Genomic DNA, 57,671 nt, shown 5'->3' on the forward strand with positions numbered 1-57,671 from the left:
GTTGTTGAACCACTCCGACTTCAGGCCGAGTTCGTAGGCGGTGACTTCCTCCGGCTGCACGAAGCTGGGCTGGGCGAAGATGTTGATGACGTTGTAGGTACCGCTCTTGTAGCCGCCCTGGTAGGAGGCATAGAGCAGCAGATCGCGCGCCGGGTGTACGTCCAGCGACAGCTTGGGCGAGAAGTTGCGGGTCTTGGATTCATCCGGCGAAAACGAATAGGCCTTGCCGATGCCGCCGTCCAGGGTGCCCAGACCAACGTCGGAGCGCACCAGCGTACGGCTCTCCCGCTGCCAGCGGCCGCCCACCGTCAGGTTCAGCCAGTCGGTGAGGCTGGCGGTGCTTTGCAGATAGGCCGAGTAGGACTTGGTCTGGGCGGTGCCGAAGAAGTAGAAGGTCAGACTTTCGGGGATGATCGCGCCGCCGAGCAGTCCATCCACCGCATTCCGCAGCGGCCCCGGCAAGGCCGCGATCAGCCCCGGCAGCGGATTGACCAGCGTATCGAACAGGCGCAGGTAGCCGGGGTCGTAGCCACCAGTGCTTTGCAGGTAGTACAGGCCACCGACCCACTTCAGCCGGCTCGCCCCCCAGCTGTCTTCGTTGGAGGTGAACTGCAACTCAGCGGTGCTGGTGCGCTGGAACTCGCTGAGCGCGCCATAGCTGGCAATCGGCTGCTCGCTGCCGTCGAAGTCGTAGTTGTAGTCGTGGGCGTTGACGTAGGAATGGCTGGCCAGCAGCTTGGTGTCGATGCCCGGATTGCGCCAGTTGAGGATGCCGTAATAGGCGCGGGTATCGAAGGTCAGCGAGGGCTCGGAGTTGGCGGTCGCCACGTAGTCGCGGGTCTCCGGCTGCAAGGTGGCACCGAAGACATTGCTCGGCTCGACATTGGCCGACACCGTGGTCGAGGTGCCGCTCTGCTGCGCGACCAGCCCGGTCAGCACCAGATCGAGATCGTCGCTGAAGTTGAAACCCAGCTTCAGCCGCGCGCCGCGATTGACCTCGGCCGGCAGCCTGTGATCGGTGCCGTTGTCCAGGGTGTAGTAGCTGTCGCGGTGCTGGTAATAGCCGGACACGCTGGCCGCGAACACTTCCCCGAACGGCAGGTTGACGTAGGCGCGGGTGCGGCTGTCGTTGAAGCTGGCGTAGCTGCTCTCGACCGAGGTCTCGAACCTGCGGCCCGGCTGCTTGGTCCAGATCGACACCGCGCCGCCGGTGGCGTTGCGGCCGAACAAGGTGCCCTGCGGCCCCTTGAGCACCTCGACGCGCTCGACGGCGCCGAAGGCCTGTCCCAGGCTATGACCCGAGGGCAGATAGACGCCGTCGAGATAGGTCGCCACGCTCGGCTCGGCCGAGGGGATGAAGATGTCGGTGCCGATGCCGCGCAGCGACATCATGTTGTAGCCACCGAGATCGCTGACCTGGAAGCCGGGGATCGCCAGGCTGAGGTCGCGGATGTTCTGGATGCCACGCGCTTCCAGCTGCGCCGCCGAGAAGCTGGCGACCGCGACCGGCACGTCCTGCAGCAACTCGCTGCGCTTGCGAGCGGTGACCACCACCTCTTCCAGCCGGTTGAGGTTTTCCGGGGCCGGCTCTGCGGTGGTGACCACCGGGATCGTCGGCAGCGGCGCGGGCTCGGCAGGCGCCTCCTGCGCCCAGCTGCCGGGGCCCAGCAACAGCCCTAGCGCGACGGCCGCCCAGCGCCCACGACCACCCAGCTCCTCAGCCATTTCAATCGCCTCCCTGCTTTTCAAGAGGCGCTTTATCCGCGAACAGCCCGCGAATGTAAAAGAACATTTTTGTTGCTTTTTATGCCGGTTCGGCCCGGCGATTTCCTACCGCCCCTTGCGCGCGGGCTCCCCTGGCGCAGCCAGCTCCGCCGTCGCCCGGGACCGCGCCGAATCGGGCGCGCCGGCTCACTGCCCCCAGCGCAGGCTCAGCGTGACCAGACCGGCGAGTTCATTCACGTGCAGGAGCTGCAGATCCAGGCCCTGCCAGAGTCCAGACGGACCCGCAGCCTCCCAGGACAGGCCGGCCAGCCAGCCGTGGGTCCGGTACTCCACGTCCAGCGGACGGCCGTTGAGACGCACCTCGGTCTCGTTGCCCAGCGAGAAATGCCCGCCAGCGCGCAGCGACAGGGCACTGCCAGGCCAGCTCCAGCGGTAGGCCAGCGTCGGCGCCAGCCCGAAGCCGCTGGCCGGTGCGTGATCGGCCACCGACTGCGCCAGGGTGGTGGGCGTCAAGGCGGCGGAACTCAGGCGCAGATCCAGGTCGTCGATGTAGCTGAGCGCGACTTCCAGCTGCCAGGGCGCGCTGAGGCCGTAGCCGATACGCAGAAAGCCCGCCGGGGCGGCGCGATCCAGCTTGTCGACCTGGCCACCGTAACCTTCCTGCGCCAGCTCGCGCCGCAGGCCTTCGCGGTCCTGCGTGCTCAGCAAGGCGCCCACGCCCACCGTGAACTGCACCCCGGAGCGGCGGTCGGCCGACAGGAAGGTCATCGGCGGCGGCGGCCCGCCCGGAGCCGGCGCCCGGGGCCGGGTACCGACCAGGGGCTCGGCCGGATACGGAGACCGGTAGGCTTCCACCGGCAGCATCGCCGGCGCGGCGGGCGTCGCCGCCACCGGCACCGTCGCCGGTTGCGGCCCGGCGTAATGCGCGAGGTACTTGTGCTTGAGGTAGCCCTCGGTGCCGCCGGGCGTGCGCAGGCGCACGAACTCGCCCTCCTGGCGCAGCACCACCGCCGGCTCGCCCTTGTTGAGCACGCCCACGATCACACTGCCCAGATCGGGTCGCTCGCGGACATTGATCATCAGCTTGGCCTGCGGCGGCGGGGCCTGCGCGAACACCGCGCCAGGCACTGTCGCCAGCACCAGCAGCCAGCCCCCACGCAGCGGCAGGGGTTTGGTAGGTAAGCTCATTGCATCGGACTCCGAGAAAACACCCGTCCGCTCACGAGGAGAACGGCGAAAAAAGCCCCGGCGCTTGCCGACGGGGAGGCTAGAACATCGACGCCAGGACCGCCCCAAGCAGCAAGCCGAGGACAAAAGTCCATAAAGCCCAGCGGTAGCGGCTGCGGAGGCGGTGGTTACCGAAACGGTCGACGCGGTAGAGATCGGACATGTGGCGGAATGTGGCAACGGTGCAGTAGTCAGTCCCGTCACCACCGCCCGACGATGCGCGGTGGGGACAAGACTGCTGGGCAGAATGGCAGCCAGGTTTGATCAGTTGCTTTCGCAGCTCGTGTAGGTGGCGGTGGCGCGGCTGCTGGCCAGCCCGCACTTGTCGGTACCGGCGCCACCATCCATCGCGGTGCTGCCGGAGCCCGGAGTGAGGGTGTCGTTGCCGTCGCCGCCGTACAGGTAGTTCTCGCCGCTGCCGGCAGTGAGGCGGTCATTGCCGGCGCCGCCGTCGATGCAGTTGCCGGCGTTGCCACCGGTGATGGTGTCGGCAAAGGCGCTGCCGAAGATCACGTTGAACTTGCTGGCCTCGCCGCGCACCGTCTGGCCGCCCGGCGAACTGCGCAGGTCGATCACGTTGGCGCCCGCCCGGCTGCGGTAACGCTCGCAGGCCGAAGTCGGCGCGTTCACGGTGAGGATCGCGCTCACCCGCTGGGCAGCCAGAAAGCGTGCCGTGCCGGTATCGCCCGTGCCGGGGTGGTTGGCCAGCAAGCCGCAGGCACCGGCGCTTTGCGTGCTCACGGTGGCTTGCACGCCGGTGCTGGTGTTGCTGGTCGTGCCCACGGTGCAGCCCGCCGTGCTGTCGCTGGATCGGCTGAGCGTGGGCTTGAGTCCGCTGGTGCTCTCGGCGGTGACAGTGGCCGTCGCGCCGACGGCGACACTGCTGGGGTTCACGCTGATGCTGAGCGTCTGGCTGGCATAGGGTGCGGCGCAGGCGGGCGAGGCACTGCCGCCGTCGCTGCCATTGCACACCCAGCCCCAGGCACCGTTGCTGCCGATGACGGCGGTGGCGGTGCCGGTGGCGCAGAGCGCACAGCCCGTGGGGGCCATTGAGGTCGCCGCGCCGTTGGCCGTGCCGCAGGCGCCGTTGACGGCCGGCGCGACTACGCCACCTTCATATGCACCGAGGTCGATGGTGCTGGCCTGAACGCGGGCCAGCCCGTCGAGGTCTTTGGGTCGGGTGGTGGCGGTGTTGTCGCCCAGGTTCAGCGCGGGGCTGGTGGTTTTCAGGCGGTAGTTGCCCGCGCGGTTGGGGCGGGCGGTGCAGAACTGGGCATCGACAAACCGGGGGTCGGCATCGGCGAGGTTATTGCTGCCCTCGATGCCGCAGGCCGGGTTCCATGTGCCGCCGACCTTGCAGCCCTGCACCAGCGAGTAGTGAAAGGTGGGGTTGGGGGCAGGCGAGTCCGCGCTCACGGCCACGGCCCCGCCGGTGTTGTCCCAGATGATGGTGTTGCGGTAGGTGCCGCAGTTGCCGCCCGTGCCGGTGCAGCTCAGGCCGCCCACCGCCGTGCTGGCCTTGCCGTTGCCGGCAATCGTGAGGCCGGTGAAGCTGGGGGTGGCGCCTTCCACCACCAGGCCGGTGCCACCGTTGCCGTGGATCAGCACATTGTCGATGCTGGACGTGGCGCCGCCGGTGATCTGCAGCCCGTGCCCGGCGTTGCCCCTGATCACCAGATTGCGCAGCACGGGTCTGCCGCCGTCTACCTTCACCGCCGATTCGAGGGCGCCTTCAATGTGGAAGCCATCGAGAATCGTGGCGGTAAGGCGCGACGTGAGGGTGACCACCGAGGCGGCATCCCCGTCATCGACGATGCCGTTGTTGTTCAGATCGCCACTCAGCACGGTGACGTTGTTTTTCAGGTCGCGAGTGGCGAGCGCGCCGGGGAAGGATGCATCCGTAAAACTTGTATAGCCCGCAAAGCCGGGCGGAAAGCCGCCATAGAGCGCAGCAACTGCGCGTCCCTCAAGCAAGTTAAGCGGTACCTTGTAAGTGCCGGCTGCCAAAAGATAAACGTTGTAAGGGTTGGCCTTGGTAGCTGGCCCGTCTACGTCTCCTTTGCCAACCTTAGCAAGTTCATTGGCTGCGGCTTGCAATTCCGCCGTGGAACTTATGTATACAAACCTCATATTGCTGCTGCTGCCCTGCGCCAGTGCCGAAGATGAAGCCGCCAGCAGCAGCGCCGCCGTGGTCATGCGCAGCAAGGGGTGGGTTTTCAGGGTCATGGCGGATCTCGCTGGGTGGTGAAGGGGCTGGAGGGCTGGGGTGTTCATGGCGGCTCTGATCAACGACAAGGCGCCGATGGCCGGCGCCAGCGAGTGTTTCGGGGTCTTCTTCATCGGGGCTCTCCTGCCCTATCAAAAAATGCCCCGGCCTCGATCATCGGTAGGCGATGACGCAGCCGGGGCCGTGCTTCAGTTGCTCTCGCAGCTCGCATACGTCGCCGTGGCGCGGCTGCTGGCCAGCCCGCACTTGTCGGTGCCGGCGCCGCCATCCATTGCAGTGCTGCCGCTGCCCGGAGTGAGGGTGTCGTTGCCGTCGCCGCCGTACAGGTAGTTCTCGCCGGTGCCCGCCGTGAGCCGGTCATTGCCGGCGCCGCCGTCGATGCAGTTGCCGGCATTGCCACCGGTAATGGTGTCGGCGAAGGCACTACCGAAGATCACGTTGAACTTGCTGGCGTCGCCGCGCACCGTCTGGCCGCCCGGCGAGCTGCGCAGGTCGATCACGTTGGCACCGGCACGGCTGCGGTAGGCCTCGCAGGCCGAGGACGGCTTGGTGATCGTTACGGTGGTGCTGGTCGAGGTCGCGGCGAGGTAGCGCTGCGTGCCGCTGTCACCCGTGCCGGCCTGGTTGGCAGTGACGGTGCAGCGGCCTTCGTTGACGCCATTGACCGTGGTGCCGCTCAGGGTGCAGGCATTGGCCGGCGTGCCACTGGCCGACAGGCTGACGCTCAGGCCGCTGTTGCTGCTGGCCAGGATGCTGGCGGTCTTGCCGGCTTCGATGCTGCTCGGCGTGGCGCTGAGGCTGAGGGTCTGGCTGGCATACGGTGCGCTGCACTCGTTGCTGGCGGTGCCGCCGTTCTGGCCCATGCAGGTCCAGCGCCAGGCGCCGTTGCTGCCGGAGACCGGGTTGGCGCTGCCGCTGCTGCAGAGGTTGGCGCTGGGCACGGTGGCGCTGCTGCTGCCGGCAGCGCTGCCGCAGGCGCCGTTCACCGGTACCGCGTTGACGGTGATGCTGGCGGTCTGTGAAGACGCGGCGTTGTAGGCGTCGTCGCCGGCCTGGCTGATCGTGACGGTGCAGTTACCGGCGCCGACGCCAGTGACGGTGCCGCCGCTGTTGGTGCAAACCGTGCTCGGGCTGGTGCTGTAGCTCACCGTCAGACCGCTGCTGGCCGTCGCGCTGACGGTGCTGGTGGCGCCGACGAAGATCGTGCTGTTGCTGACGCTGGGCGTGCCAATGGTCTGGTCTTTCTTGCTGACGGCGATGTTCACCGTCTTCTCGTCGGCCGCGAGGTAGCGGCTGGTGCCGGTGGGAACCGCCGGCTGGTTGGCAGCGACGGTGCAGGTACCAGCGGCATTGCCGCTGACCGGAGCGGTGACGATGCTGGTGCCCTGCGTGGCGCCGAGGCCGCAGACGCTGGGGGTGCTGGTGCTCAGCACCGGCGCAGTGCCGTTGTCGCTCTGGGCGGTGACGTTGGTGCTGGCACCCACCTTGATGCTGCTGGCGGTGGCGCTGAGCGTCAGCGTCGGCTTGGGATAGCCGGCCGAGCAGGCGGTGGCGGCCGTCCTGGTGCCGCCACCGCTGCCGTCGCAGCCCCAGGTCCAGGCCGTGCTGCTGCCGCTCACGGCGGTGGCGGTGCCAGTGGCGCAGAGGTTGCTCGCCGGCGCAGTGCTGCTGCTCACGCCGCTGGCGCTGCCGCAGGCGCCGTTGACGTTGGCGGCGGTGTAGGTGAACTGGTCAGCTGCGCTGGTGGCGCTGGTGCTGTTAGTGGTCACGGTCACGTCCACCGTGTTGGTGCCAGCAGGCGAAGTGGCCTTGATCTGCGTAGCGCTATCGACGATGACGTTGGTCGCCACATTCGCGCCGAACTTCACCGTGCTGCTGCCGACCACGAACTTGGTGCCGGTGATGGTGACGACCGTGCCGCCATTGACCGGGCCGGTATTGGGACTGATCGCCGTCACCGTGGGCACATTCGGGTCGACGCCATTGAACTCATACGCGCCGATGTCGCGGAGGCCGATTACCCCCAGAATCGTATTGGGCTTGTAACCGCGCTGGTCGGTGGTGGTGGCATTGGCGCCGCTGGCGTTGATCGCCGGGCTGGTACTCACCAGGGCATGCGTCTGCGTGGGGCCGCCGTTGTCGGCCAAGGTGGCGTTGAGGATGCTGGCGAGCGTCTTGTTCAGGCCATCGGACGTGGCCCGCAGATCGCTGGCGCCTGGCACAAAGTAGTTGTTAAACGCCTGAAAATCCGTTTCGCCGGCATGGCCGAACAGGTTGTTGGCATTGCCGGTCGGCGGCGCCGAGATTCCGCAGATTTCGCTGCAATCGATGGCGGTGTTGCCGGCCACGATCGAATTGCGCAGCGTCACCGCTCCACTCTCGAGATAAATGCCGCCACCGACACCACCCAGTGTCGGAGCTGCGGTGTTGCCCACGAACGTGCTGTTGTTGACGGTGGCCGTGCCTACATCGACGTAGAGGCCGCCACCGTCATAGCTTGAGACGTTGCCGGAAACGGTCGAGTTCGAAAGGGTCACGCTGCCGAGGAGGACCCGGAGGCCACCGCCATGTTGGCCGGCCGTATTGCCCGATATCGTGCTGTTGCTGATGCTGACTGTGGCGGTGCTGCCTTCGACGTTGATGCCTCCGCCGCCGCCGCCCGCCGCATTGCCCGACAGGCTGCTGTTGCTGATGCTGACCGTGGCGTTGGTGCCGTTGACGCTGATGGCGCCGCCGTGGGCCGCGCCTGTGACGGCGTTACCGGAGAACCGGCTGTTGGTGACGGTGAGGACATTGGCGGTGGTCGCCACCGTGATGGCGCCGCCACGGGTCGAAGGCTTGAAGCCGGTCACCGTGACCTTGTCCAGCGTCAGGTTGCCGTTGTTGCCGAACGCCAGCATGCGGAAATTGCCGTTATTGCCGGTGATGGTGCTGCCATTGCCCTCGATCGTGATCGTGCTGGTGATGTTGGGCAGCTGACCGGTGAGCGTGTAGCTGCCGTTGGTGGTCAGCACGAGGGTGTCGGTGCCGCTGCCGGCTGCGCAGCCGCCGGTGGCAGCGTCGTTGTTGGCGGCGGTGATGGCGTCCGGCAAGGTGCAGCTGCTGCCGTTGACGGTGATGGTGGCAGCCTGGACCGGCGCGGCCAGGGCGATGGACAGCCAGGCAAGGCAGCCGGCGATGGGCCAGCTCGGCATGGATGGGTTTTTCATGGTGCTCTCCTTCATGTTGATGATCGGGCCCTGACGCGCTTAGAAATGCGGATCAAAAGTCCAGCCCAGCTTCTCTTCGATGTCCTTGCGGAAACCCGTGGCGATCTGTTCGGGAGTCCGTCGGATGTACTGCTCGGCCAGGAAGCGTTTGCCATCCCTCGCGTGGGACTTGTGGTGCAGGGCGTCCGCCGCAACCAGCTCCTTGAGATAGGCGAGAACCTGGCTCTTCTCCTGATCCAGTTCGCTATCGCTTTTTGGCTTCTTCGCCTGCGTTGGCGTCGGCTGCCCCTGGCTGTGACCGTTGGGTAGCTTTTCCGGCAGGTTGGTCCACACCACGTGATCGAGGCCCTGCCTATGCGCCCACATCGCCAGGTGCGGGATCTCCTTGGGCGAAAGATCGCCCTTGCTCCAGCTCCCGATCAGTTCCTCCATTTTTCCGGTCGGAATACCTTCGCGGGTCGCCAGATCGCGGACTGCGGCCGGCAGCGTCTCGGACGCCATCTGTACCCACAGGGACTGCACGAGCGAGGCGTCCTCCGAGAGCACCAGCGTGATACGCCCGTCCCTGGAGCGACGCTTGTATTCCACCTTCAGCATCGGCCCGTCGACATACCACTGGCCGATCATCGGCAGCGTGCGCGGGTCCCAAACCAGCGAGCCCCAGGCGATGCAGGCGATCCGCCGCGAAGACCAGATGACGTTGCCTCGGTCAACCAGCTTGAGAACGCCCGAATCGCTGACTTCCAGATGCGACCAGGCGCTGCGAGTATTCGTACGCCACCGGATCTCTTCGCCGTGCTTGAACAGCAACTCGTTGTCGACGACCACGAGCGAACCCTTGTGGCCGTCCTTGGCGGAGCCGGCGCCGGCGGTGTACACGACGTGGCGGTCGGCACGACGGACCACATCAAAACCGTCGTCACGGACGATCAACTCGAAGCGGCGGCCGGGGGACAGCAGTCGATCCCCGGCAACCAGCGGACGGTCGCCGGACCAGGTCGCGGAGGGCGGGCGCCACGCCTCGCCGGACGCCTCGGTGAACCGGACCACGAGGCTGCCGGCGTCGGTCACCTCGACTGCGTGATGGGATTTTTCCCGGCCCTGCTCGCGGAAAACCAGGCGATCCTCGCTGACGGTCAGCACGGCCTCGTCGCCGCTCATGTCTGCGGAGTCGTATCGGATTTCCTGCGTCAGCAAGTCCAGCAGCACGACCCGGTTGCCGCCACTGGTCTGGAGCGAATAGCGTCCGTTGGGGGAAATCAGCGTCCTGGTTTTCTTCAGGGTCCGGTCGGAGCGCAGGCTCGAAAGCGGAAACTTGAAGTCGGAGTCGGGCTGGTCGCCGCGCAGGAAGCGCAGCTGCCCCTGGTCAGTCAGTTGAATCGAGGTGAAGCCCCTTTTGTGGGCGTCGGCTCCCCAGGCGGCGTCGCCGTTGGCCTTGCAGACCACCAGATTGCCGTCGTGTGCCTGAAGGACCAGCTTGCCGTCGCCGTCGACCCGGGTGGCGGTCTCGAACAGGACGCTGCGGTCTGCATTCACCAGCAGCTGAGCGTTGCCGTCTTCGTTGAAAACCAGGCTGTAGCGGCGGTTGGGAGAAACCAGCTTTTCCCCCTTGCGCAGTTGCTCCCCGCCCTTGAGCTCAGATTTCAACGCCTGCCACAGCACGGCTCCGCTGGGCTGGCCGTAGACCTTGGCTTGGTAGACCAGATTGCCGTCGTTGGTGAGTGACAGCACACCGGAAGTATTGTGCGGCGTGGTGATGCTCAGCACCCGCGTGCGCGAGGCGCCTGCTATCGACTCCAAGAGGATGCGCCCGTCGGCCGTGACGCAGAGTTCGGCCTCATCGGAAATGCGGGTCCGGGTTTCGAACAGAACGAAGCCGTCCGAGATGCGGGTCAGCGCCGCGTTGCCGTCCTCATTCAGCCGGAACTGGTAATCGCCGTTCTGCGAGATGATCCGCTGCTTCTTGTGCAGGACGTCCGGACGATGCCCGAGATTGCTGGGCGCTCCCGGAGGCAGGAACATCGGATTCTCGGATATCAGGCAGAAGCGCTCAGAGGCCCACGAGATGTCCCCTTTCAACGAACGCACCACCAGCGCGCCAGAATCCAGCAGTTCCAGGTAGTCGCAACGACGGTGTTGATACAGCCCGGAGATGATGGCGCCGTCGTCGGTAATCGGACACACCGCGCCGAAATCCAGCTTCAGCTTGGAAATGCCGTTTCCGCTGCTCCAGAACTCCCAGGGATGGAACGAAGCCCCGTCGGTACGTCTGAGTACCAGAGCGTCGCGACTGAACGGCCATTGGAGGACCTGCGGACGTCCCTTCAAGCACTCGAGCTGATAGATGCCGTTCGAGGAGACCAGCATGGGATGCCGGCTGGTGGTCAGGGTTTCCCCGTTGCACAGCAGGCTTTTCGGCTGGGGGACCCGGGGCGCCACGTATCCGGTGTTTCCGCCGCTCTCCCCGAACTCGATGAGTCCGTTGTCGGTGAAGTGCGGCAGGCCGCCAACAGACGGAGGCCCGCTCCAGAGCGCGATGCTTTTGCCGGCGCCTTTGAGCAGCACGGTCCCAACCGTGTCCAGCACCAGCTCGTGCGCGTCCAGCCACTGGCTTTTCGACGAATACACCGGGCGGTTGCCGGTCAGGCAGTAGATGACGACCTCACCGTCGTGTTGGAAGACGAGCCGGTACCGCTTCTCGTGCGACAGCAGGCTGTGGCCGCGGCGCAGCAACTTGACCTCGGCCGGAATTTGCCCGCCGGGCCCGCAATGGTGTTCCCTGCCACCGCTTCCCTTGGTTGTCATGGTCATCCCCGTTTTAGAGTGGTGCTGCCACTGGCAGAAAAAGGACGCGGCGGCAGCCGTCCGCGTCCCAGGTGCCCGTTTCGGCGCATGCAGAAAATCCCTGCTGCGGCCCTCAGTTGCTCTCGCAACTGGCGTAAATCAGGTTGCATTTGTTGCGGTCGGTGCCATTAGAGGCTGGCCGCGAGCCGCGCCAGGCCGCCGGCGCGAGCGGCCGGCGGGTGTCTGCGAAGTGGGTTCATGGTCTTGGACTTCTGTGGATCAGAAACACCCCGCCCGCGCCATCGGTAACGGACGACGGGGGCGGGGTCTGCTGCATGGCTCGGCCTTAGCGGCCGCTGCGGACCAGGCTGCTCTGGTTGCCGATGGCGCTGGCGTTGAGGCTGTTGCCGCTGGTGACCGCCCCGCCGGTGTAGCTGCCCGGGGTGCTCAGGCCGGCGGTGCTGAAGCCGACCGTCACGCTGCTGATGGTCGCCGTCACCGTGGTGTTCAACAGACTCTGCGCGGCGTTGAGGCTGGTGAGCGGACCGCCGGTGGTGCTGACGCCGTTGAGCTGGATCTGCTGATTGCTGCTGTTGGCGATCGCCTGGGCCACCACGCTGTTGCCGTTGACCGCGAGCGCGGTGGGCACCGCGCTATCCGAGAACAGGCGGCTGCCGATGCTGCTGTCGGCCACCTGCGCCACCAGCACCGCGCTGTCGGTGGTCTGGCTATCGCTGGCGGTCACCGCCGTGGTCGCGGCGTTGAAGTTGCCGCTCAGGTTGTTGAGCAGACGGCTGGAGTCGTTGGCCACCGTGGTCGCCTGCAAGCGGTTGCCGCTCACCGAGGCCGCCGGCAGCACGCTGCCGTCGCCACCGATGACGCCCACCGTGGTGTTGCTCACCGCCGAGTACAGATCGCCACTGGTGGCGGCGGCATTGCCGGTGAGGCTCTGCGTGGCCGACAGCGCGATGGCACCGGTGGCGCTGGAGAAGGCCGCGCCGTCCAGGTTGTTGAGCACGCGGTTGCCGGCTACCGCCGAACGCACCGTGTTGCCGGCGACGCTGGCGCTGGTGTTGGCCCCGAGCGTCGCCGCCTGCACGCCGATGGTGTTGTCGGTGGTGCCGCTCACCGCGCTGATCCCACCGGTGGAGCCATTGATGACCTGGGTGGCGCTGAGCGCCACCTGGCCGGTCAGGGTGCCCGAGACCGCGCCGGTGACTTCGCTGTTGTTGCCGGTGGCGCTGGTGGTGGCGACGTTGCTGTCGACGCTCAGCGCCGCGACGCCTTCGGTACCCAGCTCGCCGATGCCGACCGCGCCGATGCGCAGGCCGCCGTTGCTGGCCGCCAGCGAGGCGCTGCTGTTGAGCGTCTGCGTGGTGGTGGCGCCGAGCGTGCCCTCGATGTTGGCGGCGGACTCGCCGAGATCCACCACCCGGCTGTCGTTGCCGCTGGCGACCGTGGTGATGCCGTTGGCCGAGACGCTCAGGCTGGTGGCGCCAGCGCCAGCGACATTGCCGATGTTGGCGTCGGTGATGCCGGCGTTGATGTCGGCGCTGGTGGCGGTCACCAGGCTGTCCAGCGTCTGGGTGGTATCAATGCCGGCAGTGCCGCCAGCCGCGATGCTGCCCGAGACCCCGCCCAGGCTGGCGGTGCTGTTGTTGGCGGCGGCGACGGCCACCAGGCTGTTGTCGGCGACGCTGATGCTGGTGCTGCCGGTGCCGTTGCCGACCGTGCCGCCGTTGAGCAGGTTGGCGCCCAGGCTGACCAGGTTGTTGTTGGCATCGACCGTGGCGCCGGTGCTGGACTGGCTCACGGTGGCGCCGATGCGGGCGCTGCCGCCGATGGTGCCGTTGACGCCGCCACCGACGATGGTGGAGAGGTTGTCCGCCGCATCGGCACGCAGGCTGTTGCCGGTCACCGCCAGGCCGGTGCTGGCCCGGGCATTGCCCAGGCCGAGATCGGCGGCGGTCGGTGCCGCCGTGACGCCGACGTAGACGCCGCTGTTCTGCGCCAGCGAGGCGCCGGCACCGCTGGTCTGGCTGACCTCGCTACCGACCGTGCCCTGGCTCAGCTGACCCGACACCGCGCCGAGCACGACGCCGGCGTTGTTGCGCCGCGACAGCGCCTGCAGCGTGTTGCCGTTGACGTTGAGCGAGACGTTGTCGGTGTTGCTGCCGAACAGCGCCGCCGTCGGGTTGGACTCGACCAGGCCGAGGCCGGTGTCCAGGTTCTGCGCACGGGTATCGACGTTGTCGGCGGTCTGGGTGAGGCTGACGCCCAGACGGTCGGTCGGGCTGGCCAGGTTGACCACCCCGCTCACCGCGCCAAACTGCGCCTGGGCCTGGTTGGCCTGCGCCTGCGAAGCCAGGCTGTTGTCGCTGACGGTGAGGTTGAGGCGGCCGTCGACGATGTCGATCGCCTCGGTGGCGCCGTACAGGCCGACGCCGGCACGGGTCAGGCCCGCCACCACATCCGACACCCCGCCAGCGGCGGTGTTGGCGTTCTGGGTGGCGCCGAGCACGACCGTGCCCTCGAAATTGCCGCTGGCGCTATCCAGGGTCTGCACCGAGCGGTTGAGTTCGGTCTGCGCGTCCACGGTGTTGCCGGAGACGGTGATCTCGGCGGCGGCCCGCGCCGGGTCGGCGCTCAGGGTGGTGCCGGCGTCGATCACGCCCAGACGCAGGTCGGTGAGCCGCGCTCCGGCGCTGATGCTGTCGGCCGTCTGCGTCGCGGTCACGGCGGTGCTGCCGCTGGCATTGCTGCCACCGCTCTGCGCACCGAGGCTCTGGCTGTTGCGGTTGACGGTGATCAGGCCGGCGGCACGGTTGCCGGAGACGGTCAACTGCGGCGCCGCCAGCGTGGTGGCGCTGGCGCCGATGCCCAGTCCGTTGACGTCCGCAGCGAAGGTCAGCAGCTGGGTCGCCGAACCGATGGCCTGCTGGTCCTGGCTGACATTCAGGGCGGCTTCGCGCGAGCCGGCGAAGGCGGCGACCTGCTGCTGGCCGTTGTTGCCCAGCACCTGGCCGATGGCGGTGTTGCCGGACACCGTGGTCTGCGACAGCGCATCAGTGGTGGCGACCGTGCCGATGCGCGAGTTGCTGACAGTGGCGCTCAGGGTGAGATCGCCGGCCACCACGCCGAGAGTCTGGTTGCCGCCGATGGCGGCGGCGCCGGCCTGCACGCCGGCGCCGAGATCGGCAGCGGTGCTCTGGTCGTTGCCGGTGGCAATGGCGGTCAGCAGGTTGTCGGCGACGTTGCTGCTGACGCCGGTGGCCGTGGTCACACCGCTCAGGCCGATCCGATTGTCGGCGGCGGTGGACTCGATGTTCACGTCCCGCGTTTCGGCACGCACGAACTGCTCGACATCCGCAACCAGACTGTCGCTGGCGCCATCGGGGCGCGCGCTGACGCTGGCGGTGGCGCGGTTGCCGGTGGCCGAGGACTGCGTCCGGTTGTCGCTGACCACCAGCGCGCTGCCGGTGACCGTGGTGACATCCACGCCGACCGTGGCGCTGGCCGCAGCGGTGATGCCGGTGTCGTTGACGGTCTGCAGGCCGTAGGCGGTGCTGTCGACGTCGCTGCCGCTGAGGGCGTCGGTCAGTTCCAGGGCCAGGCGGTTGCCGTCGGCCACGGCGGTGGCGCTGCCGCCGCTCACCGAAATGCCACCGCTGATGCTGTCCACGGTACCGGCGCCGGCGGCGTCGGTCAGGCCCAGCGTCGAGCTGGTGATGCTGGCGCTGACGTTGGACTGCTGGTCGAGACGCTGCACGCCAGTGGCCTGCAGATCGCCGAGGATGGTCAGCGCGCCGGGCGCCGGATAGGTGTTGCCCTGGGCGGCGCCGGCGGCATCGTTGCCGCCCACCCCCGAGTTGGCACCGCTGGCGACCAGGCGGCTGGTGCTGTCATTGCCGCGCGCGGCGGCGGTCAGCGCGTTGCTATCCACCGTCACGCTGGTGGCGCCGGACAGCGTGCCGTCGTTGCTGATGCGAACGCCGATTTCCGACTGCTCCACGGTGGCCGTGCTGGTGGTCTGGTCGGTGGTGGTGGCAAGCGACGCGACCGCCAGGCTGCTCTCCCCGGTGGCGATGGACTGCGCGGCGAGCTGGCTGATCACCGTGGCGTTGGCGGCCACGGTATTCCCGGAGGTGGCCAGCGCGGCATCGGCGGCATTCTCAACATCCGCACCCACCTGCGCGCTCTGGACCCGCGACTGGATCTGGCTCGGGTCGGCGAAGCTGGTGAGGATCACGGAGTTGGCGAGGCCGCTGGCGCTGGCGTTCAGGCGCGAGGGCCCGGCGACGCTCTGTTCACCCACGGCGAAGTACTTGTCGGTCGTCACCGAAAGCTGTCCGTCGGGAACTCGGGTTTCCAGCAGGCCGGTGACCGTGGTTCCGGGCGTCTTGTTATTGATGGCGGTCAGCAACTCGGCATATTTCGTTGCGAACTTCGCTTCCGCATCGGCGCGGTCCAGGGCCTCCACGGAAAAGCCACCGGTCTGGGTACCAATGCCGGGAATCTCGATCTGGAACTTGAAGCTGATGTAGGCCGGCTCGTCCTTGAACACCAGATACTTCGTCTCGGGACTGTCGCCATCGAGCACTTTCAGCGGAGTGCCATCGACAGTCACCGCGTTCTGCGGGGGCAGGATGCCGCCGCCAGCGGCGGTGATCTCGATGTTGAGCGAAGGACCCGCGTCCTGGGCGGCGGCGGGCTGGTGGATGGCGAGGCTGATCAGGCCCAGCGCGGAGAGAGCAAACGGAAGCTTGGTGTTCATGCGGACAGTCCCCTTGGTGATTCGGATGTGGTTGGGTGTGCAGTGCGGCGGAAGTGGGTTGCTGCGGTGTTCGGAAAGCGGTGCGGCGGGCCAGCGGGGTGGAGGTCGCTGGTCAAGACCAGCCTCCTTCGGCTTGGTGTGGCCGCACGGCCGAAGCGGGGTCGCCGGTCGGCGCCGGCTTCAGCGGGCGCGCGCTCATGGCGCGCCACCGTCGCGCGGCCGGCGCGAGGCATCGGGGCCGATCCCGCGCGGCCCGAACTGACCCTCGCCGGGTCCGAGATCCGGGCGGCCGGTCTGCGGCAATAGCGGCGCGGGCGGCAAGGGCGTTGCCGGAGCGGCGGCGGGTGCGTCCACCGGACTCGCCGACGCTGGCGCCACACCAGGCGCGGCGGCGGCGCTGTGTCCGGTCGCGTTGTCGCCGAGTTTCGGAGCAGGCACGCCGGTATCGAGTTTCAGCGAGGCGCCCGTGGGCAGACGCAGATTGTCGGGGCGGTACTCGATGCAATTGCTCGGGTCGACGCCGGCCATCGGGCTGAGCAGTTCCAGCACCGCCTGTTCCAGGGTGGTGCGCACCGCCAGCTGCAGCGGCTCCAGGTGCTTGCCGCCGACCTCGACATCGACCAGCACATCGCTGAAGAACTCGAACACCGACAGGCCAACCTCGCGTCCGACCACCTGCTTCTGCAGCGAGACGGTCTCCAGCATCTCCAGGCTCTTGGTGTCGATCAGGCGTAGATCGACGGCGACGTTGGCGACGAAGCTGCGCGCCGACGGACCCATCTGGTTGATCTCGGCACGCACGCCGCCGCTGGTGATGGTGTAGTTCAGCTCGGTGATGCCGCCGACGATGAAGTAGTCGGTCTCCACCACGGTGCCGCCGGTGTAGGGCTTCCAGGGCACCTGCTGCACTTCGCCGTTGGTGTTGACGGCGTGGATCTTCTCGTCACCCAGGTAACGCTTGCCGAGTTGGCCCAGCTCCCATTCCGGCACGGTGGTGTCGAAGCGCTCGAACACCCGCACCGCGCCGCGCAGCTTGCCGAGGGCGGACATGGTCATCAGCGAGCCACCCTGGGTGATGGCGGAGCCGCCGTCGGCCTCGGCGAACTTGCCGGTGTAGTCGCGCACCTGGCCGACGCCGATCTTGGGCTTGTTGGGCAGGCGGTTGCGTAGCGCGGCGCCCATGCAGGCGAACGCCGGTTCCAGCGGCGTGGTGTTGCGGGTGACGCTGGGGCCGACCACCTGCGGCGCCTGGTCCGGCGCGCGCTGGATGCCGCCACCGGCACCCGCGCAGCCGCCCAGCAGAACGGCGGCGAGCAGGGTCCAAAGGGGCTGGCGGGCCATCACGGGGTACCACCCAGGGACTGGTTCGTTTCCACGAAGTCGCAGGCCCGGGAATCGTTGGCGTTGGCCTCGACCTGGGTGTCGGAGATCGACTGGGTGGTGTCGACGGTGTTGAGAATCTGAGCGCCGTCGGCGCTGATGCTGCCGAGCGAGACGGTGGTGGGGCTGTTGTTGATGTTGGAGCTCAGCGTGCTGCCGGTATTCGACTGGCCTACCTGGTTGACGTTGGTGCCATTGGCGGCGGGGCTGCCGTTGTTGAGCTGGCTGTTGCCGTCGAGCGCGATGGAAGTACCCACCGTGTTGCCGCTGTTCAGCGTCGGATAGCTGCCCGACTGGCCGGCGGTGCCGCTGACGTTGCTGTTGACGCCGGAGGCGCTGTTGTCGGCCACCGAGCTGTTGCCGGTGGTGTTGGCATTGAGCCCCGAGCCCTGCATGCCCACCGGCGCGATCCCGGCACCGGCATGGGTGGGCGAAGCCGCGTTGCCGGTAGCACTGACATTGAGATTGCAGTTGATCTGCCGCGCGATGTTGTTGACCGTGTTGAAGACGTAGCCGCCCGCCTTCTTGCGTTCGCGCAGATCCAGGGTGCTGAGCTTGACCGAGCGGGCATTGGGATCGGCCAGCCGGTAGGCCTGCTGGCCGCCGAGGTCGTTGGCATGCGCCGGCAGCTTCAGCCCCAGCGCCAGGATCAGGCTCAGCGTGACCAGGCCAAGCCGCCCACAAGGGAAGCCAGCCCTGGTCTTCATGTTGTCGTACTCACCGGACATTCACTGCACTCCTCCATACGCGCCACACCGACACCCGGCGGACCGGGCTGCCCCCGCGTGCGTCGGGGAGAAGGAGGGCGCCAGCCCTCACCACCACGACTCACCGGATGCGTTTTGCCGTTCCGCCATCGTCTGGCTTGCCGGCACGACCACCGCTGTATGGGGGGCCGGGGCGAGTATGGGAATCGCGGTTGGCGAAGAACGGAGGAAGTTCGGAGGAGATTGGAGTTCGGAGAAATTACGAGCAGCCCCTAGCTGTCGTGCTAGCCCGCCGGGAGGCCTGGCCTCGGGCGGAGCCGGGGCACCGTCTCTTCCAATGGCTGTTCTGGTGGCCCGTCGGCGGTCGTCGACGCCAGTCGGAACCTGGGCCGGCACCAGTGCAGCATCCGCACCCACTCCGAGGTCCGCAGGGTGCCGCACGCACCAGCTGCACCCTCACGAACCTGCCGCCGGTCTGCGCTGTCACCCAGTCCGGCGCAATCGCGAATTGGCAGACTCCCGGCACTGCCGGGATTGCGGGCACGCGCCCGGGGATTGGCCATGGCATCAGCCAGGCTCTCGGTCGGAGTCGCCAGACCGCCCAGCCCCGGCTCGCCGCAAACCGCGCGGCGAACCGGGCTAGGTCACTGCTAGTTCATCTTCACGATCATGAGGTTGCTACCCCCGTCGGTCGCCAGAGCCTGGGGCGCGGTGCTGCTGTTACCTCCGAGGCAGTACAGCTTGATGCTGTCACCGTCCGCGAGCTGCACCCAGGTGATGAGTTCGCCCTTGCCCTTGGTGCCGGCTGCCGTGACCGAGTTCTGCGTCGGATACGGGCCGTAGATGTTTGCATCGCTGTACGGGCTGTAGGCAGCGTTGTTGATCGAGAGCGTCAGCTGTACCGAGACGGTCGAGGACGGCGTCGGATGATCCAGGGTGTGCAAACGCGCTTGAACCAGATAGAGACCGCCCTGACCCGAGCCGACGGTAAAGCTGCTGCCGTCCCAGGTATTGCCGCTACTAGGCGAGGTGAGGATGTTGTTGAACGCGACAACCACTGGGGTCGTGGATGTGGCCAGGGGACAGGACTCACCGGTGCCGCCGGTTTTGTTGGCCCGCAGCTGCACCTTGGCGGCGCCACCACCGCCACCCGAGGCCGGCGTCGTCCACTGGGTGTTGTAGTCCGTGCCATTGACCTTGGACAGCACCTGCCCCGCCGTACCGCCGGCAGGGACACCGATGCCAGCGGCACCGGCCGCACCTGCAGAGCCGGTGGCGCCGGTGGCACCCGCCGGGCCCTGGAGGCCCTGGAGGCCCTGAAGACCTTGAGGCCCCTGCGCACCCGTGGCGCCGGTCGGGCCCTGCGGACCCGCAGGCCCCGTGGCACCCGCCGGCCCCTGACTCCCGGTCGCGCCCGTCGCGCCCTGCGGGCCGGCAGGCCCGGTGGCACCTGTCACGCCGGTGGCGCCGGTCGCCCCGGCTGGGCCGGCCACCGTGCTGGCCGCCCCCGTGGCACCGGTCGCGCCGGCCTTCGCGAGGGCGGTCCAGTTGGCGTCGGTGCCCGGCACGCCGATGCAGGGCGGCGTGCTCGCGGTGCACAGCCAGCTGGAGCCGTTGTGAGTCACCACCGCGCCCGCGTTGTAGTTGCTGCCGCTGCTCCACGCGCCCTGGAAGCTGCTGACCAGGCCACCTTCGGCGCCGGTCGCACCCGTGGCACCGGCCAGGCCGGTCGCACCCGTGGGCCCGGTGGCACCCGTGGCGCCCGTCGCGCCCTTCAGGCCCTGTATGCCTTGTGGGCCCTGCACGCCCTGAAGACCCTGGGCGCCGGTCGCGCCCGTAGCACCAGTCGCACCCTTGGCACCCGCCGTGCCAGCCACACCGGTGGCACCGGTGGCGCCCTTGGCTCCCGCTGCGCCGGCCGCGCCGGTAGCGCCCGTGGCGCCCTTGGCACCGGCGGCGCCCGTGGCGCCGGTCGCACCCTTGGCACCCGCTGTGCCGGCGGCGCCAGTGGCACCCGTGGCGCCCTTAGCGCCTGCAGGGCCGGTGGCGCCGGTCGCACCCGTGGCGCCCGCCGCGCCCGACGGCGCCACCAGCGCCAGACTGGCGGAATGCTCGGCCAGGTTCTGGTCCTTGGTCAGCGACCCAAACCGGTTGGGATCACCCAGCGAGGACACGTACAGCTGGTAGCTCACCCCCGGCGACAGCTGAAAACCGCTCGGGACCCGCGCTTCCATGTGGTCGTCGCTCTTCTGCAACACCTGCAAGGTGCTGCCGTTGAGCTGAATCAGCGGTTCAATCGTCGACGACGGCGGCGTGAATTCCCGGCCGTCGATGTACAGGGTGTTCGACAGAATGCTGGCACTGTAAATCTGTAGGTCCGCCGCCGCAGGCGCCGCGTACCACGCGGCAATCAACATCGAGCTGGTGCAGAGCTTGCGCTGAAAGTTCATCTAAAAACCCCTGGGGATTGTCGTTGACGCCCACGGTGACCAACACCGCAGATTCGTGAGCCAGAAGACTAGGCACACCCCCTCGGGAAGAACGGAGGAAGTTCGGAGCAATGCGGCACCCGGGAAAACTACGATCCGGCAGGGCCAGGTACCCACGAGAGACCAGCCTTTGACATTAACCGACACGGAGTGCCGCGTATTACGTTGGCGCTGCGGGACCGCAAGCGCTGGCCGGAGCCGCGATAACACCCGGCAGTCACGCCAATGGTTTCCAAGGCTCCAGGCTGCGGCTGTCTGCCCTCATTCCGCCAGCCTCGTCGGGGCCGACTGCCCCCCAGGACCGCCACCCGGGCCACCACCCGCGACGGCCGCTGCCATGGCGTCCAAGCAACACTCCAACGACGCCTGCCACGGCGGGAGCTGGATCCCGAAACGCGCCCGAAGCAGGCTGCCGTCCAGCACCGCATAGGCCGGCCGCTTCGCCGGCGCGGGGTAGTCCCGACTCGCGATGGGGTCCACCGGCCGGAGCGGACACAGCCCCCGAGAGGCCGCCTGCTGCACGATGGCACTCGCAAACCCCTGCCAGGACACGGCGCCCTGCGCAGTCAGGTTGAGTGTTTCCGCGACCGCCGGCGCGCCCGCGAGTGTGGACACCAGCGCCGTGCTGGCCTCGGCAAGCGAACGGCTCCAGCTGGGGCTGCCGATCTGGTCCGCCACCATCCGCAGACGCTCCTGCTCGCGGGCCAGGCGCAGCACCGTGCCCAGGAAGTTGTGGCCGTGCGCGCCGAATATCCACGCCGTCCGCAGGATCAGATGCCGCGCGCCGCTGTCACGCACCCGGCGCTCGCCTTCTGCCTTGGTGCGTCCGTAGACCGAGAGTGGAGCGACCGGATCGGATTCCCGATAGGGCCGGTCTGCCTGGCCGTCAAAAACGTAATTGCTGGAGAAATGCACCATCAGCGCGCCGATCTTGCGGGCTTGCTCCGCCATGGCCCCGGGGCTGAGCGCGTTAACCGTATGCGCCAACGGCGCCTCGGATTCGGCGCGGTCCACGGCGGTATAGGCCGCCGCGTTGACGATGACCTGCGGCGCATGGTGTCGGACAAACCGCGCCGCCTGGGCGGGGTCGCCCAGATCCAGATCGCGACGGTCGGTGGCCAGCACCTCACCCAGCCCGGCCAGGGATCGCCGCAGCTCCCAGCCCAGTTGCCCCTGGCTCCCGGTCAGCAGAATCCGCATCGGTTTCAGGGCAGCGTCTCGGCATCCCGCAGGCGCTGGCCGGCGGCATCTTTGGCGGACAGCCGAGGCGCCGCGCCATGCCGGATCGCGGGCCAGCCGATGCCGAGGTCGGGGTCGTTCCAGAGCAGGCAACGCTCGGAGGCCGGATCGTAGAAATCGGTGGTTTTGTAGAACACCTCGGCATGCTCGCTCAGCACCAGAAACCCGTGGGCGAACCCCGGCGGCATCCACAGCTGATGCCGTGCCTGCGCCGACAGCTCCACGCCGGTCCAGCGTCCGTAGCGCGGGCTGGACCGGCGGATATCGACCCCCACGCTGTACACCCTGCCGCTGAGAACCTGGATCAGCTTTCCCTGCGTCCGGCGGACCTGGTAATGCAGGCCGCGCAGCACGCCGTAGGCCGAGCCCGAGCGGTTGTCCTGCACAAACGCGGGATCGCTGCCAATCGCCTGGGCGAAGGTCTGGCGGTTGTAGGTTTCCGTGAAAAAACCCCGCTCGTCGGCAAAGACCGCCGGCTCCAGGAGCAGGATTTCCGGAAGCCCGGTGGCGTGCACTTTCATCGCGGCAGGTGCTCCCAGGCCGGAGCCGGCCGGCAGCCACCGCCTGCGGTGCCATTGCTCGTCTTGTGCAGGAGCGCCCTCGCCTTTGGGGTTGTCCAGAACCCCTGCGCGCCACAGCCGAGCCGTGGCCGCAGCCCACGGCCAGGGTGCCTCCCGGCAGGTCGCGCGGCGCTCACGCCGCAACCAGCGCGTGGCCCAACTGCGCCAATAGTTCCGCGGCGCTCTCACAAGGGACCAGCAGGTGATCGCGCCAGTCGACGCAGGTTTCGATGCGGTCCTGCGAGGGCTGCAAGGCGCGGTCTGGCCGTAGCCAGAGATGTCGGTACCGGTGCACCGCGCAAAAGCGTTCGAAGAACGAGGCATCGCCTTCGGGCAGGATTTCGACCGCCATAAGCGGCCGGTGCCGCTCGATGAACCGGAGGCCGCCCTGGATCACCGCCGGCTCCATCGTTTCGACATCAATCTTGATAAATACCGGCCGCCCACCCAGGTCGGCCGCCTCGCCGTCCAGGAACGCGTCCAGCGTCATGACCGCGATGTCCAAGCGGCCGGAGTGGTGCGACCGAAAATTCCGGTTCAGCGAGGCGGAGGTTTCGATCAGCCCGTGACCAGACCAAGGCAGGTACAGCGCCTGGCGGGCCGCCGTAGCACCCAGGCCCTTCTCGTGGAGCTGGATCTTGGCCTGCAATCCCGACTGGGCGACGTTGGCCAAGAACATCCGGCCAATTTCGGGGACCGGCTCGAAGGCGTGCACGGCTGCCGCGCCGGTCGCGGCGGCCAGCAGGCTGTAGAATCCGGTATTCGCGCCAACGTCGATGAAGGTCGGCGCGCGTTGCCGGCAGAATTCCGCGATCACGCGCGGCAACGGCGCTTCATAGGCCTGCCAGCCGGCCCGGCTGACGGCAGCGGCCACCTGGTCACGACCACCGCAGGCGTCCATGTAAAAGCGTGTCGAGCGGCCCTCGCCGGGGACATCCACGGGGACCCACCACGTCGCCGGCAGCGAAGGCACCACCGCCTTCCCTGACTCGCTGCGCGCCACGATCTCGGCGAATGCCTGTCGCAGCGCATCGTCCTGTGCCGACGGCGAATAGCGGGCCACGCATTGCTGACCGGCGCGGCGCATGGCGTCGAAGGCGCCCGGTTCGCTGCGCTCGCGCCGCAGGGCGGCAGCGAGCGTGTCGAGCAGGCTCGGCCCGTCGCCATCGGTCACCCACAGTCCGTTGTCCGGTCGCGCGTATTCCTGGCCGCCGACGCCGGCGAAGCCCAGCACCAGACAGCCCGCCGCCATCGCCTCCAGCGCCGGCAGACCCAGCCCTTCCTGGTGCTGCAGCGAGACGAAGTAGCGCGCCTGCCGCAGGCGTTCCAGCACCTGCGCATGCGGCAGGCCGTCGATCTCGATCCACTCGACATCGGCCAGGTCAGGGAACACCCGTGGCCATACGGCGCGGAGCCAGCGCGCCAGCTCCGGCTGCTTGCGCGGCAGGTAGGCGATGGCGGCGCGGGCGGACCCGGCCACGGGTGCCACCGGCGTGATCGCGGGGGGGACACGCCAGCAGGGCAGTTGCGGGAAGCAACGCCGCACCACCGCCTCGGTCGAATCGGACACCACCAGCGCACCCTCGAAGGACGGAGCCTGCCCCGGCGGCGCACCCTCGAAACTCGCGGCGACGTAGGCCCAGTTCTGCACCAACAGCCATACCGACGCGCCCTGCGCCTTCACCGCCCGCAGCCAGTCCGCCGGCATCACCTCCGGCGCGATCACCACGTCGCCAGGGCCGGGATTCCAGTGCGGCAGTTCGTGCTTCTGCACGTCCCAGTAGGCGCCGGCCCGGGACCCTGGCGGCGTGTGGGTGAAGGCGCGAAAGCCCAGGCGGTTGAGCGCCGCCACCTGCTCGTAAATCACCTTCACACCGCCGAACGGCCGGTCGAAGGAAGGCAGGTAGTACAGCAGCCGAGCTTGCTGCGCTGGCACCGGCACCGCTTGCGCCCGCGCGCGCTGTTCGATGAGCGCCATCCAGTCGCGGCCGAAGCGCTCGCCATCGAAGAACGGGGTGGTGACGAGGCGCTCGCGCAGCGCCGGCCGCAGCGCCGTCCACGCGGCATTTGCCGCGCCGCGCCCGGCCTCGACTGCACGCGCCACGTACTCATCGACGCTGTAGGTGACCCATTCCGGCATCCCGGATGCCTTCATGATCTGCTCGCCCTGCCGCCCCAGCATCCCCGGCGTGCTCAGCGTCAGCGTCGGCACGCCCATCCACAGGGCCTCGGCGGTGGTGGTGCCGCCGGGATACGGGAAGGTATCCAGCATCAGGTCTACCCCGGCGTAGGCGGCGAGGTATTCGGCCATGGGTCGGCGGCCGTGGATTTCCAGATGCGCGGGCGCGAAACCCGCCTCCGCGCAACGGCGCCGCAGGCGGTCCCGGTCGCTGTCACCGGACTCGGTGTCGCCCGAGACCAGCACCCAGCGTGCCTGCGGCAACGCCGCCGCGATGCGTGCCCAGGCGGCCAGCACCTGCGGCCCCAGCTTGATGCCCTGCTGGAAGCAACCGAAGGTCACCGCACCCTGGCGAAGCACGGGCGCCGTGGCCACTGCCGGTGCGTCTGTGGGTGGCGTGAAGCACAAACGCGTGTGCGGCAAACGCAGCAGCGGCTCGGTGAAGAACCGTTCCTCGCCCGCCGGCACGCAGTGCCAGTCGGCCACTACGCCGTCGATGAAGGGCAACCCGGTGGTGCCGTGATAACCCAGCCAGCTGAGTTGCAGCGGCGCCGGTCGCGCCGCGAAGGCGGCCAGCCGGTGAAAGGCCGAGTAGCCGGAGAGGTCCACCAGCACGTCGATGCCGTCTTGGCGAATCTGCCGCGCCAGGCGCTCGTCGGGCCAGTCCGCCACGTCCTGCCAGTGGGTGACGCGCGCGCGCAGCCGCTCGGTCGTGGCATCGGGCTGCGGCGCACGGTTGTGGTACACGAACCAGTCCGCGCGCCGCGCCGCCGCGCTCTCCAGCAGCGGGGCGAGGAAGAAGCCCACCGGGTGCGACCACAAGTCGGCCGATACCAGCCCGATGCGCAGGCGCCGCTCCGGCGCGCGTTCCAAGGGTGGTGGCAGCGCCACCGCCGGAGCCTGGGCGGCGTAGCGCGCGCCCAGTTCGCCCGCCAGCCGCGCGATGGCCGCCGGGTCGGGGGGCCAGAGGTGGTGCTCGTTGGCCAGGCGGTAGCCGATCGACTCCAGGGTGCCGCCACCGGCGTGGTAGAGCTGCAGGTAGCTGATGCGGGCGCCCGCGTAGTCGTGCAGCGCCCGTTGCTGCCGCGCGATCTCCAGCAGCGCCACTTTCGCGTACTCGGCATGCAGTGGCAGCACCGCGCGGTAGGCCTCGATGGCCTCTTCGCGGCGGATCAGCATCCGCAGCGCGTTGCCACGGTTGAACAGCGCCTCCGCATTCCCCGGCTCGCGTGTCAGCACCTCGTCGAACAGCGCTAGCGCCTCGTCCGGCCGTCGCAGATGGTGGGCCCTCAGGCGCCCCCGGGCGTTCTGCAGGCTGGCCTGCCAGGGGCCCCGAGCCGCCAGCGCCTCGTAGAGCCGCAGCGCCTCGCCGTAGTGCCCCAATTGCTCGTGGAGCTGCGCCGCCAGCGCCTGCACCGGGGCCGGCGCCGCGCCGCCCAGCAGAGGCTTTAGCTGCGCCAGAGCGTCAGCCTGCGCGCCAGCCCCTTGCAGAGCCAGCGCGCGGTCGTAGGCTGCGCGCCAGAGAGAGTTTTCGACAGTCACGGGCGAACAACCAACAATGAGCCTGCCTCAATCCAGCTTCACCACCCGCAGGTTGGTGCTGCCATCGGTAGTCAGTGTGATGCCGAGAACAGTGGAGCCACTGGCGACCCGCACCCGGAAGGTATCGCCCACGTTGAAGTAGGTAGTGACGTTGAGCCACCCGCGAGCCTTGTGAGGATTCTGGAGGGTGCCGTTGGAGGCGGCTCCGAACCCGTAAAAATCATTGCCGTCATTCCAGGTCGGGCCCATCTGAATCGCTGGGTAGCTGACAGTGGTTCCCTCGTTGATGACCTGCAAGGTGATCTGGTAGAGACCCGCCGTGCCCACGGTGAACACCGTGCCGTCAAAGGTGTTGCCGGTGGCGGCCGGCGGCGACACGCTGGCCGTGCCCCAGCTGATGATGTCCGGATCGGAAATCGAGCTGCCGAGTGCCGTGGTCTGCGCCGTGGTCTTGGCCACGAACAGTTGCTGCGTGGCCCCGCCGCCAGCGCCGCCGCCCAGCGCAATGCCGGTGGCCGGCCAGGCCCCCGAGGCCTTGGGGCCGTAGAGCAGCTTGTTGGTGGTGTCGACGTAGAAATCACCATTGCTGCCCAGGGTATTGGCTGGCGCGCCGCTACCGCTGAGGGTGGCGTTGCCGCTGGCACCCGTCGCGCCAGTGGGGCCGGCCGGGCCGGTGGCACCCGTCGGTCCAATCGCGCCGGCCGGGCCGGGGACCGTGCTGGCGGCGCCGGCGGCACCGGTCGCGCCCGTGGCGCCGGCGGGGCCGACCGCGCCGGTGGCTCCCATCGGTCCGACGGCACCCGTGGCACCCACCGGGCCGGCAGGCCCCGTGGCGCCGGTCGCGCCGGCCGGGCCGGCGACCGTGCTGGCGGAACCGGTGGCGCCGGTCGCGCCCTGCGGACCCGCAGGCCCCGTGGCACCCGCCGGACCCTGAATCCCGGTCGCGCCCGCCGGACCAGCAGGCCCGGTCGCACCCGTGGCCCCCGTCGCTCCAGCGGGGCCGGCCACCGTGCTGGCAGCACCAGTGGCGCCCTTGGCGCCGGCCTTCGCGAGGGCGGTCCAGTTGGCGTCGGTACCCGGCACACCGAAACAGGGCGGCGTGCTCGCGGTGCACAGCCAGCTGGAGCCGTCGTGAGTCACCACCGTGCCCGCGTTGTAGTTGCTGCCGCTGCTCCACTCGCCCTGGAAGCTGCTGACCAGCCCACCTTCGGCGCCGGTCGCACCCGTGGCGCCGGCGATACCGGTCGCTCCCGTGGCGCCGGTGCCCCCCGTGGGACCCGTCGCGCCGGTCGCGCCCTTCAGGCCCTGTATGCCTTGCGGGCCCTGCACGCCCTGAAGACCCTGGGCGCCGGTCGCGCCGGTGGCGCCCTTGGCACCCGCGGCTCCGGCCGCGCCGGTAGCACCGGTAGCGCCCGTGGCTCCCTTGGCACCCGCAGTGCCAGCCGCACCGGTAGCGCCCGTGGCTCCCTTGGCACCGGCGGCGCCGGTGGCGCCGGTGGCGCCCTTCGCACCCGCCGTGCCGGCGGCGCCAGTGGCACCCGTGGCGCCCTTAGCGCCCGCAGGGCCGGTGGCGCCGGTCGCACCCGTGGCGCCCGCCGCGCCCGACGGCGCCACCAGCGCCAGACTGGCGGAATGCTCGGCCAGGTTCTGGTCCTTGGTCAGCGACCCAAACCGGTTGGGGTCACCCAGCGAGGACACGTACAGCTGGTAGCTCACCCCCGGCGACAGCTGAAAACCGCTCGGCACCCGCGCTTCCAGGTGGTCGTCGCTCTTCTGCAACACCTGCAAGGTGCTGCCGTTGAGCTGAATCAGCGGTTCAATCGTCGAGGACGGCGGCGTGAATTCCCGGCCGTCGATGTACAGGGTGTTCGACAGAATGCTGGCACTGTAAATCTGTAGGTCCGCCGCCGCAGGCGCCGCGTACCACGCGGCAATCAACATCGAGCTGGTGCAGAGCTTGCGCTGAAAGTTCATCTAAAAACCCCTGGGGATTGTCGTTGACGCCCACGGTGACCAACACCGCAGATTCGTGAGCCAGAAGACTAGGCACACACCCTCGGGAAGAACGGAGGAAGTTCGGAGCAACTGGAGGCTCGAAAAAAATACGGGGGGCCGGACCCGCAGGCGCCACGATTCCCCCGATCACCCTGCGGCCAGCCGGCACGGCCTAGCCCCGCGCAGTGCCAGTTATTGCCTTGCGACAAGCTGCTCCACCCTGCGGAGCCACCCGTGGCCTCGCTCCGGAATCGAAGCGCGCGCCCCTAGGTTGGGCGCTTCCAGAGCGCCTCCAGCGCAAACCGGAGGTTTGCCTCGACGCGCGGCCGCTCGCTGGCCGGTAGCTCGGCGCCGGCCAGCAGACGCTCGCAGACCCGGCGACTGTCTTCGTAGTCGCCGGTCCAGTAGCTGGACACCGCGTATTCGTCGGCGGCGCGCCAGCCATAGTCGGCACGGTCCACAAACAGAATGTCGTCGGTCATGGGCGTGTTCATGGCCCGCTCGGCGAACAGGCGGGCGAGCGCGTACTGGCCGCGCAGGCGCTGGTAGCGGGCCAGCGCGCTGAGCGCCTCGGCACGCTGCGGTCGGCACTGGTAGGCCTGGAGGTAGCGGTCGGTGACTTCCGCCGCGCTGCGGTCGAGCGCTTCGGCGAGCTGGGCGGCGGAATAGAGGGCGTACCAGGTTTCCTCGATCCAGTCGCCCATGGTGGCGCGCCGCTCGTAGGCGGCCAGCGCCTTTTCCGCCTGGTTGCTGTCGCGGTAGCTCTGGGCCAGGTAGAAGACGTAGCGGGCATTGTCCGGCTCGTCGCGCAGGGCCGCTTCGAGGACCTCGGCGTCGCGGGCGTATTTGGTGGCGGTGTCGATCTGGCTGCGGCCGCCGTCGGTGTACACCTGCACGCTGGGGCCCGGCAGCAGCGGCCGCTCGACCGGCTGTCCGCAATCCGGATACTCGTGCAGCACGCCGACGTAACGCCAGGGCAGCGCGGACCGCAGCAGGCAGACCCGGCCGTAGTTGACGCCGCCGAAGTGGACATCCAGCGTGTAGGCATCGGCTTGGAGCGGCGGTCGGCGGTAGTCCGGCGGCAGTTGCAGCACTTCATCGGCGTCGATCACGAACAGGTAGTCGGCCCGCGCGCGCGCCAGCGCCAGGGCTTCGGAACGGTTGTGGCCGAAGTTGAGCCAGGGCCGCTCGACCAGCTCGCCGGGCAGTGCACGCAGATGCTCCCGGATCAGGGCCTGGGTGCCGTCGGTGGACCCGGTATCGACGATCAGCCAGTGATCAATGAACGGCCGCACGGAATCCAGGCAGCGCCGGATGATGTGGGCTTCGTTCTTGACGATCATGCAGAGGCAGACGGTCGACATACGGCTTGCATCCCTGAAGTGGAGAGGACGGCACTCGGCCACGGGCTTGCTGCGGCCTTGCGCCCTTAAGGCACGCGGGCCAGAGGCCCATCGGACATCCAGACCGGCCAGGGCCGGCGACACTGGCCTAGCCGCTCGGGGCTCGCGACCGGCCAGGCTGGCTTCCGCCGGAAGTCGCGCCTTTGCATGCCGCGTGGCTGCGGACGCCCGCTCCGGTGGCGGCCCGGGATGCAGTATCGCTGGGCGGTGGGCTTAAAAACGGAGGAAATCCGGAGCAAGGCCCGGCGGCGGGAGCCTTGCTGCAAGCGGCGAGCAGCGATTGGCACCCGCACCGGCCTCGCTGGCCTACCGTTGCAGAGTGGCGATCAGCGCGCGTGCCTCGCACTGATCCGGCAGATCGCCGCCCTCGGTGAACCGCTCCAGCACCGGCGTCAGCAGCGCCAGGGCCTCGCCCGCCTTGCCCTGCCGGCCGAGGAGGCGGGCCAGGCTGGTGGCGGCGCGCAATTCCATGGACAGTGCCTTTCGGGCGCGTGCCAGCGCCAGCGCCTCCTGGATCGGCGCGATCACTGCCGCGATGGCCCTTGGCCGGGCTTTCAACTGCAGCTCCCCGAGGGCGCGCAGCACTTCCGGCTCCCAGGGCCGGTGGCCGTGTCGGCGGATCAGTTGCAACGCCTCGTTGGCGGTCGCCAGGGCGCGCTCGTGCTCGCCGAGATCGGACCAGGCACGCGCGGTGTTGACCAGGCCCAGCGGCACTTGCAGGACCAGCCCCCGTTGCCGCATTTCGTCCAGTACCGGTTGCAGGGTTCGCAGGGCGGCCTCCGGATCGCCCGTGCGGTACTGGGCGACGCCGAGCAGCACGCGGGCCCAGCGCTGGCTTTCCAGATGGCCGCAACGCCGGCTCAGTTCCAGTATTTCCGTGGCCGTGGTGAGCAACCTCGGATAGTCGCCGACGAATTCAAGCAGCATCCCCCGCGATATGCAGATCACCATGACGTATCGGTAGGGATTGCGGAGTTGCTCGGCCACGGTCACGGCGCGCTCGCCGGCCTCCAAGGCTTGCAGCGGGTAGCCCAGGATCCAGCGGGTGATTGCGCGCGCGCCCAGCAAGCTCATCAGCGCATCCGCGCTGACTGAGTGACCTGCACCTTCGTCGACCGAGGCCAGCCGCAGCCCCTCGGCCGCGTAATGGTCGGCCTTTTCATGCTGGCCGAGGCAGTGGAGGCTGTGCGCCGCCCAGCCGAGACCGATGCACTCCATGTTGGCGCTGCGGGTGGCGCGGCCGATGTCGCGCATGCGCTCGGAGAAATTGATGGCGCGCTCGAACTCCATGTTGAAGTGCCGCGAGGCCCATTGCGCGCCGATGGCGGCAATGCTCGCCGGATCATCACCGACCAGTTCGATCAAGCTGTCGATGCGGTCGCGGTGATCGTCGCCGGCACTGGGGACGTAACCCTGCTCCATCTGCAGCCGGAGACTGGCGATGACCCGCAGTCGCAACTCGATGCGGTGACGCTCGGCATCCGGCGCCAGTGACTCCAGCAGGCCCAGGCCGCGCGCCACCTGCTCACGGACCTCGTGCGGGGCCAGGCGGTCCAGCGCGTTCTGCGCGGTCTGCACGCACCACTCCGCCGCCTTGGCGGCGACGCCGCCGGCCTCGTAGTGGTGTGCCAGCTCGTTGGCGATCTCGGCGTCGCGACCGCTGTAGGCCTGCTCCAGCCGCTCGGCCAGGCGCCGGTGCAGGCGTGCCTCCCGCGAGGCGCCCAGCCGCAGACGCAGCGTCTGCCCGTAGAGCGCATGCCGGAACTGGAAGCGACCGCTCGCGGTTCCGTCTGGCCAGATCGCGAGGCCGTTCTCGACGATGAAGAGGCCGCGCCGTGCCAGCGACTCCAGCGCCTCCTCGACCGCTTCGACGGCGACGCCACTGACGACCGATACGGCGGCGGCGGCGAACTCCCGGCCGGTGACTGCGGCGACTTCCAGCAGCAACTGCTCGCTGGGCGTCAGCTGGGAAAGCTGTAGCTCGATCAGCTCGCGCAGCTGCGGCGGAAGGATGCCGTCCAAGCCCGCGCCGCCGCCCGCACCGGCGTCCAGATCGCGCAGGTAGTCGGTCAGGTGCACCAGAAACAAGGGGTGTCCGCCGCTGCGGAGCAGCAGCGCCTCGCGTTGCCCGGCGCTAACGCCGGCCAGGCGCCGTTCGATCAGCCGCCCCCCCTCGTCCGGCGGTAGCGGTGCCAGAAACAGCGTCTGCGCGCGGCCTCGGGCGGTCAGCCCGAGCTGCAATGCCCGCGCCGGGTGCTGGCCGAGGATGGTCTCGACCGAGCGGCAGGTGCAGATCACCAATAGCCGGGCGGCCGCTTCGCGCTGGGCCAGCAGGTCCAGGACGGTGACCGTGGACGCGTCGCTCCAGTGCAGGTCTTCGACGACCAGTACCAGCGTGCGGCTGGCGGTGTAGGCCTCCAGCGCCTCGGCCAGCTCGCGCCGCTGCCGCTCCGGGGGAGTGCCCGAGGTGATACGCCGCAGGTGTTCAAGCTCGTCCGGCGCGAGAAACCTTGGCAGCTGGCGCAGCCAGGACGGCGCGCTGGCCCGCAACTGGTCGAGTAGCTGATCGCCCTGGGGGCTGCTTACACCCCCTTCCAGCGCGTCGAGGACGGGCTGGTAGGCCTCGGTTTCGCCGGTCATTTCCAGGCAACGGCCCCGCCAGATTTGGATCGTTGGGCTGTCGTTGCGCAGCCGCGCGAGAAAGTCGTCGACCAGCGCGGTCTTGCCGATGCCCGCTTCTCCGGACACGAACAGCAGTTGCCGCTGGCCCTGCGCCGCGCGCGCCAGCGTCTCGCGCAGGAACTCGAGTTCCGCCTCGCGGCCGACGAAGTTGCTGGCCGGCGGCGGGGTGGCCGCAGCCCCGGGATTCACCAGGCGGAAGCCGATGCGGTGGGCCGTGAGGATGTATTGCGGGTTGCGCGGGTCGTCCTCGATCGCCTGGCGCAAGGCCTTGATCTGAAAGCTCAGGACATCATCGACGACGATGGCGCCGGGCCAGACTGCGTCCATCAGGTCGGAGCGCGTGACCGGCTCGCCCATCCGGCAGGCCAGCGTCCAGAGCACGCCCAGCGCCTTGCGCTGCAGCCTGATTTCCTGGTCATCGCGCAGCAAGGGACCGTTCTGCCCGATCAGGCGGTACGGTCCGAAACAGATCGCTGGGGTGACACTCATCGGTGACTAGTCGGGGCTCGTCGGCAGTGGCCGAGTCTACCGGGCCCGCCTTCCGGGCAAGCCAGCCCCGCCGCCTCAATCGCCGTTGGCCAGGCTCCGGCGCATGAAGCTTTCGAGATCGTCCAGGGAATCAAACAGGGATTGCTCACCAGTGGCGATATTTTCAACACGACCGCTGACAGGCTCGGTGAGTCGAGCGGGCATGTCCTCGTCCAACTGCACGACAAAGGCACGCCTGGCAGCTAACCGGCCACTGCGAACAGCGGACTTGGCGCGGGGCGAGTTCATGGCGGGGATGCACCTCGGGTTCGATTCGTGACGCCATATTCACTGAGAGGCGGCGCCAAGAAAGGAGGAAGTTCGGAGCCGACGCATCCTCAAAAACCCGGCGGGTACAGCGGAATCAGCCCCCGACGAGGCCTGGTCGGGCCCAGGGGGTTGGCGCCATTGGCCAGCATGGGATCGCGACGCAGGTTAAACTTTGTGCGTTCGATTCCTGAGAGAAATGCGGTGTTTCGTTGGCGTTGGCGACCCTGATTGATTGCCCGAAGGCATGCCGTGTCGCGCTGCCGCTCGGTCCTTGCGACTCGCAATCTCCTTCTTATCCAGGCGTCCCCATGTTTCCCTTCGACCCGCCAGTGTCCGGCCTGTCGCCCAGGCCCCAACCACGCGCATGAAACGGTGCATGCCAGGCGCCGCAGTCATTGACTGCCCACGATAAAAACAATATCGACAGGCCTCCTATGATCCTGATGATCGACAACTACGACTCCTTCACCTACAACCTCGTGCAGTATTTCGGCGAGCTGGGCGAGGAGGTGCAAGTGCATCGCAACGACCAGATCAGCGTCGATGCGGTCGCCGCTCTCAAGCCCAGCCAGATCGTGCTCTCGCCCGGCCCCTGCACGCCCAACGAGGCGGGCATCTGCCTGGAGCTGATCGAGCGGCTGCAAGGCCAGTTCCCCATCCTCGGCGTCTGCCTGGGCCATCAGAGCATCGGCCAGGCCTTTGGCGGCACCGTGAAGCGGGCGCGGCAGGTGATGCACGGCAAGACCTCGCCGGTGCACCACGCCGGCCAGGGGGTGTTCGCCGGCCTGCCCTCGCCGTTCACGGCGACGCGCTACCACTCGCTGATCGTCGATACCGTCGGCCTGCCCGACTGCTTCGAGATCACCGCCTGGACCCAGCATGACGACGGCAGCATCGACGAGATCATGGGCCTGCGCCACAAGACCCTGGCCATCGAGGGCGTGCAGTTTCACCCCGAGTCGATCCTGACCGAGCACGGCCACGCGATGCTCAAGAATTTTCTGGAGCAACACCCATGAGCTACCCGGCGAGGCCTGAGCCCAATCGCCCGTGCGAGCACTGCTCACGCATTGGGCGAGCGCGCAGCGGGATCGACGGAAAGGCGATTGGCGGCGGCGACCGACCACGATCCGTTTCCCAGCGCTCGTCGCTTTCGGAGGTCGCCCCATGAGCCTGACTCCGCAGGAGGCACTGCAACGCGCCATCGAGCACCGGGAGATCTTCCAGGACGAGATGGTGGAGCTGTTCCGCGCGATCATGCGCGGCGAGGTCTCGCCGGTGATGACCGCCGCCATCCTCACCGGCCTCCGGGTGAAGAAGGAGACCGTCGGCGAGATCACCGCCGCCGCGCTGGTGATGCGCGAGTTCGCACTGAAAGTGCCCTACCAGGCCAGCCCCGGCGAGGCCTTGCTCGACATCGTCGGCACCGGTGGCGATGGTGCCCACAGCTTCAATATCTCCACCGCCTCGATGTTCGTGGCCGCCGCCGCCGGCGCCACCGTCGCCAAGCACGGCAACCGCAGCGTGTCCTCCAAGTCCGGCAGTGCCGACGTGCTGGAAGCCCTGGGCGCGGCCATCGACCTGCAACCCGCGCAGGTGGCGGAAAGCCTGGCCGCCAGCGGCATCGGCTTCATGTTCGCCCCCAATCACCACCCGGCGATGAAGGCGGTGGCGCCGGTGCGCAAGGAGATGGGCGTGCGCACCATCTTCAACATCCTCGGGCCGCTGACCAATCCGGCCGGCGCGCCGAACATCCTGATGGGCGTGTTCCATGCCGATCTGGTCGGCATCCAGGTGCGCGTGCTGCAACGCCTGGGCGCAACCCGCGCCCTGGTGGTCTGGGGCAAGGACGGGCTGGACGAGATCACTCTCGGCGGCTCGACCCTGGTCGGCGAGCTGCGCGACGGCCAGGTGCGCGAGTACGAGATCCATCCCGAGGACTTCGGCATCGCCATGTCCGCCACCCGCAACCTGGCGGTGGCTGACGCCGCCGCCTCGAAGGCGCTACTACTCGCGGCGCTCGACAACCAGCCCGGCGTGGCGCGCGAGATCGTGGCGCTGAACGCCGGCGCCGCGCTCTATGCCGCCGGCGTCGCCAGCGACATCGCCGACGGCATCGCCCGCGCCCGTGCGGTGCTGGCCAGCGGCGCCGCCCGCGCGAAACTCGACGGCTTCGTGGCGACCACGCGCCGCATCAAAGGTCTCTGAATACCGTTATGAGCGACATCCTCGACAAGATTCTCGCCACCAAGCAGGACGAGATCGCGCGCCTGCGCAAGCGCTATTCGCTGGCTGCGCTCGACGCCCTGGGCGCCGAGCAGTCGCCGCCGCGCGGCTTCATTGCGGCGCTCTCGGCCAAGGTCGCCGCCGGCGAGGCCGGGGTGATCGCCGAGATCAAGAAGGCCAGTCCCAGCAAGGGCCTGATCCGCGCCGACTTCGATCCGGCCTGGATCGCGCGCGAATACGCCGACGGCGGCGCCGCCTGCCTGTCGGTGCTCACCGACGAGCAGTATTTCCAGGGCCACAACGCCTTTCTGGTGCAGGCACGCGCCGCCTGCGCGCTGCCGGCGATCCGCAAGGACTTCCTGGTCGACCCGATGCAGATCGCCGAGGCGCGCGCCATCGGTGCCGATTGCGTGCTGCTGATCGTCGCCGCACTCGCGCCGAAGCAACTGGAGGATCTGGCCACCGAGGCCAGCGGCCGCGGCATGGACGTGCTGATCGAGATTCACGATGGCGCCGAGCTGGACGTGGTGCTGAACGCCAAGCTGCCGAGCAACTGCCTGCTCGGCATCAACAACCGCAACCTGCGGACCTTTGCGGTGGGCCTGAAAACCACCCTGGACCTGCTGCCGCGCCTGCCGGCGGGCATGGACGTGGTCACCGAGTCCGGCATCGCCAGCCAGGCCGACGTGCATCGCATGCGCGGCGCCGGCGTGCACCGCTTCCTGGTGGGTGAGTCGCTGATGCGCCAGGACTCGCCCGGCGCGGCGCTGCGTGCCCTAACGGCCTAGCCGCGCCGGGCGGGCGGGATTGGTGGTCTGCACGCCCAGCACCACGATGCTGCGGCCCTGGACGGCGACCGTGCCGTCGTCCTGCAGCTTCTTCAGCACCCGGCCGGCCATCTCGCGCGAGCAGCCGACGATGCGCGCCAGCTCCTGGCGGCTGATCCGCACCAGGGTGCCCTTGGCGTGCGGCTGGGCGTCCGGCTGACGGCAGAGGTTGAGAATCTCGTGGGCGACCCGGCCCTGCACGTCGAGAAAGGCCAGATCACTGAGCCTCTGGGTGGTGGCGCGCAGGCGTTTGGCCAGCTGACCGGCCAATTCCAGCAAGATTTCCGGCTGCTCACGGATGAAGCGGCGGAAGGCCTCGAAGCCGATTTCGGCGATCAGCGCATGGGTGCGGGTGCGCACCTCGGCGGTACGGGTCTTCTGCTCCGGGAACAGGCACATCTCGCCGAAGAATTCGCCGGGATTCAGGTAGGCCAGCACCATTTCCCGCTCTTCCTCGTCGTGCACCGAGACGCTGACCGAGCCTTCCAGGATCAGGTAGACGGTCTGCGGATCGTCGCCGGCACGGATGATCGAGTGCTTGGGCGGGTAGGAGCGCTTGGTGGCCTGGGCGATGAAGGCCTGGAAAGCCGGCTTGTCGAACATGGTTATCCCGAAAAAGTGCGGTCGCGGCACTACTTCCTTGCATTTTTGCGACCATACCATAGCTTCTGGACGGCACCAGAAGAACCGGATCAACCAGGAGCAAACGTGCAGGCACGCATCAAGTGGGTGGAAAACATGGCCTTTGTCGCCGAGAGCGGCTCGGGGCATGCGGTGGTGATCGACGGTCCGCCGGAGATCGGCGGCCGCAACCTCGGCGCCCGGCCGATGGAATTGCTGCTGATGGGCGTCGGCGCCTGCTCCAGCGTCGATGTGGTGATGATCCTGAAAAAGGCCCGGCAGCCGGTGAGTGACTGCTACTGCGAGCTGAATGCCGAACGCGCCGAAACCGAGCCGAAAGTGTTCACCAGCATCCATTTGCGCTTCGTGGTCAGCGGCAGCGGCCTGAATCCCGCACAAGTCGAGCGGGCGGTGAAGCTTTCCGCCGAGAAATACTGCTCGGCCAGCATCATGCTCGCCAATGCTGGCGTGAAGATCAGCCACGATTTCGAGATTCGCGAGCCTTCCTGAGCCATTCTCCAGCGACCAGCCGTCGGCGTCATGAAAGCTTCACGCGCAAAGGTCGGAAATTTGGGGGATAATACGGTTCTGCGTCGTTGAACCGACACAGCCTGTCCCCGCGCCTAGACTCGCGGGGATTTTCGTTTGCCGCCTTCACGGGGGATTACCGCCTTGGCCAAGATCAAACCCACCAGCAATCCCAAGTTGAAGCTGCTTGGCTTCAACAACCTGACCAAGACGCTGTCGTTCAACATCTACGACATCTGCTACGCCCGCACCAAGGAGCACCAGCAGGAGTACGTGGAGTACATCGACGAGGCCTACAACGCCGAGCGCCTCACCGCGATCCTCACCGAAGTGGCGCACATCATCGGCGCCAACATCCTCAACGTCGCCCGCCAGGACTACGACCCGCAGGGCGCCTCGGTGACCATGCTGATCTCGGAAGGCCATCTCGACGGCCTGCCGACGCCGGTCCCCGGCCCGTCCTCGGGCGGCAAGAAGAAGAGCGTGGTCAGCCATCTGGACAAGAGCCACATCACCGTCCACACCTATCCGGAAAACCACCCGGACGCCGGCATCAGCACCTTCCGCGCCGACATCGACGTCTCCACCTGCGGCAAGATCAGCCCGCTGAAGGCGCTGAACTACCTGATCAAGTCCTTCGAGAGCGACATCGTGGTGATGGACTACCGCGTGCGCGGCTTCACCCGAAACGTGCGCGGCATGAAGCACTTCATCGACCACAATGTCGACTCGATCCAGAACTTCATCGCCCGCGACATCCGTGACAAGTACGACATGGTCGACGTCAACGTCTACCAGGAGAACCTGTTCCACACCAAGATGAAGCTCAAGGAACTCGACCTCGACACCTATCTGTTCGGCGAGGGTGCCAGCGAGCTGCCGCCGCGCGAGACCAAGCGCATCCGTGATCGCGTCAACCACGAGATCATGGAAATCTTCTACGGCAAGAACATCCAGGCTTAAGTTTCGCCCGCCCCTGGCGAAACTACCCGCAAGCCCTCGGTCCTGCACCGGCGGGAGCGGCGCTCCTTGTCAGGCCAGTCCGCCTCGGCTGTCCTAAACACCCGATGCAGCGCAGCCGCCGCAGCCCACCAGGCTGCGGATGGCTGCTGCCTCGCCGAGCTTTGCGGCAAGGCCAGCGCCAGGCTCAGACCGGCGCCAGCTCGCCGGAAGTCAGCCGCCGGAACTTGGCCAGCAATTGCTCCTGGCTCTCGACGTGCGCCGGGTCCTGGGGAATGCAGTCGTCGATCGGGCACAGCTTGCGGCACTGCGGCTCGTCGAAATGGCCAACACACTCGGTGCAGCGCTCCGGGTCGATCTCGTAGATTTCCACGCCCTGGTAGATCGCCTGATTCGGGCACACCGGCTCGCAGACGTCGCAATTGATGCAGCTGTCGACAATCTTGAGGGCCATCAGGCCGCTCCACGGGGTGCGCGTTTCATCCGGCGAATGGTACGCGATGCGCACCGCGAGGCCGCTGGCCGGCGCCAGCGGCCCGGCCTGTCAATGCGATTAATTCTCGTCTATCATCCGCCCCGCCAAGGCAGCCCTCGCGACCCGGCCTCTCTTCCGGTCCACCACGAGCGCTGCCATGTCCTCTGCCTGTTGCCCCGTTTCCCGTCTGGCCCTGCTGGCCTGCCTGACTGCCGGCGTCGCCAACGCCAATGACCCGAATAGCGCATCGCCGGAGGCCGTAGCCGATCGACCGGCGATGGAGGCAGTCACCCTGGAAACGGTGACGGTCACCGGCGAGAAACTCCGCCGCAGCGAGAGCGATACCACCACCAGCGTCGGCCTGCGCAACGGCCGCCAGATCGACGAGTCGCCGGTGCAGACCCTGAACGAGTTGGTCAGCCGCATGGCCAATGTCGGCACTGCCCAGGGTCTCGCCATCCGTGGCATTCCGCTCTACGGCCCCACCGGCGGCGACGGCAAGACTGCGGTGATCACCGTCGATGGCGTGCCGCAGGAAGGCTGGGGCCAGAGCATCGGCTCGCTGTCGGTCTGGGATGCCGAGCAGGCCGAGGTGCTGCGCGGTCCACAGTCCACCAACCAGGGCCGCAACTCGCTGGCCGGCGCGGTGGTGCTCAAGACCCGCGACCCGACCGAGGCCTGGGACTTGCGCACCCGGATCAGCAGCGGCAACCAGAATCAGTCGCGCGCGGCGGTGGCCGGCGGCGGCGCCCTGCTGCCCGGGGTGGCGGCCTTCCGACTGAGCCTGGAACGCAACCGCGACGACGGCCCCAGTTTCAACGAGACCCGCGATGACCCGCGCTGGAACCACTTCGACAACCAGACCCTGCGCGGCAAGCTCAAACTCACTCCCTTCGGCGAGGCCTACCGCGCCCTGCTGACCTTGAGCGAGGCGCGCGAGGGCTATGGCGATGGCTATGTCGAAGCCAGCACCCGCCGCGAAAAGGACCGCATCTCGCTCGCCAACGCACCGGCCTGGTCGAACAACCGCAGCCGTTCGGCGGCACTGGAACAGACCCTGCGCGCCGGCGGCGTGGACTTCACCCTGCTCAGCACCTACCTCGACGCCGGCTATGACCGGGTCGGCGATTACGATGAAACCGAGCTGCCGCTGGGCGACTACCAGAGCAACTCCCAGGACGACCTGTTCAGCCAGGAGGCGCGCGCCGCCTTCCAGCTACCGCTGGCCGGCCGCGACCTGAATGCAGTGATCGGCGCCTACTACTCGCAGCAGGACAGCCGCATCCACAACGCCTACGCCCTGCCGCTCTACTACGGGCTCTACAGCACCGGCCTCTGCGCCTCGGCGCTGGGCGATCCCGATGTCAGCCTGGCGCAGTGCGCGGCGGTGTTCTCGGCCACGCCGGAGCATCTGGTGCTGCGCAGCGACGACAACGACACCACGGTGAAGAACCGGGCCTTGTTCCTGGAGCTGGACTACCCGATCGGCGCGCTCACGCTCACGGCCGGCGGACGCTACGACAGCGAGCAGCAGCAGCGACAGCTGGCCAACAATACCCAGGGCAACGACGCCTACACCCAGGCCCTGCTCAGCAGCGTCGGCTTCGGGCCGGAGGCCTCGCCGCCAGTACGTACCGACTACACGGCCTGGCTGCCCAAGCTTGCCGCCCGCTACCGCTTCGCCGAGACCTGGATGGCCGGCCTGAGCTGGCAACGCGGCTATCGCGCCGGCGGCATCAGCTACAGCTACCTGCCGATCAGCATCGGCGGCGGCCAGCACGATTTCGGGCCGGAATTCACCAGCAATTACGAGTTCTCGCTCAAGGGCCGGCCACTGCCGCGTCTGGCGCTGGGCTTCAACGCCTATCGCATCGACTGGCGCGACCAGCAGGTGAACATCGGCACCAGCAGCTTCGACACCCGCATCGTCAACGCTGGGGCCTCGCGCCTGCACGGTCTGGAGCTGGAAGCACGCGGCCCGCTGCGGCCCCGGCTGGAGCTGTTCGCGGCGCTGGGCTTGTCGCGCACCGAGTACCGGGAGTTCCAAACCGCCAGCGACGACTATGCCGGCCACCAGTTCCCACGCTCACCACGGCTTACCGCATCCACCGGCTTTACCTGGAAGCCCGGGGCCTGGAACCTCAACGCCGATGTGGTGCACGAGGGCGGCAGCTATTCCGGCGCCGACAATGCCGCCGACCAGCGCAATCCGGCGCACACCCTGCTCAACGCCAAGCTGGGCTACCAGTTCGCCAACGGCGTCCGGCTGTTCGCCTACGGACTCAACCTGTTCGACGCCAGCTACAGCACCTACCGGCTGGACACGGTGGTCGGTCGCCAGGCCGCCTACCTCGGCGACGCGCGGCGCTTTGGCGCCGGGCTGGAATGGCGCTTCCTCGGGGCCGCGAGCCAGGCGGCCGGCGGCTGAGGCGGCAGGCCAGGGCGTGGCCCAGCCTCTGCCGTTCTGGCTGGACATGCCGTGGCAGCGGGCTGCCGCACGATCAGGCAAGGGACAGACAAAAGGCCGACCCCAGGGGCCGGCCTTCGGTTACCGCAACACCGATTGAAGGCTCTGGCGGCGGTGGCCGCCAGCAACCGCAACGACCTTTAGTGAACAGCGGTCACTTCGCCGTCTTCGATCTTCACCCGCGCCGTCGCACCGTCCTCGTCGACGAAAGTGTAGGTGCCGTTGGGCAGGGCGCCTTCGCTGGCCTGCGCGCTACGGGCGCTGGCCACCGAAGCCTCGTCAGCGGGGACGGCGGCGAGCGTCGCTCCGTCGGAATTTTCTCCGGTGAGCGTGAAGACGACCGCATCACCGAAGCTGAAGGCCGCCGAGAATCCGGCAACGCTCACGGGCTGCTGGTTACCGATCGAGGCCGGAAGATAGGGGCCGAGCTGCGCCGCCGCTGTAGCAGAGAAGAGAGAGGCCGCCGCCATCAGAGTCAGGCCGATTTTCTTGTTCATCATTGTCTTGTCCTCAGATCAGAAACGGAAACCGTAGCCCACCGAAACCGCAGCTTCGGCGTGGCCATCGTAACGGCCGGTGGTGTTGATCGCCGCCAGACTCAGGGTCAGCGGGTACTTGCGCAGCGGCGCCACCGAGACGCCGGCGTTGAGCAGGCGGCCGGTGTAGTCGGCGATCAGCGAAATCTGCGGATTGAAGTAGAAGGCCAGGGAGCCAAAGGCCGCCAGACCGTCGTCGTCGTTGGTGTACTTGCCGGCGAATTCCTTGTTGCCGAAGCCGAGGTTAGTGGCCAGCGCGTACTTGCCGAGCCGCGACACCTTGGTGCCGGCAACGTAGACGCTGGTCGCCCGCGCGTCGTTGGAGTTGCCGAAGCGACCGAAGCTGGTCGCACCAACGGCAATGGAGGCCGAGCCGGGGAGCTGGGTGTGCAGCTTGGCACTGAACGAACCGTTCTCGCCAAAACTGCCGCCGGCATTGGAGCCACCCCAGAGCGAGGACAGCGCCAAGCCGACTTCGAGGCCGACCGCCTTCTTGGCGTTGCCGAAACCGATGGCGAAACCGGCGCCGCCGTCGACATCGTCCTGCACCTGAGGGCCGTCAAAAGTCTGGGTGTACAAGCCGACGCCGGCATTGCCCCAGCTGGCACCGAAGCCGATGGGCGAGCCCAGGGAGGCTCCGGCGGTGGCGGCCGGAGGCACCACGTCGCCAACCTTCACGCCGGGCGGAAGCTTGACGGAGTAGGCGTTGTTGTCCTGGGCCTGCGCTGCCAGCGCAGCCGCCGCACCTAGAAGAACCGCGCCAGCTTTGATACCGAATTTCATGAGTCCTGCCCTCGAATCAACGGAATTGTTGTTAGAAACTTTGAGCGCGCCGCCATGCTCGTGACGCACCCCAGCACTATAACGGCTAGCAGCTGGCATGCCAGTCACTGCGGCGTGGATAAGTTGTCCTGTCTCCCACTTGCTTGCCGTGGATTCGGCGCTAGCGCCGCCGGCGACGGGTTCCGGCGTCCGGCGTCGGTCGGCCGAAACGCTCCAGCAGCGGCGCGATCACCGGCGGCGGCACCAGCTTTTCCACCGGCGCACCCAGGCCGGCCAGCTCGCGCACCAGACTGGACGAGAGATGCGCGTACTGCGGGCTGGGGGTGAGCATCACGGTGTCGAGCTTGGGGTAGAGATCGCGATTCATCACCGCCATCTGCTTCTCGTAGTCGACATCGACGCCGTTGCGCACGCCGCGCACCAGCACGGTGACGCCGTGCTCGCGGGCGAAGTCCACCACCAGGCCACTGAAGCCGATCACCTCGACGTTCTTGAGATCGGCGGCGGCGGCGCGAATCAGCGCGCAGCGCTCCTCCAGCGTGAAGCGCGGGTTCTTGGCGATGTTGGAGCCGACCGCGACGATCAGCTTGGGGAACATCCGCGCGGCGCGATGGATGATGTCGTTGTGGCCCAGGGTCACCGGGTCGAAGGTGCCGGAGTACGCCGCGATGATGGTCATGTCAGTAGAGCGGTGTAGGCGATGAGTCCGTAGCTTACCCGACCGGCTTCCTTGGACTTGAGCCACTCGTAGCCCGGCGGCAGCACCAGCGGCGCGCCGCTCCATTCCACGTAGATGCGGTGCGCGGGCTTCAGATGCGGCACCAGCAGCGGCAGGGCGCGCACGATCAGATCACTGGCGAACGGCGGATCGAGGAAGACCAGATCGTAGCGCCCGGCCGACGGCAGCCAGCGCAGGGCATCGGCCTGCACCAGCTCGCCGCGCTCGCTGGCACCGAGCTTGGCCAGTGCGGTGCGGATGCCGGCGATCTGCGGCGCGCCGCTGTCGACGAAGCAGCAGCGCGCGGCACCGCGCGACAGCGCCTCCAGCCCCAGCGCGCCGGTGCCGGCGAACAGATCCAGGCACTCGGCGCCGGTGATCAGCGGGCTGAGCCAGTCGAACAGGGTTTGCCGCACGCGGTCCGGGGTGGCGCGCAGGCCGATGGCGGGGTCGGCGTCGAAGGCGATGCGGCGGCTGCGCCAGTCGCCACCGATGATGCGCAGCTCGCCGAGGACGCGCTTCATGCCCGGCTCAGATGCGCGACCGCCGCCGTGCTCTGTTCGCGGCGGGTATCGTCGAACAGCTCCATGTCGATGCCGGTCACCGTGCCGGCGTCGAGGCAGCGGGCGTTGACGCTGTAGCCGTCCGGATGCGAGCGCGGCACATAGAAACTCTTCACGCCGCAGCGCTGGCAGAACAGGTGCCGGGCGACGCCGGTGTTGAAGCGGTATTCGCTCAGCATCGCCGCGCCTTGCAGCAGACGGAAGCGCGCGGCGGGGACGATCACATGCTGGAATGCGCTCATCCGACACAGCGAACAATTGCAGTCGAGCACCCGCAACCGCGCCGGCGCCTCGACCTCGAAACGCACGGCGCCGCAGTGGCAGCCGCCGCGATGGGTGATCAGGGATTCGCTCATGGCGCGGAGGATACTTCAGGGCGCTTGCCGCTTAGCTTCGCCAGCAGGCCGCGCAAGGCGCGCCAGAGCCGGGGCAGCAACCACAGCGCCAGCAGGATCAGCAGGCCCAGCAGCGCCAGGAACAACCAGGGATGCAGGAAGGCCAGCACCAGACCGCCGCCGACCAGGGCGTCCTCGCCCAGCGACAGGCTCCAGTTGCTGAGCGGCTCCGGCGACTGGTTGGCGAGCGCGCGGGTGCCGGCCTTGGTCAGATGGCTGCCGGCCGCCAGACTGCCGCCGACAATGGCGGCGACCAGCTCGCTGGCGCCACCGGCCTCGCCGAACACGCCCGCCGCCAGCAGCGCGCCGGCGGGAATGCGGATGAAGGTGTGCACGGCATCCCAGAGGCTGTCGAACCAGGGAACCTTGTCGGCAGTGAACTCCACCACCAGCATCAGCCCCGAGGCCAGCAGCACCCAGGGATGCGCCAGCACCTCCAGGCCGGAGGGCAACGGCGCCCAGTCGCAATAGCCGACCAGGCCGACCGCGAACAGCACCGCGTACAGCCGCAGACCGCTGGCCCAGCCCAGCGCGGCGGCGAGCGAGACCAGTTGCAGCGTGTTCACGGCCGCTAGCCCGCGAGGGCGCCGTAGCGGGCGCGGAGCCGACGATGGCGGTGGCGAAACAGCGCCGCCACCAGCCAGCGCACCAGCGGCGCTTGCAGGCGCAGGCGCGGCGCGATCTCCAGCTCGTCGCTGACCCGGCAGCCGCCAGGGATGGCCTCGATGCGGCGGCGGTGTACCCAGACCTTCTGCATCCAGGAACTCGAACGCTCGTCGAAGCCGATGCCCGGATAGAGCTGCTCCAGCACCAGGGCGTGGCGGTCGAAGGGGATCAGCCCGAACACGCAGAGCCAGGACTGGAATAGCAGCTCGCCCAGCGGCACGGCCTGAGCATCGAGCGCGGCGCGCTCGGCGGGATAGCTCATCCGCACCCAGGGGCCCAGCTCGGCATTGACCCCGGCCATGGTCGAGGCCGACGCCCAGACGGTTTCCGGCGCGGCGGCCAGCCGGCTTTCGAAGCTCAGACAGATCATTGCCGGGCCCGGCGGCTCAGGCCTGCACGCCGCCGACGGTCATGCCGTCGAGCTTGAGCGTCGGCTGGCCGACACCCACCGGCACGCTCTGGCCGTCCTTGCCGCAAACGCCGACGCCCCGGTCCAGCGCCAGGTCGTGGCCGACCATGCTGACCTTGTTGAGCGAATCCGGGCCGTTGCCGATCAGGGTCGCGCCCTTCACCGGGCGGGTGATCTTGCCGTCCTCGATCAGATAGGCCTCGCTGGCGCTGAAGGTGAAATTGCCGCTGGTGATGTCGACCTGGCCGCCGCCGAAGTTGACCGCGTAGAGGCCCTTCTTCACCGAGCGGAGGATCTCTTCGGGGTCGTGCGGGCCGGCGCGCATGTAGGTGTTGGTCATGCGCGGCATCGGCAGGTGCGCGAAGGATTCGCGACGGCCGTTGCCGGTGGGCGCCACGCCCATCAGCCGCGCGTTCATGCGGTCCTGGATGTAGCCGGTCAGCACGCCGTTTTCGATCAGCGTGGTGCAATGGGTCTGCTCGCCCTCGTCGTCCACCGACAGCGAGCCGCGACGGTCGGGCAAGGTGCCGTCATCGACCACGGTCACCAGCGGGCTGACGATCTGCTGTCCCATGCGGCCGGCGAACAGCGAGGTGCCCTTGCGATTGAAGTCGCCTTCCAGCGTGTGGCCGACCGCCTCGTGCAGCAGCACACCGGGCCAGCCAGGGCCGAGCACTACCGGCATGCTGCCGGCCGGCGCCGGGATGGCGTCGAGCAGCACCAGGGCCTGGCGCACCGCCTCCTGCGCGTACTGCTCGGGCTCACCGGCGCCGAAGAAGCGGGCGTAGGCACCACGGCCGCCGCCGCCGCTGGAAGCCTGCTCGCGGCGGCCGTCGCGCTCGGCGATGACCGAGACATTGAGCCGCACCAGCGGCCGCACGTCGGCGCTCTGCAAGCCGTCGGCGCGCTGTACGAAGATCACCTCGTGCTGGGCGGCGAGCGAGACCATCACCTGGGTGACCAGCGGGCTGGCGGCGCGCGCGGCGGCGTCGGCGCGGCGCATCAGCTCCAGCTTCTGCTCGGCGCTCCAGTCGTGGATGGGATCGACGGCGGCGTAGAGCGCGGTCACGGCCGGCCGGGTGATGCGCCCCACCCGCCCCTCGCCGCCGCTGCGGACGATGCCGCGCGCCGCTTCGGCGGCGTCGGCGAGCGCCGGCAGGGACAGATCGTCGGAATAGGCGAAGCCGGTCTTCTCGCCCGCCACCGTGCGCAGGCCGGCACCGCGTTCGACATGGTGGCTGCCGCTCTTGACGATGCCGTCTTCCAGAAACCAGCTCTCGGTGACCGCGTGCTGAAAGTAGATGTCGGCATCGTCGGCGCCGCCCGGCAGCAGGCGGCCGATCAGGCGCGACAGGCCGGCGTCGTCCACCCCGGCGGGTTCCAGCAGGGTGGCGCGGGCGAGGTCTAGGGCGTTGGTCATGGTGTCTGGAAACTGGGGATGCCGCGATTGTCCCGCAAGAACGCCCTCAGCGTACCGCCTTCAAATCGAAGTGCGGGTTCTGGATCAGGTGCAGGGGATTGCCGAAAGGGTCGAGCACCGAGCAGACGCGGATGCCGCCACCGACCTCGGTGACCGGCTGCCCCGGCGTGGCGCCCAGCGCCAGCAGGCGGGCGCGCTCGGCATCGATGTCGGCCACACCCCAATAGGGCTGCGGGCCGTTCTCGCCGGGCGCGAGGCCGTCCGGCACCAGGCCCAGCTCGAAGCCGCCGATGGCGAAGCCGACGTAGTAGGGCTCGTCGAAGTAGGGCTCCGTCTCGAAGGCCTGGGCGTACCAGGCCTTGCCGGCGGCGAGGTCGGGCGTGGGGACGATGGCGGTGCGCAGGCCGAGAATCATGAGAGCACTCCTTAGTATTCAGGTCTCCTCCCCCCGCTTGCGGGGGGAGGTCGGGAGGGGGGCGTTCCACGGGGGCGTTAGCGCGCGACAGAAAACGCCCCCACCCTAGCCCTCCCCCGCTACGCGGGGGAGGGGACTACAGACTTACAGACGCCGGTGCGAGAGCGCCGGAAAGCGCGCGCGCACCGCTTGCAGATGTTCGGGATCGAGTTCCGCCAGCGCCACGCCGGGCGTGTCGTCGAACAGCTCGGCCAGGGTCTCGCCCCAGGGATCGAGAATCAGCGAATGGCCATAGGTGCCGCGCCCGCCGGGATGGGTGCCGCACTGCCCTGGCGCCAGCAGGTAGGCGAGGTTCTCCACCGCCCGCGCCTTCAGCAGCGTGTGCCAGTGCACTGCGCCGGTCTTGGCGGTGAACGCGGCCGGCACGCAGAACAGGGTGCAGCCCTCGGACACCAGGGCGCGGAACAGCTCGGGGAAGCGCAGGTCGTAGCAGATCGACAGCCCCAACCGCCCCAGCGGCGTATCCACCGCCACCGGCGTCACCGCGCCGGGCGCGATGCTGTTGGATTCGCGGTACCGCTCGACCAGTGTCGAGCCAGATTCACTGGTGCCGTTGCCGACATCGACATCGAACAGGTGGATCTTGTCGTAGCGCGCCGCGCGCCGGCCATCGGCGTCATACACGCAGCAGGCGGCGTGGACGCGGCCGTCCGGTGCGCCGATCGGCAGGCTGCCGGCGACGATCCAGAGCTTCAGCCGCGCGGCGGTGGCAGCCAGCCAGTCCTGGATAGTCCCGGCGCCATCGGCCTCGGCATGCGCCAGCTTGTCGCGCTCCTTCGCGCCCATGAAAGCGAAGTTCTCCGGCAGCGCCGCCAACGCCGCGCCAACGCCCGCCGCGCGCTCCAGCAGCGCTTGCGCCTGCGCCAGATTGGCGGCGAGATCGGCGCCGGAATTCATCTGCACCACCGCAGCTTTCATCAGGGGCCTCCTAGCTTGCCGCCGCTCGCCGGCGGCGTCTCGGGCTTGCGCGGCTCGTCGTTGATCTCGGAGCCGTCGAGCTTGCGGATCTCCGGATTGTCCCAGCTGCCGGTGAGCCGGTAGTCGATCTGCGTCGCCTCGCCGAGCGGCTTGTCCAGCACCTGGTTGGCGATCAGCGCCAGCAGCGGCATCGCCGGCCCGGCGGCCAGCGAGGCGCCGCCCAGCAGCAGGGCGCCGAGCGTCACTCCCGACACATCCGGGTAGATGGTGACCTGCTGGTCGTAGTCGTGCGCGCCAAGGCCGATGCGGCCGCGCACTTCCACCCGCAGCGACGAGCTTCGCACCACCAGATCCTCGGTGTGGGCATTGCCGCCGGCCAGCTCGAACTGACCGTCGATGCGGTCGTAGTTGAGGCCCTTGGACAGCACGTCGCGGAAGTTGAGCGTCAGCCGTTTGGGCAGCGCGTAGAAGTTGAGCAGGCCCAGCACCCGCGAGGTGCCGCCCGGCTCCACCGTGCGCAGCGCGCCGTCGCGGGCTTCCAGGCTGACCTGGCCCTGCGCCTGCGACCACTCCAAGCCGCGCGCCGCCGGTGCCCACACGAGCTGGCTGCGGAAGCGCGCCGAGCGCCCGGAGAGGGTCGGCGCGAAGCCCAGGCCGCGCAGGGCGGCGGCAAGATCGGTGCTGGCCAGCTCGAAGTTGGCGCGGGCGCTGGAAACATTCTGCTGGCGCTTCCACTCGCCCTCGCCGCTGAGGCTGGCGACACCGCCTTCCAACTGGATCTGCTTGAGCCGCTGCCCACCGGGCAGACGCTCGCTCTGCAATTGCAGGCGGCCGAAGTTCTCGCCGCCGATGTCGAGGTCGTCGACCACGAAATCCAGGCTGGGTACCCGGTTGGGGTCGATCACCGAGGCCACCACATCGGCCGGCGTGGGCGGCGTGTCAGCGGTCTTGTCGGCGGCCGGCACCGGTTGCAGGCGCAGGCGCTGGAAGCGCCCGCTGAGACGGCCCAGGTCGTTGCCACCATTGCGCAGCCAGTCGAGGCTACCGGCGCCGCTGGCGCCGTCGAGCAACACCCGCCAGTTGCCATTGCCGGCGCGACTGGCCTTGAGCTGCGCCTCCGGCAGTTCATAGCCGGCGGCCTGCAAGTGGGCAACGCTGATCTCGGCGCCCTGGAACGGCAGCTCGTCGCCGGAGCCGGCACTCAGCAGACCGATCCAGGCGGCGAGATCGAGCCGGTCGGCGCGGCCGGAGACGAGCATGCCGTCCTGCTCGGGCGCGCTGACCTCGCCGCCACCCAGGCGCACGCCGATGCCGCGCGCCAGCAGTTCGCCGCGCTCGCGCGCGAAGCGCAGCGCCAGACTCATGCGCGCCGGCAGATCCAGCTTCAGCGCCAGCGGAATCCGCTCGTCGCCGCTGAGTTCCAGGCTCAGCGGCAGGGCCTGCTCGGGCAGCTTGGCCAGGGGCACCGGCAGCCGCGAGCCGGCACCCCGCAGCTCGCTGAGGATGCGGATGCGGCCGGCGCGCGGGCCGCTCAGGGGCAGACGCAACTCGGCCTCGGTACGCCCGTCCAGGCGCTCGCGCACCCAGCGCGGCACGAAGCGCGCGGCGATGCCGCGCTCGGCATCGAGATCCACCGGCAGCCGCGCCTGCAACTCGTCGTTGCCTTCGGCATTGACGCTGATCTGCGCCTGCACCGGCGCGCCGTAATAGCTCGCCACCAGGTGCTCGGCGGCGACTCCCCTGGTGCTGAAGCGCAGCCCGCCCTGGATGTCGCGCACCGGCTCTTCCAGGCCGGTGATGCGCAGCAGGTTGCCCGGCAGCCGCACCTGCCCTTCCACCACGAGCTTCTGGCCGAGATTCGAGTGCAGTGGAATGTCCAGTTGCACATCGGCCTCGGCGGGACCCTCGGCGTCGGTGTGCCCGACCAGCCCGGCCAGCCGGGTCGCCAGCGGCGAGCCGCGCAGGAAGCTGTAGTAGGCCGCCGCCTCGCCGCGCGTCCGGCCGTCGATGCGCAGGCTGCCGGTGCTGAAATCCTCGATGCTGCCGCTGGCGCCCAGCACCTCGACCCCGGAGATCAGGCCACGCTCGGCCTCGAAGCGCAGACCGTTACCGGCAAATTTCAGCTGCGCCCGCACCCGGTCGAGGCCCGGCCAGTCGGCTTGGTAGTCGAGGCGGGCGTCGGCGACGCTGAGATCCAGCGACCACTGGCCGGTCGGCCGGGCATGAAACGGAAAGTCGGCGAGCGGGCCGTCGATGCGCAGCACCGCCTCGGGAACCCGCGCGCGCACCAGCGACTGCTGCAACCAGTCGCGCAGATGCGGCCCCCAGCGCAGCGGCATCAGCGGCTTGAGGCGCGCGGCATCGGCGGCTTTCAGGCGTGCCTCCAGCTTCAGCAAGGGCGACTCGCCGGGGCGCAGGCGCAGGTCCAGCTCGGCCTCGCCCTCGCTGCCGAGCAAGCCCCAGCTCAGGTCCGGCGCCTGCAGGCGCCAGCCTTCGCTTTCCTGGCTCCAGCTGAGGCTGGCGCGCAGGCGCTCCAGTGCCAGCGGCGCGGCGAAGGTTTGCGGCAAGCGCAGGCGCGCCTGCTCGCCGTGCAGCTCGAAACGGCCGCCGCGCTCATCGGCGCTGAGGCGCCCGGACAAACCGCTGACGCCATTGTCCTCGGCGCCCCCAAGGCCGAAGCCGGACAGCACCGCTGCCAGGGCATAGCGCGGGTTGCCCTCGACCGGCGGCTCGTAGCGGCCGCTCAGTTCGCGGGCATCGCCACGCAGGCTGGCCAGCTGTCGGGCCCGCTCCGGCGCCAGCCCCGGCACCAGCGACAGCCAGGGTGCGAGGTCGTCGAGGCGCAGGAAGTCGGCACTGCCGTCGATACGCCAGGGACCGCCTTCGCGACGCCAGCCGAGGCGACCCGTCGCTGCTTGCGGCCAGGCGCCACGGCTACCGATCAGGCGCAGGCCGCTCCATTCCAGGCTGCCGCCGTCGGCCTGCGGCTGGTAGGCCAGACGCAGCGCCAGATCCTTCCAGCGCAGCGGTTGCGCGCCGCCCAGTTGTAGCTGCGCGGCCTTCAGCTCCAGGGTGCTGGCGGCGGGCGCACCCTCGGCCCAGTCGCCGGTGGCACTCAACTCGGCTTTGTCCAGCGTCAGCGGCAGCGACACCGGCAGACGCGCCAGCAGCGAGGCTCCGGGCTGCAGGCCGATCACCTCGGCATTCCAGCGGCCGCGCCAGTGCTCTGGCTGGTCGAAGGCGCCGGTAAAGCCTGCGCGCAGCCTGAGGCTCTGGGCGATCAGCGCGCCGGCCTCGGCTTCCAGACGCAACTCGAAGCCCTCGCTGGCCCCGCCGTCGATCCGCAGATCGAGTTGGGACAGCTGCAGCGGCAAGGGCGGTCCGGGCAGACGTGCGTCATAGACCTGGGCCTGCACCTTGAGGGCACGCAGGCGGTCGAAGCGGCGCAGTTCGCGCAGCAGCTTGCGCAGGTCGGGCGGCTTGGCGCCGGGCGCGATGCCACGCAGGCGCAACTGGTTGTCCGCACCGAGGTCCAGCTCCAGCCGCACGCCGGAGAGTTCGATCCGCGCCGGCACCAGCCGGCCGTGCAGCAGATCGGCGGCGGCGAAGCCCAGGCGCAGGCGCTCCACCACCAGCACCGTGCTCCGGCCGTCGTCGCCGACCAGCTCGACGCCGCTCAACTGGAGCTGTGGCCACAGCCAGCGCCAGGCCAGCTCCATGCCGCCGATCCGCACCGGTCGGCCGACCGCTGTGGAGACCCGGGCCGCCAGATCGTCGCGGTAGCCGGGTGCAGCGAGCACCGCCAGCTGGAACAGCCCGGACAGCGTCGCCGCCAGCACCACCAGGGCCGAGACCCAGGTGATGCCGCGGGTCCACCAGCGGCGCTTGCGGCGCTCCACCTAGCGGCCTGTGATGGCGCCCGTCATACCGGCACCACGTCGAAGTTTTCCTGCGGGTAATAGGCCTCGGATTGCAGCCGGATCGGGCGCTTGAACTGCGCCTCCAGTTCGGCCAGGCCACCGGATTGCTCCTGCAGCTTCTCGACCACCGGCGGGCTGGCCAGCACCAGGAAGCTCTTGGAGTCGTACTGACGGGCGGCGCGCTTCACCTCGCGGGCGATGTCGTGGCAGACCGTCTCGACGGTCTTGATATGGCCGCGACCGCCGCAACTCGGACAGGTCTCGGTGAGGATGTGGCCCAGCGACTCGCGGGTGCGCTTGCGGGTCATCTCGATCAGACCCAGCGGCGAGAACGGATGCACATGAGTGCGCGCCTTGTCGCGGCCCAGCTCGCGCTCCAGCGCACGCAGCACCTGAGCGCGGTGGTCGGCATTGGGCATGTCGATGAAGTCGAGAATGATGATGCCGCCCAGGTTGCGCAGCCGCAGTTGCCGGGCGATCGCCTGGGTCGCCTCGAGATTGGTCTTGAGCACCGTCTCTTCGAGATTGCGGTGGCCGGTGAAGGCGCCGGTGTTGACGTCGATGGTGGTCATCGCCTCGGTCTGGTCGATCACCAGATGGCCGCCGGACTTCAGCTCCACCTTGCGCTCCAGGGCGCGCTGGATCTCGTCCTCGACACCGTAGAGATCGAAGATCGGCGCCTGGCCGTCGTAGCACTCGATGCGGGTCTCGGCCTCGGGCACGAACACCTTGGCAAACTCCTGCACGCGCTGGCATTCCGCCGGGCTGTCGATGCGGATGCGCTCGACCTCGGCGTCCATCAGGTCGCGCAGGATGCGCATCGACAGCGGCAGGTCGCCGTGCACCAGGGTGCCCGGCCTGCTCTCGGCGGCCAGCCGCTCGATGTCGGCCCACAGCCGCACCAGGAAGCGCATGTCGTGGGCGATCGCCTCCTCGGTCGCGCTCTCGGCGGCGGTGCGGGCGATCACCCCCCAGTAGGGCGCGAGCTGCGGCGCCAGCCGCTCCATCACTTCCTTCAGGCGCTCGCGCTCGGCGGCGTCCTCGATCTTGGCGGAGACGCCGACGTGCTTCTCGAACGGCAGCATCACCAGATAGCGGCCGGGCAGCGAGATCAGGGTGGTGAGCCGCGCGCCCTTGCTACCGAGCGGATCCTTGACGATCTGCACCAGCACATGTTGGCCCTCATGCAGCAGGCTTTCCACCGGCGGCGGCGGCGCGTCGGCGGGCATGCCCTCCGGCCGCAGCATGTCGTTGACGTGGAGGAAAGCGGTGCGCTCCAGGCCGATGTCGACGAAGGCCGCCTGCATGCCCGGCAGCACCCGCTTCACCGCGCCCTTGTAGACATTGCCGACCAGGCCGTAGCGGTGCGCGCGCTGGATGTGGATTTCCTGCGCGGAGCCGCCCACCACCAGGGCGACGCGGGTCTCCTGGGGCCCGATGTTGACGAGTATTTCGGTGGTCATGAGGACCGATGGTAGATAGTCAGGGCTGAATAGTCGCCGAGAACCGGCACGGCGGTCACCGCCAGAACGGCTCAGACCGAGGCGGCCGGCCCCGGATGGATGCCGAATTGCGCCAACAGTTCAGCGGTTTCCGCCAACGGCAGGCCGACCACCCCGGAATAGCTGCCGCGCAGGGCGCGCACATAGCGCCCGCCCAGCCCCTGGATTGCATAGGCGCCGGCCTTGTCGGCCGGCTCGCCGCTGGCCCAGTAGGCCAGCGCCTGCGCGCGATCCAGGCTCACGAACTCCACCTCGGTGGTGGTGGCGATCACCGCCTCGCGACTCCCGTCTACCAGCGCCACCGCGCTGATCACCTGGTGGCTGCGGTCGGCCAGCGCCAGCAGCATCGCGCAGGCATCCTCGGCATCGCGCGGCTTGCCGAGAATGCGGCCGTCAATGCTGACATCGGTGTCGGCGCCCAGCGCCGGCCGGCCACTGCGGGCCTGGGCGGCGCGGGCCTTGTCCAGCGCCAGCCGGCGGGCGTAGGCCAGCGGCGCCTCGCCGGGGCCGGGGACTTCCGGCAGATCGACCGGCAGGCAATCGAAGACATAGCCCTGCTCGCGCAGCAGTTGCACGCGGCGTGGCGAGCGGGAGGCCAGGACGAAGGTGACGGTGGTCATGACGAAGGCGCCGGCGCGCGGCGGAGCAGTGGCCTGCACCCGCCGGCCTGCTCAGTCTCCCGGCTTGATCTTGCCGGCACGCAGCAGCTTGAAGCGCTCGATGTCGGCACTGAACTGCGCCTCGATCTGGCTGCGCTCCTCGCCCAGCCGCTGCACCAGCTGCAGGTTGTCGACCAGCGAGGCCTCGAAGGTCTCAATCTGCTTGGCCAGCTCCGGCGGTGGCGGCTTGTCGCCGGCGCGCGAGCGCAGATCTTCCAGCACCTTCTCGTTGTCGGCGACCGCTTTTCGGGCCAGCACGGTGCGGCCGTCGATGGTGGCGACGCGATCCTCGCGCGCCGCCTGCAATTCGGCGACGCTGGTGTAGGACTGCAACAAGGTGCGATCAACGACCGCGCGGCGGGCGGCCTCCTCGCGGGCCAGCGCCTGGGCGCGCTGCTGGGCGAGTTCCTCGGCGGTGGGCTCGCGCGGCACGGTGCTGGTCACCAGCCCCTGACGGTTCAGCGTCTCGCGCCCCTGCTTGGCATCCTGGGGTGGCAGCTTGTCGCCGAAATGCACCTGGCCCTTGTCGTCGACCCAGCGGTAGAGCTTCTTGTCATCGGCCGCGCCGGCCTGGGCAGCCAGCGCCAGCCCCAGCAGCAGCGCCGGCCACTGCCGACACCGTGCGATGCGCCCTTGCCTGTCGTCTTTGTGGCTACGCCCGGACATGCTTTCTGCCGCTGTCTGAAAACCCGGGCCTCAGTTTACGCCGTAGCGGGCCTGGTAGGCCTCGATGGCCTCGACCACGCCCTCCGGCCCGGCCGCGCCCTGGTCCCGCAGGTAGGACAGGATCTCGCGCACGGTCACCAGCGGAATCACCCTGACGCCGGTATCGGCCTCCATCTCCGCCACCGCCGACAGCGCGCCCTTGCCCTTTTCCATGCGGTCGAGGGCGATCACTGCGGCCACCGGATTGGCGCCGGCGGCGCGGATCATCGCCACCGCCTCGCGCAGGGCGGTGCCGGCGGTGAGCACGTCATCGACGATCACCACCCGCCCCTGCACCGGCGCGCCGACCAGGGTGCCGCCCTCGCCGTGGTCCTTGGCCTCCTTGCGGTTGTAGGCATAGGGCACGTCGCGGCCGTCTTCGCTGAGCGCATAGGCCACTGCGGTGGCCAGCGGAATGCCCTTGTAGGCCGGGCCGAACAGCATGTCGAACTCCAGCCCCGCCAGCTGCAAGGCCTGGGCATAAGCGCGCGCCAGCCGCGCCATCGCCGCGCCCGAGCTGATCTTGCCGAGGTTGAAGAAATAGGGGCTGCTGCGCCCGGACTTGAGGGTGAACTGGCCGAACTTCAGCACCTCGTGCTGGAGAGCGAGTTCGAGGAAGGCGGTCTGATGGGGGAGCATGGCTTTCGTGCGAGACTTTTGTGATCGCCATTGTCCCAAAAACCAGAGCTTCCCATGCGTATCGTCTCCCTCAACTGCAACGGCCTGCGCTCGGCGGCCAAGAAGGGCTTCTTCGACTGGCTGGCCAAGAGCGGTGCCGACCACGTCTGCCTGCAGGAAACCAAGGCGCAGCCGGAAGACCTGGCCGACGCCCTGTTCCACCCGGCCGGCTGGCACCTGCACTTTCACAGCGCGCAGAAGAAGGGCTATGCCGGCGTGGCGATCTACAGCCGCCGGCAACCCGACCTCTGGGTCGACAACCTCGGCGCGCCGGAATTCGATGGGGAGGGGCGGTATCTGGAGGCGCAGTTCGGCCCGCTCTCGGTGATCTCCCTGTACCTGCCCTCGGGCTCGGCCGGGCCGGAGCGACAGGCCAGCAAGGACCGCTTCCTGGAGTTCTTCCCCGAGCACCTGGCCAAGCTGCGCGCCAGCGGCCGCGAGGTGGTGATCTGCGGCGACTGGAACATCGCCCACACCAAGCTCGACCTCAAGAACTGGCGCAGCAACCAGAAGAACTCCGGCTTTCTGCCCCACGAGCGGGCCTGGAAGGACAAGCTCTATGGCGAATGGGGCTGGGTGGACGCCTACCGCAGCCTGCACCCCACCGAAGAGGCCGAGGCCTACACCTGGTGGAGCAACCGCGGCAACGCCTGGGCCAACAACGTCGGTTGGCGCATCGACTACCAGGTGATCTCGCCTTCGCTGAAGGCGCGACTGCTGTCGGCGAGCGTCTACAAGGCCGAGCGCTTCTCGGACCATGCACCGCTGATCGTCGATTACGCGGACTGAGAGCGACGCCCGACCGTCACGGGCGCTACCCCCAACCTCAGCGATACCGGTAGATCAGGTTCACGCCGAGACTGCGCGGCTCGCCGAAGACCACCGCGCGGTCGGCCTGCGGCGTGTTGTCGATGGCGATGGCGACGTACTCCTCGTCGAGCAGGTTGCGGCCGTAGAGCGCGACATCCAGCCGGCCCTTGCCGCCGAGCCGGAAGCTGCTGACGCCGATCTGGCCGGTGAGCAGGCCGTAGGCCGGCACCTGGGCGCCGTCGCGGTAGTCACGCAGCGAGGCGCTGCCCTGGCGCAGGCCGGTGTAGTTGTAGCCGAGATAGGCGCGCAGATTGCCCCAGCCGCGCTTCAGGAAGGTCCAGTCCAGCGAGGCGCTGCCGGAGTGGCGCGGCGCGGAGCTGAAGGGATAGCGGTCGGCGACGTTGTTGCCGTCGAGGTCCAGTACCTCGAGGGTCTGGGCATCGAGCAGGGCGTAGTTGAGGCCCAGCACCATGCCCGGCGCCAGCAGCGCGGTGAGATCGAGTTCCAGACCGCTGATGCGCGAGCGGCCGGCATTGAGGGTCTTGGAATCGGACACCGTGCCGGGAATCAGGAAGTTGATCTGCTGGTCGCGGTAGTCGCTGCGGAAGACATCGCCATTGAGCCGCAGGCGCCGGCCCAGCCACTCGCTCTTGATGCCCAGTTCGGTGGACTGCACGGTCTCCGGCTTGAAGCCCTCGACAAAACCGAAGCCATAGTCGCTACCGTCCGAGGCAGCACCCGAGGCGCCGGAAATCTGCGGATCGCGCACGTTGAAGCCGCCGCTCTTGTAGGCCCTTGCAGCAGAGAGGTACAGCGTGGCGCTCTCGCTCAGCTCGTACTGCACATTGAAGGAAGGCGAGTTGTCGCTGTAGCGGCTCGACGCCTGCACGTTGTCGAAGGTATCGGTGCCGGAACTCTCCGGCAGTTCCACCGCGAAGCCCTGGCCGTTCTGCTCAACCTGGATGTACTGCCGGCTGTGCGAGTCCTTGAGCGCGTAGCGGCGGTCGCGGGAATGACGGAAGCCGGCGGTGAGGTGCAGGCGGCGCTGGAACCAGTCCGGCGACCAGGTCGCCTGGGTATAGAAGGCCTGCGCCTCGTTGCGGATGCCGAACAAGTAGTCGCGGAACGACACCAGTTGCGGGTTTACCGCACCGGTCAGACCGCCCAGCACCTGGGCAATGGCCGGCGGCAGCGGCACCTGGCCGGAGGGGTCGATCACCGAATGCAGGATGTGATGCAGCGGTCGGCCGTCCTCGCCGCCGTTCTCCTCGAAGGCGTAGACGCCGGCCACCAGATCGAGCTGCTCGTCGAACCACTTGCCGCTCAGTTGCAGCTCGTGCGACCACTGGTCCTGAAACACGCGCGGAATCTGCAGCGGCGTGGGTCCGCCGTTGGCCATGGTCGCCGCCGGGCCGCTATAGGCCTGGGTATCGAGCCGGTAGGTCTGCGAACCGAGGCCGCCACCCAAGTCGGAATAGGTGCTGTCGTCG

The 57,671-nt window shown here is 68.6% G+C and carries 42 protein-coding genes (2 of these 42 only partly in view); 7 read left to right on the forward strand and 35 right to left on the reverse strand.

What is annotated here, in order from left to right; genetic code table 11:
* From ED208_RS01785 to ED208_RS01860, 17 genes are all read right to left on the reverse strand, one after another.
* Window positions 1-1,725 carry the 5' portion of a TonB-dependent receptor gene (locus ED208_RS01785; RefSeq protein ID WP_123210136.1) on the reverse strand. 690 nt of this gene lie to the left of the window's left edge, so only the first 1,725 of its 2,415 coding nucleotides appear in the window; its start codon is at window positions 1,723-1,725; the stop codon falls past the left edge of the window.
* Window positions 1,726-1,911: 186 nt separating this feature from the next.
* Complete coding sequence (locus tag ED208_RS01790; RefSeq protein ID WP_123210137.1) at window positions 1,912-2,913, reverse strand: SH3 domain-containing protein; 1,002 nt, start codon at window positions 2,911-2,913, stop codon at window positions 1,912-1,914.
* 79 nt (window positions 2,914-2,992) lie between these two features.
* Window positions 2,993-3,115: a hypothetical protein gene (locus ED208_RS17660; RefSeq protein WP_267897937.1), complete on the reverse strand. Its 123-nt coding sequence runs from the start codon at window positions 3,113-3,115 to the stop codon at window positions 2,993-2,995.
* 101 nt (window positions 3,116-3,216) lie between these two features.
* Window positions 3,217-5,292, reverse strand: a complete 2,076-nt coding sequence (locus ED208_RS01795; protein ID WP_123210138.1) for a right-handed parallel beta-helix repeat-containing protein — start codon at window positions 5,290-5,292, stop codon at window positions 3,217-3,219.
* Between the two features lie 75 nt (window positions 5,293-5,367).
* A complete protein-coding gene (locus ED208_RS17215) occupies window positions 5,368-8,388 on the reverse strand; it encodes a beta strand repeat-containing protein (protein ID WP_158608391.1) in 3,021 nt (1,006 codons plus the stop codon).
* Between the two features lie 39 nt (window positions 8,389-8,427).
* On the reverse strand, window positions 8,428-11,199 hold the full coding sequence (locus ED208_RS01805; protein ID WP_148044654.1) for a hypothetical protein: 2,772 nt from the start codon (window positions 11,197-11,199) through the stop codon (window positions 8,428-8,430).
* Between the two features lie 319 nt (window positions 11,200-11,518).
* On the reverse strand, window positions 11,519-15,946 hold the full coding sequence (locus ED208_RS01810) for a beta strand repeat-containing protein (RefSeq protein WP_123210140.1): 4,428 nt from the start codon (window positions 15,944-15,946) through the stop codon (window positions 11,519-11,521).
* 195 nt (window positions 15,947-16,141) lie between these two features.
* Complete coding sequence (locus tag ED208_RS01815) at window positions 16,142-17,287, reverse strand: CsgG/HfaB family protein (protein ID WP_123210141.1); 1,146 nt, start codon at window positions 17,285-17,287, stop codon at window positions 16,142-16,144.
* The gene (locus ED208_RS01820) at window positions 17,287-18,054 is read right to left on the reverse strand and encodes a hypothetical protein (protein ID WP_123210142.1); all 768 of its coding nucleotides are present in this window, start codon (window positions 18,052-18,054) and stop codon (window positions 17,287-17,289) included. Before ED208_RS01820 ends, ED208_RS01815 begins: the two co-directional genes overlap by 1 nt.
* 629 nt (window positions 18,055-18,683) lie before the next feature.
* Window positions 18,684-20,483 (reverse strand): carbohydrate-binding protein, encoded by a 1,800-nt coding sequence (locus ED208_RS01825; RefSeq protein ID WP_199720477.1) that lies wholly within the window; start codon window positions 20,481-20,483, stop codon window positions 18,684-18,686.
* Between the two features lie 300 nt (window positions 20,484-20,783).
* A complete protein-coding gene (rfbD, locus tag ED208_RS01830) occupies window positions 20,784-21,722 on the reverse strand; it encodes a dTDP-4-dehydrorhamnose reductase (protein ID WP_123210143.1) in 939 nt (312 codons plus the stop codon).
* A 5-nt stretch (window positions 21,723-21,727) separates the two neighbouring features.
* The gene (gene rfbC, locus ED208_RS01835; RefSeq protein ID WP_123210144.1) at window positions 21,728-22,282 is read right to left on the reverse strand and encodes a dTDP-4-dehydrorhamnose 3,5-epimerase; all 555 of its coding nucleotides are present in this window, start codon (window positions 22,280-22,282) and stop codon (window positions 21,728-21,730) included.
* 172 nt (window positions 22,283-22,454) lie between these two features.
* Window positions 22,455-26,042: an FkbM family methyltransferase gene (locus tag ED208_RS01840; RefSeq protein ID WP_123210145.1), complete on the reverse strand. Its 3,588-nt coding sequence runs from the start codon at window positions 26,040-26,042 to the stop codon at window positions 22,455-22,457.
* A 27-nt stretch (window positions 26,043-26,069) separates the two neighbouring features.
* Entirely contained in the window at window positions 26,070-28,016 is a 1,947-nt protein-coding gene (locus tag ED208_RS01845; RefSeq protein WP_148044655.1) for a collagen-like domain-containing protein, read from the reverse strand.
* Between the two features lie 287 nt (window positions 28,017-28,303).
* Window positions 28,304-29,401 carry a glycosyltransferase gene (locus ED208_RS01850; protein ID WP_199720478.1) on the reverse strand — a complete coding sequence of 366 codons (1,098 nt, stop codon included), beginning with the start codon at window positions 29,399-29,401 and terminating at the stop codon, window positions 28,304-28,306.
* 345 nt (window positions 29,402-29,746) lie between these two features.
* Window positions 29,747-32,611 carry an AAA family ATPase gene (locus ED208_RS01855; protein ID WP_123210147.1) on the reverse strand — a complete coding sequence of 955 codons (2,865 nt, stop codon included), beginning with the start codon at window positions 32,609-32,611 and terminating at the stop codon, window positions 29,747-29,749.
* 75 nt (window positions 32,612-32,686) lie between these two features.
* The gene (locus ED208_RS01860; RefSeq protein ID WP_123210148.1) at window positions 32,687-32,899 is read right to left on the reverse strand and encodes a hypothetical protein; all 213 of its coding nucleotides are present in this window, start codon (window positions 32,897-32,899) and stop codon (window positions 32,687-32,689) included.
* A 455-nt stretch (window positions 32,900-33,354) separates the two neighbouring features.
* Here ED208_RS01860 and ED208_RS01865 point away from each other — a divergent pair, with 455 nt between their 5' ends.
* The 3 genes from ED208_RS01865 (at window position 33,355) to trpC (ending at window position 35,934) form a co-directional block, all read left to right on the forward strand.
* Window positions 33,355-33,939, forward strand: a complete 585-nt coding sequence (locus ED208_RS01865) for an anthranilate synthase component II (protein WP_123210149.1) — start codon at window positions 33,355-33,357, stop codon at window positions 33,937-33,939.
* Between the two features lie 148 nt (window positions 33,940-34,087).
* Entirely contained in the window at window positions 34,088-35,128 is a 1,041-nt protein-coding gene (trpD, locus tag ED208_RS01870; protein WP_123210150.1) for an anthranilate phosphoribosyltransferase, read from the forward strand.
* Window positions 35,129-35,136: 8 nt separating this feature from the next.
* Window positions 35,137-35,934, forward strand: coding sequence for an indole-3-glycerol phosphate synthase TrpC (trpC, locus tag ED208_RS01875; RefSeq protein WP_123210151.1), 798 nt, complete (start codon window positions 35,137-35,139; stop codon window positions 35,932-35,934).
* On the opposite strand, the gene crp is transcribed toward trpC, so the two are convergent.
* Window positions 35,923-36,576 (reverse strand): cAMP-activated global transcriptional regulator CRP, encoded by a 654-nt coding sequence (gene crp, locus ED208_RS01880; protein WP_123210152.1) that lies wholly within the window; start codon window positions 36,574-36,576, stop codon window positions 35,923-35,925. The two genes, trpC and crp, sit on opposite strands and share 12 nt — an antisense overlap.
* A gap of 105 nt (window positions 36,577-36,681) precedes the next feature.
* Here crp and ED208_RS01885 point away from each other — a divergent pair, with 105 nt between their 5' ends.
* Together ED208_RS01885 and speD are read left to right on the forward strand one after the other, a co-directional pair.
* Entirely contained in the window at window positions 36,682-37,104 is a 423-nt protein-coding gene (locus ED208_RS01885) for an OsmC family protein (protein ID WP_123210153.1), read from the forward strand.
* Window positions 37,105-37,275: 171 nt separating this feature from the next.
* Entirely contained in the window at window positions 37,276-38,085 is an 810-nt protein-coding gene (gene speD / locus ED208_RS01890) for an adenosylmethionine decarboxylase (RefSeq protein ID WP_123210684.1), read from the forward strand.
* A 184-nt stretch (window positions 38,086-38,269) separates the two neighbouring features.
* Here speD and ED208_RS01895 read toward each other — a convergent pair whose 3' ends face one another.
* A complete protein-coding gene (locus ED208_RS01895) occupies window positions 38,270-38,536 on the reverse strand; it encodes a YfhL family 4Fe-4S dicluster ferredoxin (RefSeq protein ID WP_123210154.1) in 267 nt (88 codons plus the stop codon).
* A gap of 178 nt (window positions 38,537-38,714) precedes the next feature.
* Here ED208_RS01895 and ED208_RS01900 point away from each other — a divergent pair, with 178 nt between their 5' ends.
* Window positions 38,715-40,985: a TonB-dependent receptor gene (locus ED208_RS01900; RefSeq protein ID WP_123210155.1), complete on the forward strand. Its 2,271-nt coding sequence runs from the start codon at window positions 38,715-38,717 to the stop codon at window positions 40,983-40,985.
* A gap of 179 nt (window positions 40,986-41,164) precedes the next feature.
* On the opposite strand, the gene ED208_RS01905 is transcribed toward ED208_RS01900, so the two are convergent.
* The 15 genes from ED208_RS01905 to pyrE all read right to left on the reverse strand — a co-directional run bounded on the left by ED208_RS01905 (window position 41,165) and on the right by pyrE (window position 55,332).
* Entirely contained in the window at window positions 41,165-41,521 is a 357-nt protein-coding gene (locus ED208_RS01905; protein ID WP_148044656.1) for a hypothetical protein, read from the reverse strand.
* 18 nt (window positions 41,522-41,539) lie between these two features.
* On the reverse strand, window positions 41,540-42,343 hold the full coding sequence (locus tag ED208_RS01910) for a hypothetical protein (protein WP_123210157.1): 804 nt from the start codon (window positions 42,341-42,343) through the stop codon (window positions 41,540-41,542).
* 160 nt (window positions 42,344-42,503) lie between these two features.
* Window positions 42,504-43,022 (reverse strand): pantetheine-phosphate adenylyltransferase, encoded by a 519-nt coding sequence (gene coaD / locus ED208_RS01915; RefSeq protein WP_123210158.1) that lies wholly within the window; start codon window positions 43,020-43,022, stop codon window positions 42,504-42,506.
* On the reverse strand, window positions 43,019-43,585 hold the full coding sequence (gene rsmD / locus ED208_RS01920; RefSeq protein ID WP_123210159.1) for a 16S rRNA (guanine(966)-N(2))-methyltransferase RsmD: 567 nt from the start codon (window positions 43,583-43,585) through the stop codon (window positions 43,019-43,021). Before rsmD ends, coaD begins: the two co-directional genes overlap by 4 nt.
* Window positions 43,582-43,980, reverse strand: a complete 399-nt coding sequence (locus tag ED208_RS01925) for a GFA family protein (protein WP_123210160.1) — start codon at window positions 43,978-43,980, stop codon at window positions 43,582-43,584. The genes rsmD and ED208_RS01925 overlap by 4 nt, the downstream gene beginning before the upstream one ends.
* Entirely contained in the window at window positions 43,977-44,585 is a 609-nt protein-coding gene (locus ED208_RS01930) for a DUF4126 domain-containing protein (protein ID WP_123210161.1), read from the reverse strand. The genes ED208_RS01925 and ED208_RS01930 overlap by 4 nt, the downstream gene beginning before the upstream one ends.
* A gap of 5 nt (window positions 44,586-44,590) precedes the next feature.
* Window positions 44,591-45,055 carry an Rv1443c family protein gene (locus ED208_RS01935; RefSeq protein WP_123210162.1) on the reverse strand — a complete coding sequence of 155 codons (465 nt, stop codon included), beginning with the start codon at window positions 45,053-45,055 and terminating at the stop codon, window positions 44,591-44,593.
* A 16-nt stretch (window positions 45,056-45,071) separates the two neighbouring features.
* Window positions 45,072-46,514 (reverse strand): metalloprotease TldD, encoded by a 1,443-nt coding sequence (tldD, locus tag ED208_RS01940; protein ID WP_123210163.1) that lies wholly within the window; start codon window positions 46,512-46,514, stop codon window positions 45,072-45,074.
* A 46-nt stretch (window positions 46,515-46,560) separates the two neighbouring features.
* The gene (locus tag ED208_RS01945) at window positions 46,561-46,929 is read right to left on the reverse strand and encodes a VOC family protein (RefSeq protein ID WP_123210164.1); all 369 of its coding nucleotides are present in this window, start codon (window positions 46,927-46,929) and stop codon (window positions 46,561-46,563) included.
* A gap of 144 nt (window positions 46,930-47,073) precedes the next feature.
* The gene (locus tag ED208_RS01950) at window positions 47,074-47,907 is read right to left on the reverse strand and encodes a carbon-nitrogen hydrolase family protein (RefSeq protein ID WP_123210165.1); all 834 of its coding nucleotides are present in this window, start codon (window positions 47,905-47,907) and stop codon (window positions 47,074-47,076) included.
* On the reverse strand, window positions 47,907-51,806 hold the full coding sequence (locus ED208_RS01955; protein ID WP_123210166.1) for a YhdP family protein: 3,900 nt from the start codon (window positions 51,804-51,806) through the stop codon (window positions 47,907-47,909). The genes ED208_RS01950 and ED208_RS01955 overlap by 1 nt, the downstream gene beginning before the upstream one ends.
* A 23-nt stretch (window positions 51,807-51,829) precedes the next feature.
* A complete protein-coding gene (gene rng, locus ED208_RS01960; RefSeq protein WP_123210167.1) occupies window positions 51,830-53,290 on the reverse strand; it encodes a ribonuclease G in 1,461 nt (486 codons plus the stop codon).
* Between the two features lie 71 nt (window positions 53,291-53,361).
* On the reverse strand, window positions 53,362-53,949 hold the full coding sequence (locus tag ED208_RS01965; RefSeq protein ID WP_123210685.1) for a Maf family protein: 588 nt from the start codon (window positions 53,947-53,949) through the stop codon (window positions 53,362-53,364).
* Between the two features lie 51 nt (window positions 53,950-54,000).
* Window positions 54,001-54,654 (reverse strand): DUF4124 domain-containing protein, encoded by a 654-nt coding sequence (locus ED208_RS01970; RefSeq protein WP_123210168.1) that lies wholly within the window; start codon window positions 54,652-54,654, stop codon window positions 54,001-54,003.
* 30 nt (window positions 54,655-54,684) lie between these two features.
* Window positions 54,685-55,332 carry an orotate phosphoribosyltransferase gene (pyrE, locus tag ED208_RS01975; RefSeq protein ID WP_123210169.1) on the reverse strand — a complete coding sequence of 216 codons (648 nt, stop codon included), beginning with the start codon at window positions 55,330-55,332 and terminating at the stop codon, window positions 54,685-54,687.
* Window positions 55,333-55,386: 54 nt separating this feature from the next.
* On the opposite strand from pyrE, the gene ED208_RS01980 reads away from it, so the two are divergent.
* The gene (locus ED208_RS01980; RefSeq protein ID WP_123210170.1) at window positions 55,387-56,160 is read left to right on the forward strand and encodes an exodeoxyribonuclease III; all 774 of its coding nucleotides are present in this window, start codon (window positions 55,387-55,389) and stop codon (window positions 56,158-56,160) included.
* 37 nt (window positions 56,161-56,197) lie between these two features.
* On the opposite strand, the gene ED208_RS01985 is transcribed toward ED208_RS01980, so the two are convergent.
* On the reverse strand, window positions 56,198-57,671 hold the 3' portion of the coding sequence (locus ED208_RS01985; protein ID WP_123210171.1) for a TonB-dependent receptor. It continues 1,082 nt past the right edge of the window; 1,474 of the gene's 2,556 nt are visible here — the last part of the coding sequence; its start codon lies beyond the right edge, outside the window; its stop codon occupies window positions 56,198-56,200.

The sequence above is a fragment of the Stagnimonas aquatica genome, from assembly GCF_003730135.1.
GTDB lineage: Bacteria > Pseudomonadota > Gammaproteobacteria > Nevskiales > Nevskiaceae > Stagnimonas > Stagnimonas aquatica.

Bases quoted from the DNA above. Each gene is read 5' to 3' on its own strand.
- ED208_RS01790 (WP_123210137.1), bottom strand. From the start codon at position 2,913: ATGAGCTTACCTACCAAACCCCTGCCGCTGCGTGGGGGCTGGCTGCTG.
- ED208_RS17660 (WP_267897937.1), bottom strand. From the start codon at position 3,115: ATGTCCGATCTCTACCGCGTCGACCGTTTCGGTAACCACCGCCTCCGC.
- ED208_RS01795 (WP_123210138.1), bottom strand. From the start codon at position 5,292: ATGAAGAAGACCCCGAAACACTCGCTGGCGCCGGCCATCGGCGCCTTG.
- ED208_RS17215 (WP_158608391.1), bottom strand. From the start codon at position 8,388: ATGAAAAACCCATCCATGCCGAGCTGGCCCATCGCCGGCTGCCTTGCC.
- ED208_RS01805 (WP_148044654.1), bottom strand. From the start codon at position 11,199: ATGACCATGACAACCAAGGGAAGCGGTGGCAGGGAACACCATTGCGGG.
- ED208_RS01810 (WP_123210140.1), bottom strand. From the start codon at position 15,946: ATGAACACCAAGCTTCCGTTTGCTCTCTCCGCGCTGGGCCTGATCAGC.
- ED208_RS01815 (WP_123210141.1), bottom strand. From the start codon at position 17,287: ATGGCCCGCCAGCCCCTTTGGACCCTGCTCGCCGCCGTTCTGCTGGGC.
- ED208_RS01820 (WP_123210142.1), bottom strand. From the start codon at position 18,054: ATGTCCGGTGAGTACGACAACATGAAGACCAGGGCTGGCTTCCCTTGT.
- ED208_RS01825 (WP_199720477.1), bottom strand. From the start codon at position 20,483: ATGAACTTTCAGCGCAAGCTCTGCACCAGCTCGATGTTGATTGCCGCG.
- rfbD (WP_123210143.1), bottom strand. From the start codon at position 21,722: ATGCGGATTCTGCTGACCGGGAGCCAGGGGCAACTGGGCTGGGAGCTG.
- rfbC (WP_123210144.1), bottom strand. From the start codon at position 22,282: ATGAAAGTGCACGCCACCGGGCTTCCGGAAATCCTGCTCCTGGAGCCG.
- ED208_RS01845 (WP_148044655.1), bottom strand. From the start codon at position 28,016: ATGAACTTTCAGCGCAAGCTCTGCACCAGCTCGATGTTGATTGCCGCG.
- ED208_RS01850 (WP_199720478.1), bottom strand. From the start codon at position 29,401: ATGTCGACCGTCTGCCTCTGCATGATCGTCAAGAACGAAGCCCACATC.
- ED208_RS01855 (WP_123210147.1), bottom strand. From the start codon at position 32,611: ATGAGTGTCACCCCAGCGATCTGTTTCGGACCGTACCGCCTGATCGGG.
- ED208_RS01860 (WP_123210148.1), bottom strand. From the start codon at position 32,899: ATGAACTCGCCCCGCGCCAAGTCCGCTGTTCGCAGTGGCCGGTTAGCT.
- ED208_RS01865 (WP_123210149.1), top strand. From the start codon at position 33,355: ATGATCCTGATGATCGACAACTACGACTCCTTCACCTACAACCTCGTG.
- trpD (WP_123210150.1), top strand. From the start codon at position 34,088: ATGAGCCTGACTCCGCAGGAGGCACTGCAACGCGCCATCGAGCACCGG.
- trpC (WP_123210151.1), top strand. From the start codon at position 35,137: ATGAGCGACATCCTCGACAAGATTCTCGCCACCAAGCAGGACGAGATC.
- crp (WP_123210152.1), bottom strand. From the start codon at position 36,576: ATGTTCGACAAGCCGGCTTTCCAGGCCTTCATCGCCCAGGCCACCAAG.
- ED208_RS01895 (WP_123210154.1), bottom strand. From the start codon at position 38,536: ATGGCCCTCAAGATTGTCGACAGCTGCATCAATTGCGACGTCTGCGAG.
- ED208_RS01900 (WP_123210155.1), top strand. From the start codon at position 38,715: ATGTCCTCTGCCTGTTGCCCCGTTTCCCGTCTGGCCCTGCTGGCCTGC.
- ED208_RS01905 (WP_148044656.1), bottom strand. From the start codon at position 41,521: ATGAACAAGAAAATCGGCCTGACTCTGATGGCGGCGGCCTCTCTCTTC.
- ED208_RS01910 (WP_123210157.1), bottom strand. From the start codon at position 42,343: ATGAAATTCGGTATCAAAGCTGGCGCGGTTCTTCTAGGTGCGGCGGCT.
- coaD (WP_123210158.1), bottom strand. From the start codon at position 43,022: ATGACCATCATCGCGGCGTACTCCGGCACCTTCGACCCGGTGACCCTG.
- rsmD (WP_123210159.1), bottom strand. From the start codon at position 43,585: ATGAAGCGCGTCCTCGGCGAGCTGCGCATCATCGGTGGCGACTGGCGC.
- ED208_RS01925 (WP_123210160.1), bottom strand. From the start codon at position 43,980: ATGAGCGAATCCCTGATCACCCATCGCGGCGGCTGCCACTGCGGCGCC.
- ED208_RS01935 (WP_123210162.1), bottom strand. From the start codon at position 45,055: ATGATCTGTCTGAGCTTCGAAAGCCGGCTGGCCGCCGCGCCGGAAACC.
- tldD (WP_123210163.1), bottom strand. From the start codon at position 46,514: ATGACCAACGCCCTAGACCTCGCCCGCGCCACCCTGCTGGAACCCGCC.
- ED208_RS01945 (WP_123210164.1), bottom strand. From the start codon at position 46,929: ATGATTCTCGGCCTGCGCACCGCCATCGTCCCCACGCCCGACCTCGCC.
- ED208_RS01950 (WP_123210165.1), bottom strand. From the start codon at position 47,907: ATGAAAGCTGCGGTGGTGCAGATGAATTCCGGCGCCGATCTCGCCGCC.
- rng (WP_123210167.1), bottom strand. From the start codon at position 53,290: ATGACCACCGAAATACTCGTCAACATCGGGCCCCAGGAGACCCGCGTC.
- ED208_RS01965 (WP_123210685.1), bottom strand. From the start codon at position 53,949: ATGACCACCGTCACCTTCGTCCTGGCCTCCCGCTCGCCACGCCGCGTG.
- ED208_RS01970 (WP_123210168.1), bottom strand. From the start codon at position 54,654: ATGTCCGGGCGTAGCCACAAAGACGACAGGCAAGGGCGCATCGCACGG.
- pyrE (WP_123210169.1), bottom strand. From the start codon at position 55,332: ATGCTCCCCCATCAGACCGCCTTCCTCGAACTCGCTCTCCAGCACGAG.
- ED208_RS01980 (WP_123210170.1), top strand. From the start codon at position 55,387: ATGCGTATCGTCTCCCTCAACTGCAACGGCCTGCGCTCGGCGGCCAAG.